The organism is Streptococcus hillyeri (assembly GCF_003686955.1).
GTDB lineage: Bacteria > Bacillota > Bacilli > Lactobacillales > Streptococcaceae > Streptococcus > Streptococcus hillyeri.
The window spans coordinates 1-56,398 of sequence record NZ_RCVM01000008.1; the positions used below are offsets into that span (position 1 = coordinate 1).

The following is a 56,398-nucleotide window of genomic DNA, read 5'->3' on the forward strand; positions in this document are numbered from 1 at the left end:
CAATCCTCAAGGATTATCAAATGAACTCTATCACAGCTGATAACGGGGCTGAGTTCAGTCGTTTAGCAGAAGTTTTTGACCCTGCTCATATCTACTATGCCCACCCGTATTCTTCTTGGGAGCGTGGGACTAATGAGAATCATAATAGACTCATCCGGCGTTGGTTGCCTAAGGGAAGCAAAAATGCGACTCAACAACAAGTCGCATTTATTGAAAACTGGATTAACAACTATCCAAAGAAACTATTCAATTATAAATCTCCTATAGAGTTTTTACAGACTGCCTAACTTGAACTTGAAATTTGGCTTTTTACAAAAAATCGCAAATTTATCATAAAAAACTGTCAAGTAACTTTACTTTACAAAAATCTTTTGATATACTGTTAAAGTTGGCGAAAGCCGAAACACACACTTGAAAGGAAAATAAAGAAAATGGCAGTACCTGCACGTCACACTTCAAAAGCGAAGAAAAACAAACGTCGTACACACTACAAATTGACTGCTCCATCAGTACAATTTGACGAAACAACTGGAGATTACTCACGTTCACACCGTGTATCGCTTAAAGGATACTACAAAGGACGTAAAATCGCTAAAGCTAACGAAGCTAAATAATAGAAGGGAGATACCATGCGCGTAAATATTACACTTGAACACAAAGAATCTGGTGAACGCTTGTACCTTACTTCAAAAAACAAACGTAACACTCCAGACCGTCTTCAATTGAAAAAATACTCACCAAAATTGCGTAAACACGTAATCTTTACAGAGGTAAAATAATTGAGATAAGAAAAGCCCTTGAAATCAACGTTTCAAAGGCTTTTTTCTTTTGATTTTAGCAAGATAACTGAATTTTAACTGATTAAAATAAATCAAATAATTATTTCTGCTAAATCTATCATAGCCTGTTCAATCTTATGTTTTCCTTTCTGCATTACATGAAGATAAATTTTCTCTATCTCCTTACTATCCTCGGAATGTCCTACAAATTCTCGGATAACATTCAAACTAACTTTTTTATCTGCCATAACTGAAACAAAACTATGTCGGAACATATGAGGCACTATATGAATAGGTCTCCCAAAATCTACTAAATCATCAATATCTGCATAAGGTTTTCCACTCTTCTTGTTATATTTTGCAGACTGACTAGAGCCACCACGCAGAAACATTGAGATTTCTGACTGGTACAAAGGACTGCCCTGCTGATTCTTTCCCTTGACATAAATTCTGGTAAAGATATATCCCATATCCCTATAAGTAGGGTTAAAGCGTGCTTGAAATCTATTTCTCTCAATATACTTCAATAAAATCTCTTCCACTTTAGGAGACATTGGAATAGTTCTAACGCTCTCTTTGGTCTTTAGAATAGCCCTATATCGTTCCTTCTCATCGGTCAACCTTTGTTCAACCATTTCTTTATCACTCTTGTTGTGACTTGCTCGTTGCCAATGTACTTTGATAAGTTTATTCTTGAAATCTAATATATCTTCATTCAATCCAAGGGCTTCGCTTGGTCTCATTCCTGTCAAATAGATTATTCTTAAAACATCCGCCACTAGTTCATTATTGTGTCTCTTTGTCCACTTTTCAATAATATCAAATACTTGATTAGCCTCATCAACTTCAAGATATTTTTCAGCTATATCTTCCCTAAGTTTCGCCTGCTCCTCTGCACTTGTAAGGGTCTTACGTTTGACCTTCTTGTTTAAAATAGGGTGTTGAGAAATTGTCAATTCTCCATGCTCTACCGCCCAATCAAATATCATCTTAAGATAAATGTGAATATTTTTTGAAATTCCTTCTGTAGCATTATCAATAATACTTTGCATTTTTTCTTGCTCCATACAAAACTGCTTAAAACTCATGTTTTCATTGAAATTAGGAAAAATATGCTGATTATATACACTAACTCTACTATTCAAAGTATTCTTTGCAGGTTTAACCCTATTGACCCACCACTTAAATGCTAAACCGTATAATTCTTTATTTTCATCATACGGTCTAGCTATGTCTTTTAGAAGTACAGTCTTACTAGGCTCGATTTCTTTCGGTTTCTCTCCAGTCAACTCTAATACAGTTTCATCAATCATTGCATTCAATAACTTTGAAACTTTCGTAATCAGCTGACTATTCTTTATATCAGAGATAACTAGCTTATCTTGACCCTTGCTATCTTTTCCTGTCGGTGTTGCCTTAGTAGAATACCACCCTTTATTTTCCCCTCCTGTAAGATACTTATAGCGACTTTTTGTTATCAAGGGGTGAGTATACCTCATTGCAAATTTAACAAGTACATTACCTTTCTTAGAAGGGTCTGGTTTCCATTGATAGACCGTTAAAACTCGAGTAGTCTTACCTACTTTCATTTTCCCCTCCTTGTGCTAAGCAATAACTGCCTCGTTTTCATGGAAAATTTTATAATCAAACCAATCCTTGAAAACTTCTGCATGGATAAAAACATTCCCATGAGTTCCACAAATTCCAAAAGAATAGGGACTATTCCTCATTTGACGAATATAGTGATCCAAAGTCGGTAATTTCATACCCTTCCAGAGTTCATCTAAGAACTCCTTTTTTCGATACCAATTTTTGGTTAAATCATAATCTGACCTCGTTTTAATCTCTATCATTGAAGACATTCCTTTCTTTTGTTATAATCTAGTTAGTTAATTTTTAGAGGCGACTTGTTTTTCAAGTCGTCTTTTTTTGTCCCCATAAGGGAGAACTTTTCTGCTCTCGAATATATTGCGCTATATCTTTTTCGTCATTATCAGTTAGCCGAGACAATCCCTCTTTTAGTAGGCTCTGAATGTAATTTTCTGCCTTTTGAACATCATAGGCTTGATATTTTGCTATATAGACTTTTGCTAATGTCTTTGCAACTTGTTTCTCTGTCCAAGCCTCAGACTGTCGTAGGGTTGGTTTTGTTCGTTCAACACTCAAAACTGTCTGATTTTCGGTCTTAAGATAATCTATCCACCACTTGACCTTTTTCCTTCTCCAACGGTTTCTATCTGTCGCATTAGGACGAACAAAACGATAATGACCATTGATAGCCTCAAAATAGATAGACGATAAAGGGCGTTTCAGAAATAACTGCTCTGCAATAATATTCGCCTTTTCCTGCCAACATCTAAGTTCTGCACGAATCCAAAAGAGATATTCTACAAGTTCTTGCTTGCTAAGTTGTTCCATACGTTTATTGTAGATACACCATTGCTGATTGCCTCTGGAACCTATAGCAACCGTCTCTCCAACTCGTTCTCCATTTTCTAAGACAGATTTCTCATGATACTCAAAATGCTTTGCTTTCGAGATACATAAACCTTTCTTGCAATAGTCATATACTCGCTGAACATCTAAACTACCGTCAAATATGTCGTGAGCAATATCTAAGCGAGTAAAATTAACCGAATACTGATACAACCGACCTATCAAAGCTATCCAATTATTTTCGTTACCGTCCAAAAATTCTTCATATTGGCGACAACCTTGCCCTTTTAATTCGACAAAAACCCCCATTGAAGGTCTATCCTCATTAAAGTACACTTTAATCTCAGAACAAGCATAATGTCGCTGGTACTTGTTTATTCCCCAATTATTTAATGTGAAATCTTCTAAAGGAATTAAAAGAATATCAGTTAAAACACTTTCTGGAGGAATATTTTTAACGGTTACTGCAAAATAATCAATTCTGACTGTATTCATAGGGTTATGCTCCTAGAATTTTAATGTCCTCACATACTAATTTAACACCTGCCCAGTTACTTCGTGCCATGTTCCAAGCTAAACGAACTTTCGGCTTAACCAACTCAATCGGAACATTCAAAAGTGATTCATTTTGAGCGAGCATAGCAACCTTATCTACATTACCTACAATTTCTAGGTTGATAGCTTTCAAGTCATCAGTAGAAATTCCCATTTCAGTTAGAACTTTCACTTTATCGGCATCAAGGGCAGTACAAGTGATTTTCGTAACTTCTTCAGTTTTGATTTTCTCGCCATTAACCTCGTTATACCTATTATTTACTTTAGCAGATAGAATAACAATATTTTTCGGCACTTCAAACTGTGTCATATCCAAATCAAGTTGCCCAATCTTAAGGGTAGTATCTGTCATATTGTAAGTCATAATAATTACTCCATTTTCTATTCAAAAAGTCGTATCCTACACGAAAAGCGACTCAATCCCTTCTCCCACAAGGGTTTCAATGACTTCGGTATAACCAACAAGCCGTAACCCCTTACGTATCAAGGGTTTAGAGTACATTTCATGTATGTGTGCACCCCCTATTAGTACTGGGGGGATTTTTCTGACCTCCTGCAAAGCAGTCGGTTGGCTCTTTCTCCTAGCGAAAAGAGGAACGCTCCGCTCGATTCTGCCCCTCCAGGGCAATCGGCCCTATTTCGCTAGTCCGAAAGACCGTCATTATTTCTAATACTCCAGTAGCGGTCGCAAGCCTTATCAAAATATTCTTCAAAGTCTAGTTCATCAGACTTGAAAGGTACTTCAACATATCGAGGCTGTGGAATCACTCCGTCTATTTGAATGTAACCTGTCCCAATACCACAAGTCTTGTAGTCAATATCTTGACTAGAAAACATCATGCGACAAGAATCTGAATCAGCAGTTGTTGAACCCAATAAGAGAGCCGTACCAAAATTTTGCCTCATATACGTCGGAATGAAGTCACTTGAAGCCCTCTGTAAGCCAACTATGACCTCTATAGAAGCTTGCCTTGATTTAACCAATAAACTTCCAAGATTAGACATAGCCTCTTGATAGGCTTGCTTGCCTTCTTTAGTAGTCTCTGCCTCTGTTTTGAAAGCAATCCCCTCATCTAACACAATAACAAGTGGATAGTTCCCATTAACTTCTGCCCACGACAATACTTTTCCTTTGGAAATATAAGTTTCTGGATTATCTCCCATGACTTGAAAGCGAGTGTTCATCTCTTCTACTGCCTCTCTTAAACCTGCTGCAATCTGAAAAGGAGAATTATAAACTACCTTATAACCTAATCTATCTTCTAATTTCTTACCAACTAGCCAAGACAACTCCCCTTTTTTGGGGTCAAGCAATTTTATTTCAGCTCCTAAAGTTAAGTATTGAGCCACAAGGTTCTCTAGCATCACCGTTTTTCCCGACTTGGTCGAACCAGCCAAAAGGGCGTGAGGCGGAGAGCCAAACTGCCAACCTACTTTCTCGGAGATTGTCAAATTTGTAGTTTTGAGGGTGTCTTCCCAAGTCAGCCTATTTTCAGCAAATTTAGGGAAAATATAGGTTACTTGATTTACTGTTTCTACCATTTCTCCCAACTCTAAAGAGAGAGAACTAGATAAGAGTGAGCCAATTTTAGAGGCTAAATCATTATATTTATCTCCATATTTCATAACATAAATTTCTATATTCTGTTCTGTTTCCCTATATTTTAGAACTAAATGATTAGTGATTTGTTCTATACCATTGATAACCTGACTCTCATAAAATTTATTAGAGACAATCATATATTGCAAATTATAGTTGATTCCATTCAGGTATGCCTGCTGACACTTCCTCCAAAAACGGAATATAAGGTAAAACATCCCTAAAAAGAATATGCCAACAATTGAACTAATAATATTTTCTTGAAATAATAGGACACTAGCTAAAATTAAAACTGCGAAAACACAATAAAAATATCTTGAAATTATTTTGCTATATATGATAGGAATGTATAGGTTTGGCTTAACCGTTCTAAGCCTCTGTTTGTTCCATCGTAACACTCGCCTTATTATTCTTCTCATTATCAGCACTCTCTTCCTTCACGCTTTCAACTGATATAATGTCCAACGACCATAACAAAAGTGGGATAACTAAGAACCCCCCAGCAACAAAAACCGTTTCTATTAAAGGAGTTCCGTATTCGCTTGTCATATCTAATAGCAAGTAAATAGAAAAGACTAACGCTGGATAAGTTATATAAAACAATAGTTTGTAGATTTTCATGAAATTTGTCCTTTCTTAAAACAAAAGGGGGAGGGGTTAGCTCCCCCTAACATCACTAAGCTTCAATTACAGAGGTATAAAAAGAAGTTTCCCTATAACCTTGATAAACTACTCTATTCATTATTCTAATACGAGAATCATCAGAAATACGGTGTTTTTGACGATTAAGAATAATGATGTTTTCTGCTAACTTCTTCAAGGTTGCCTCATATATTACACCACTAAATGGCAAATTTTTCTTTAGGAATTCTCGGGAGTCATTATCTAATATAAAAGGTACTGAATTATCTGAATTAAAGCCTTGTACTCGTTTAATCCCATTGATATTTGGCATTTCCATTCCTTCATTGAGGAAAATTTCTTTAAATGTTTTCATATATATATTTCTCCATTTTCTATTTTGTTGTTATAGTCAATATTTTTAAAGAGGTAAGTATTGGTGAAGCTCTAATCATAGAATCTCCTTTATATATTCTTAGTGGTCACACTAGGATACAATATCGGGATAAAATTAAACCTAATAAAAGGTTTAAAGTATTTCTTTTTGATACTGCTTATATCCAGCAAAAATGACTAATTTTATAATATAAGAAAGCCTCAAAATTCGTCTATTATTTTCCCCCATGAATTTTCTTTGATAGCTTTCTAATCCATTCCAAATTTCATCATCTAAATATAATTTAGGGGTTGTACTAGCGTCAGAATCTATTTTAAAGCTTAGCTTATCCATCTCTTGTGCTAGCATATCCCAGTCCTCACTATCATAGCTAGTAGTATTTCTGTAACACATTTCAACAATACTAGAAAAACTAACCTTAAACGCAATATTCCTAGAAACCCCATTTAAAAATGGAAAATCACTCAACAAACTATTTTCTGCTTTTTCAATTAGTCCTTGAGCTATCTCTTTCTCTAGCTGTTTTTGTTTAAACTCGATTAATTCATCAACCCAAAAAGAAGTAACAGAAGCTAAACGAACACTTTTATAGATTCTCATATCCCTTCTCCTTTTGTATCTTGGTATACCTACTATACCATGAATCGGGATGCTTGTCAACAAAATAACTGAAAAATAACTGATTAAACTTCAAGTAATCTATAATTCACTATATATCACTCGCTTTCTATCCGATATAAAGCCTGTCAGATAAAGCTTTCTAAGTATCATAATACTTCATTAAAATAACATTTTCTTTACAGAGGTAAAATAATTGAGATAAGAAAAGCCTATGAAACCAACGTTTCAAAGGCTTTTTTTAAATACGACAGCATGTCGTATTTAAAAAAAGTCCAAAATCACAAATTTTGAACTTTTTCGATTAATTTTTATTCATTAAATGATACGTGCACGTGATCATAGTGATTAGCTGTTACGCCACCACGATCTGGCATTGGATTCCATGTATAAGCAGGTCCGTAGACACTTGGCCATGGTGAATAGAATTTTTGCTCCCAAATAATGTATGAGATATTACGAGCTCCCATCGTATCAATGGCATATTGAGCGACTTGATCACCTAAGTCAGAACCTACTGGAACCATAAAGTCAACAGCAAGCCCTTTTCCGTGATCTCCTGAATCACCTGGACGGTATAAACTAAATGACGTAATGCCATAAAGACCTGCAACTTCTTCTTTATAAGCAGCAACATGTGGTTTCAAACCAGCATTTTCTGGTTTTGATACGGCTGATGAAGACGGTGCTGGCGCTTGTGACGTTGTTGGAGTTGAAGTCTCTTCTGCTGTAACGGCTTCTGTGACAGTCTCAACAACTGGCGCAGCCGAAATTGTTGTCGCTTCAGTTGTTGTCTCCACTATAGGAACTTCTGTTGTTTCTTCTACTGCTGGAGCAGTCGGTTCTACCTCAGTTTCCTCTGAAACAGGTGCTTCAGAAATAGCTTGAGTGGGTTCTTCTGGTTTAACAGTCACTTCTTCAGTAATTGACGCTTCTGTGACTTCCGCTACAACTGGAGTGGCCTCAGTAGCACTACTTGTCTCTCCTTCTGTTGTTAGAGGAGCAGAAACAGTCGTTTCTTCTGTAACAACTGACTCTGTTGCTACTGCAGTAGTCTCAGATGTGTTAGGTGTAACTTCTGTCTCATTAGTCACTGTTACTGGGATTTCATCAACTACTTCTGATACAGACCCAGTAGATACTGGTGGTGTCACTTCAACAGCTGTTAATTGATTATTAGCATCATAGCTAAGTTTCAAGACAGTATCTGGAAAAATCAAATCCAGATTAGAGATCTGATTGATTTGAGCCAAAATATACATGTCGACATCCGTTGCAGCTGCAATTGTGCTGAGCGTGTCACCGAATTTAATCGTATAAGTCTTACTATTGCTTGTTTTTGCTGCATCAGCTTGAATTTCAGCAATTGTACGTGGCGTCCAATTAAGCGTTGAGTTTTCTTGAGCACTCACTTCCATACCAGATACTGCAAAAAGAGTAGCTACTGTCGTCGAAGCAACCAACGTTTTTTTAGTTAATTTCATGTGAATATTTCCTTTTTCATTTAATAACTATACTCATCATATCATAAAGCAAGCATGAAAAGTTTAAAATAGTCTCCCATTTTTGACATTTAATCTTGCTGTCTCAAAATTGTAACACTCTGACTTTTTTTGTAAAAATCAGCACAGCCATTCCGACCTACCTCTCATAGCATAACTGCCCATAACTATTACTTACCTTGTAAAATTTCCACAAAGCGATGGGTAAACTGTGCCGTCATTCCCCAAAGGTTTTCGCCCACATTTTCATAAAAGGGAATCTTACGATTTTGATGACCAAAACGATAATTTTCCCCCTGATTGATTCGCTCAAAAGGAAAATCAGAATCCTTACGAAAATCTGCTTTCAATTTGTAATAAGTAGGGGTTGTTTCCAAAAGCTGGCGCAAAGGAATGGTAAACAGTCTGTCAACTTCATTATTAGGCGTGATGTCACGCCAATTTTCAATCATTAGTTGCCCTACAAAACAATGAATCTCCCTATCTTGATAAACAAAATAATCAATTTCGCCAACAAGCTCAATCACATCAGCAGACAAATTAAGTTCTTCAATCGTTTCACGAATCGCAGCCTGAGAAAAGGCTTCACCAGCCTCCACGCGCCCACCTGGAAAAGCTACCTCACCCGGCTGAGAAATAGTATGACTCCTAATTTGATACAATACCTGCCACTCGTCATTTTCCCAAATCAAAGGAAGTAGCACTGCATAGTGTTTAGTCACACCAAGAGGCTTTGCCGTATAGCCTTCTAACTTTTCTTTTATCTTATCCATCATGTCTTTTATTATAAAAGTTTTAGTCGCAAATGTCAGAAAAATAACTTGTTCAAAATTATATAAAATTTTTACACATAAATCATTGACTTTTTTTCTTTATAGGTATATATTTTATATATAAAGAAATCACATATCAGAAGGAGGGGCCTTATGTATTTTCCAACTTCAGCTATTCTGATTGAGTTTCTCATTTTGGCCATCGTCGAAAAGGAAGATTCCTATGGATACGAGATTAGCCAAACCGTCAAACTCATCGCAAACATAAAAGAGTCCACGCTCTATCCGATCCTCAAAAAACTAGAAAGTGCACACTTTGTCACGACCTATACCCAGGAGCACCAAGGACGTAAACGCAAATACTATGCCATTACCGATTTAGGGCGAGCTCAAGTGTCTTTTCTAAAAGGAGAATGGCTGAGCTACACCACAGCAGTCAACGATATTATCGAAGGGAGATTAAGACATGACAAGGACTGAGTACCTAGCGGAGCTAGAAAAAGAATTACGGCAGCTCCCCAAAAAAGATTTTCAAGAAGCCATGGATTACTTCACCGAATACTTTGACGAAGCTGGTCCAGAAAACGAAGCCGACCTTATAGCTGAATTAGGCACACCACAAGAAGCAGCCAGCGATATCCTAGCAAATGTTATCGGCAAAGAAGACTTCCAATCCAATAAATTCTTCAAGCGCCCACGTAGTGGTAAAGAAATTGCTCTTTTGGTTGGTCTAATCCTGATGGCATCACCTGTATTATTTCTTGTAGCTGGTGTTCTTCTAGGGCTTCTCTTAGCAGCCATAGCCTTACTCATTGGACTAGCTGGATTTGTGATTGCCATGATTATCTTGATCGCCTGCCTCTTACTAACAGGTTTCCTTCTCTCTGTAGCAGCCATTATCATCGCCTTTGTGACACTCGGAGAAAGCCTAACTATCTTTAATAGCTCTTGGCCAGCCATGACCATGGGCTTCGGTGGATTCTTTGCAGCAATCGGTGGCGGCGTCCTCATTTTCCTACTCAGCCTCTATTTAACAAAACTCTACGGCAGAGGTCTTATGGCTTTTGGAAAATGGCTGAGCAACTCACTTAAAAACCTCTGGAACAAGCGCAAATGGAGGAAATCTCATGAATACTAAATCAAATACCAAATGGAAATACTTACTTTTCTTTGGCCTAGGAAGTGTCGTTGTCGGACTTTCTCTCCTAGCCTTCGGAGCAGCTACAGGCGGTATCGAAGGAATCAAAAACAACACCAAGGCAACCAAAGAAGTCAAAACGTTTGATAAGGTGAAAAATTTAGACATCAATAGTTTTTACAATGTCACTGTCAAATCTGGTGATGTTGATAAAGTCACTGTAACTTACTACGCACATAAAAAATTTAGACCAAAGACCTCACTTCAACAAGATAAAGAGACCCTTATTATCAACCAAACCGAACGTGGTTCCTTTGTCACTGGCTTTATGGAGACCGGGGGCTATCTTCTCAATGAACGTACTGGTAATGAAGATTACAATGAAACCATTATCACTGTTCCTAAAAACCTAGTTCTCGAAAACTTAAATGGTCAATTCAATTTTCATCATTCACAGTTAATCGATTTAAAAATTAAGAATATCAATGCACGTGGCATAAGCTATCTTGACAATGTGACAATTAACAATGGGACAATAAGTGCTTACAGTTCTCAAATTGATAACAGTCGCCTCAGCAATGTCACTTTTGATACTGATATTAATCATTTATCCTTTGATAACAGCACCGTTGAAAATAGCACTTTTGACAACTTCCACGCCAGTCTATCTTTAGAAAACTCTCACTTCAAAAATGTTACCTTCAAAGCAACACAGGTTGACGACCCAGAAACAGAAGAGCAAGACGAATTTGGAAGTGACTATTGGTATGATCAGTACGGCAACGCTCTTTATGGACATCTTGATATCAATAGTGGAACACTAGAAAATGTTACTTATACGGGGGCAGGTGAGTTAACAGGACGCAATGTCAACTTAATTGGTAACATCAATCTCTCAGGCACTTTCCTATCAACTGATTTCCAATTAACCTCAGAAAGCCTAAAATCAACGTCTATGGATTTCTTTGCAAGCCATGGCACGATTAGTATTGACAACAAGATGATAAAGAATACCAATACTGACAGTAGCTATCAGAAAAAAATAGATAAAGCTAAAGCAGATTTGATTATTAAGAGTAAAGGTGGCTACATTTCCATTCAATAGCAAAAAGAGAGGCTGGGCAAATTTGCCCAGCCTTCCTATTTTATCAATCTTTTGACGAAGTGGTTGATTGGAGATTTATAGTGGATTGAGAAAGGAATAGGACAAGGCAAGGAGCTACTGATAGAACTTAGCGTTCGTCAAAGCTACTTAACGATGTCCTAACCTTTATTCAATTCACTATACAATTAGACACTTCTTCATTTTCAAGTATCCACCTAGAACAGTCTTTCAACCAAAGCTTAGAAAACAAAAACAATGAGAAGCCAAAACATCGATATTTTGGCTTCTTGTTACTCATTTTCTCTATCAATTAAAACCATAGATACGTCTGACAACACGGTAAACTCCATTAGCCACCTTACGACTTGGAAACACAGACGGTTTTACTAACTGTCCAAGAAGACCATTACGGATTTCACGATAGAGTTTTGGATTCGTTTCTTTGATGTAAGCCCAGAGTTCTTGTTTTTTAGCTAAATGCTCAGGTTTTCCAGCTCGGTTAAGAAGAGCCGATGAAATCACCGTCGTAATTTCTAAATGATTGAGCAAATAAGTTCTTAGCTTCGGATGATCAATCTTCTCATCATCAAACTGATCAACCAAGAGCTTATTAACCTTAAGTTGCTGATCAATCCGTTTAATCATGACCTTTTCATTGACAGATTGGTCTTCACGACCAATAAAGTAACGGTAAAAATCAACTGGCAGATAATACATGTTTTTCACTGCCTGTAGCGGTGTAAAGACAAACAAATTATCCACATAAAAGGTATGTTCTGGTAGTTCAAAATTGACCTCACGCAAGAGTTCTGTTCGATAAATGAGAGAGTGCATCATCATGTATTGACCTTTTGAAAAATCGCCAACCTCATCCCATCCAAAAACACGTCCTTCTGGTAAGATACCATCATAGCGCATGCTTTTTTTACGAGAAAGCCCCTCTTTTTCATAAACAAAATTAGAAACAAAAGCGTCTACAGGTGTCTGTTCTTCATTCAAATGATTAAGAGTCTCTAAAATCTTGAGATAGGCCCTGCTATCAACCCAGTCGTCACTATCAACAACTTTAAAATACTGACCTTTTGCTTCACGAAGCCCCGTATTAACGGCTCCGCCATGCCCTTTATTTTCCTGATTAACCAAACGAACATTAGAAAATTGCGCCTCAAGCCTAGTCCCCACAGTAGCAGTTTCATCACTTGAACCATCATTAATAATCAAAATTTCAACTTGATTGCCCCCAATAACCAAGGAATTTACACAATAGTGTAAATACTCACTTGCATTATAAGATGGAATAGCAATAGTTAACAACGTCATACGATACTCCTTTGTAACCCTTATTATACTCAATGAACATCAAAAGATACCTAGCAAGCCAAAAAACACACTTTTCAGAAAAGACGTCCACCAGCATATCATCCTAAATTTCAAAGAGCCTTAAAAGGTTAAACATACGCTTTTTATCTTATCATATTTAGCTATTTTTCGCTACTTGATACCTGCTTCTAAATAGCACATCTAATGTTTTTTTAATAATGTCATACAGAAAATTTTACCAATTCGCCTGATATAATTAAGACAAACAGGGATAGTATTGTCTTACCCTGTTAATCACCAATTTATCTACCATCAAACTAAGAACTATAATCATTTGAATTAACTTTACTACATCGTCGATTTCGATTTGCTATACTTTTTGAGTTGTCTGCGTCTCAGCTCCTTATTTTAATGCTAATTCATTCGATTGTATAATTCTGATAACATTATAAAAAGCCAGCCTTAGAGCTGACTTTAAAAATACTAATCTTAAAATTAAAGCATTTTGTTGTACAGTTAAGATTACTTAGCTTTACACGTTCTTTACACTCCCTAACCCCTAATATGATAGGCTTTCTAACCAAATAACTTATAATTAGACAGTGTTAAATACTCCCCCAAAGTTCGCCAAAAGGGGAGCAAAAAAAGGGCCTTTCAGTAGCCCTAAGTTATGAGTTCAGCAGGCAAGAACTAGCGTAGTCATCAGCTACGCTTTTTTTGATTGTCTTGGGATTGCTGATAGATCTATTATACCATGTTAGCACGCGCTAAAATGTGCCTTAATCTTGCTCTGTGAATGTTTTGATTACTCCGTTTCTATATAGTTTTGCAAAATCCAATAAGGCTAGCTCTTTGTCTCTGTGGTATGTACTACTGGCCACGCTTAAAATACTCTTTTGCTCTTTTGTGCCTAGTCTTTGGGGCATGAGATAACTCAAGACTAATGTCGCCCTCCTGCGTGGTATCTCAATAGCATTAATAGCCTTTATAATCTCGTTGACTTCGTAAGGTGCTTCACGTTGCCAATCATGGCGCATCATCTCAAATTCTTCTGGCTTAAAGTCAAACAGTTCAACCGTCCACACATCACTTACGCTTATCAAGCTATAATGAAACCCTGCAACGTTCCGCCACTTGTGGAACTCGCTTAGTTTACGCCTAGCCAATTCTTTTAGCTGTCTTTTCTCCATCTCGCCTCTCCTTTATGGTAAAATATAGGCACTGATTATATTTACCAAGGAGACGGCGCACGCTGTCTTTTTTGTCATTTCTCGGCGTTCTCTCGGAGTTCCATAACGTACTGCCTCCCCTCATACCTTACCGTAACCTTACCGTTTTTTCAGCTCATATCTTATAATCGTTTCTTATCCTCACCTTGTACTAACCTTGTACTTCTTAGGTTGTCCGACTTAGGGTAATCTTAGGGTACAAAACTTGACCACCTTATGGTTACCTTATAGTTTTCCCGGGCTATTCGTCGTTTCGTAAAATCCTAAAACGTTCTATATTTTTACACACTAAAAGTCTAAAGAGTACAACAACAAAACACCCACAAGCTCCATAATATCAAGGCTTTTTCCATTGTCGTTTGTTCCACCGGAGCGGATTTGTTCGTTTTGTAAAACCTAAAAGTACTTCAAAAATCCCCCCGCTACCTCGCCTAAACTTCCCTAAAAAACTGGTATTACCTAGCCTAAATCTAACCAAATTTTGGAACGTTTTGACGGTTTATTTGTTTGGGAAAACAGTTATTTTAACCATAACTTAATGCCTTTAGTTATGTATTTACAAAACCTATTATAATGCCTCCAATACGTGTTAGACCTCATTCTTTTAGGTCTACTAGGAAACTGGTCATAATCAACGTACCCTTTTTCTGGCCAATAACTAGGCTCTATCTTCCTAGCTTCACGGATAGCAAGCCCCCAATAATACTGACAATCTGTCTTGCTGCGGTTTAGTGTTTGCTTATGGATCTGCTGACATGTTCCACAACCAAAGTATAAATACCGTTTGTAGAGTTTCCTGCAACGTCTACCACAATAAGGGCAAAGAAAGAAATACCTATACCCTCCTTTTGTACCTGGTATTTTGGCCAATTCAAAACTATCTCGACCTATAACAATAAAAAGGTTATCTAGGTCAATGGTCAAGGGGTAGTCATCTAATTCAGCCTTACCTTGGGTTATCCCTTTCTTTTTCATAGCTCTGGTAAATGTCTCTATATACAATACTTCCATTCAAAAATATCCCTATACTGTAAAAACCCAAATCTATTGGATAAACAACGAAAAGAGGCGCGTGCCTCTTTGTTTTATTCTTTGGATAATAGCCCGCTGACTGCCATATCTCGGATAAACTGTTTTTCAGTATCTGCTGGTAATTCTAACAGGTCTAGTAATTCTCCTAATGCCTGTTTATCTGTACTAGCAATAACTTTCTTTAGAATTTTTTCGTATTGTTGTTCTAGATAGTCGCAAAATGCTAATCTATGAGCTTGTGTTGGTGTTACATTTAAAGTCATATAACAAGCTTCAGATACCTGTGAGAATAGCTTTGCACGCGCTTCTGGGTGCTTATACAGTTCATAAATGTTCAGACTGGTATCTTCTTCTTGTAACTTTTTAGCTATCACCAGTAACTTGGGAATATCACCAGCTTCTACGGGTGTATCATCAGCCATATAATCCAATCGATGTTGTTCAAGTTCTAATCGGTCTTTTTCTGCTTGTTCTAAATAATCATTGTTTGCCATGTCGTTTATCTCCTGTACTGTTATTTATATAGGACCAATAGTCCTGTGAGTGTATCCAAGTTTTCATAGTCGCCACTAGTTGCCTCTGTATATTTCACGTCAACAACTTCAACGTCTGCCATAAAGTTGTTTACCTGGTTTTCAAACTCCTCCAGGCTTTGCTTATGTTTCTGATAAAATAGCTTGATTTTCATTTTTTAGCTCCTTTTCTTCAATTTGTTACCTTCTTTAGTGTTTTTGTTACCTTCTAGGTAACATGGCTCCGCCTTACTGCCACAAGGGGTTAAACCGCTTTGTTACCATGTTGACCTTCTTTCTAACTCCTTACCCTTATATATATAAATACTGCTTTTTTCCTATATAGAGAGTTAAAAAGAAGGTAACAAGGTCAACATAACAGCTATAAAGCTATATATATCAAGGGTCTAGGTGCGTTACCTTCTTTCTAAACAAGGTAACAAGAAGGGCAACAATTTTTGTAAAATCCTAGTAATTGCAAGGGTTTAGGCCATCAAAAGAAGGTCAACTTTATTCTTTTTTTGTTATAGCGTGATTTACTCTCCCCAGTTTTGGCCTCTCAAACTCCAACGGATCCAGTTTGTCATAATCTTCAACCTTAACACGCGCTTTTTTTAGTTGGTACTTATTTGGCGTTAACTGCTGTAAGTGCCTGATTGTCTCCTTACCAGCACCGTAAACATTTGGCTTAGGTATTCCCATATCTTCAGCATAATGCTTCAAGGATCTTGTAGCGATAAAAACGGGTACTACGTCCAGCTCGTGCCAACCTCTTTCCATGTACTCATGTTTTATCCAAGATAACAAGTAATCATTATCTTCCTGGTACTCCTCTAGCAAGCCTTTGACTGCCTGCGGTTCGATAAAATGAGTAAATGATTTCTGGTTGATAGCTTTATAAAGGGCGTACTCTAATACCTCTTTATTGGCCAAAAAATCATTTTTTATCCAGGGCTTTTCTTTCTCACCGTTAAAGTCAGCATTGAAGGGGACAATCATAATACGCCTATACCAGCCCTTTGTCTTATTTCCACCGTTGGGGATGTAGTTTCCTGAGAAGATATTAAAGAGTTTGAAGGTCGCTTCAAAAGCTGGGCGCCCCTTTGGATTGACTAGCACGGTGTCCCCGCTGGTAATACTCATTAGGTCAGACGGATTTTTTAAGTATTCATTAGGTGCCTCGTCTCCAATATTGCAAACTTTACCTACTAGCGTTTCCAGGTTATGCTTTTCAGCAAACTGTGCGGGCTTCAATGCTGATACGTTGCTTTCTCCTATCAGATTGATAAGGAACCGCTGAAATGTCCCTTTTCCGTTGTTACCGTCCCCGTAAAAGATAGCAAACTTATTCCGTGTATGGTTGGGGTTGATAGCCTCCAGGATAATCTGCCAAAACAATGTTACCAGCTCACTATCATTGCAAGCGATTGAGTTTAACCAGTCGTCAAATGTCTTCCCCTCCCTATCGGTTGGGACCCGCTTAGGCGCATGATAAGCTGTGCTGATTTTGCTTGTAATCACATATTTAGGACTGAAAGGAAGTAGCTCCTTAGTCTTTAAATCAATAATGCCATTCTGTACGGGGATAAGGTAGGCGCTCTCCAGCGGTTTCTTTATCCTTGTCAATGTCCTAACCATTAGCTTAATCTGGGGCCATTCCCTAGGCTTAATCCTCACGTCAAAAGTCTTGCAAAATCGGTTAAATAAGTCATTACTAGCCGTATATATGCCCTCATCTAAATCATATATATAGAGTAGGCTATAATCAGGTACGTTGCTTTTGCTGATAAAAGTAAAGGTGATAATTTCGCTTAGCATTTTGGCAACTGTGAAAACCTGGGGCATGGCCACCTTTTCGGTAACGTCCCCTGTACTTTCATTTATTTTGGTTTCCGTGTGTTCTTCCCGCCATTGTTCACCAGCTTGAAAAATACGGTTTTCCAATTCCTTCATTGTCCTGGGCGGTTGCTCCTGCTCTCGCGCCTCTAAGATCTCACTTTCTAGGTTTTTCAATTCTTCCTTTTCTATGGTTCTATCCTCTCTTTCTAAATTCTGCTCTTGCTATACTTTCAAAAGTCCTATCTAGCTCCCTCTCTGGTAGGGGGTTAGCTGTCACGCTGTTTGCTATCTTTGTTAATTCGTAAGCTGTTTCTATATCACAATCCACCCACTTATTAAAGAGTAACCCCACAAAGCGCGTGAGTGCCACGTTACGCCCTCCCTCGTCTCCAAAGCCATTAAAAAGCGTATCTATGACCCTCATAGTGATAGACCGCTGACCGCTTTGCCGTGGTGTGTACGTCTGCGGTTTTACTCCCAGGCCACTTGTGCGGTTTTGGTTTGATTTTGGTACTGGATAATCTAGGCCATGCTCTACGATTTTTTGATAGTCTGCTGGGTCTCCTGTTGTGACTGGTAAGCCCTGGAGTTGGGACAAGGTTAAGCTGGCCATGTCAAAAGGTACCCCTATCTTGTCCGCTATCTCCTTGACTACCTGCTTATAGGTTTCCTCGTTCATCACGTCCCCAGGCTTTACCACAAGCCTAAAACGGGGGCTTTCTGAGGTGTGTTTGATCGTTGGGTACAAGATATAGGAAAAGCCAAACAAGGCTCTAGAAACAGCCTCTATAAAGCCCTGAGCTGGTCCCTCAATCTCATCATAATCAAGGAAAATTAAATCACGATATACCAGGCTGGTATTATTCCGCTTGTAGCTCCCTGTTTTCTCTGCTGTGATTTTTCCACTCAAACAATAAGGCGCCTGGGCTCTTTTGTATTCCTCCAGGTCAGCACCTTCAGGGACAACTAGGGGCTTAAAGCGCTCAATATACTGGAATGGCTCCATCTTATCAAACAGATAGACAAGGTTACTCTGAAAGCCTCTAGCCTCGTAAATTGCCACATTATCGCCCCTTTCTACGTTTCTTCTTCAGCTTTTTAAGCCTTTGTTGTTCCTTGTTCTGCTCCAGGGTTGGCTGTCTGTTCTTTGCTATCTTCATATCGTGATAATGCCCACCACCTTGTGCGGGGTGCATATTATATCTTCCCATTTTCCACCCCCAAAAATACCAGAATATCACTGACCCTATAAAAGACTTTCCTAGTGTCTTCTAGTGGGGGCTGGTAACGTCTTAGCCCATTATCTTCCCAACGTTTCAAGGTCTTATCCTTTATGCCTAGTTCATCTTTAACCTGCTGGGCTGTGATTAGCCCTAACAGTCTTGGCGGGGTTTGCTCACGCGCCTCCAGGTAACTTCCTACCAGCTCCAGCACTCCCTGGGTTAGATCCTGTTCACTTTCTTTACTTAGGCTAAACATTCATATCATCCCCCTTCAGTAATTTCTTATAGCTTTCCAGGTCTGCTTTAATCAGCACGTCTAGGCGCTTACCTTCTGTGTCATATTGGGCCTTTAGTTCTCGAATACCTTCCAGGCGCTCGGTGTCATTAGCTGGGATATAGTAGCCACTAACTAGGCCACGTTTGGCCACAATAGGGACCCCATGGCGGACAATAAGGCGGTGAATGTTCTCCCTCAATGTCCTAATGTCCAGGTCTAACAATTCAGCGATATACCGCCCTGCGCGTGGATTATCTGCACCCACGGGAATAAGCCTTAAAATTCTTTCTTCAAGTTCGGTCATTCCGTCACCTCTCTTTCTTTGCTAGATACAATAATCTGGCCTTTTTCCCACATATCAGAAAAATCCGTTAAGACCTCTAAAACTCGCTCTAGCTGATTTTGTTCTTCAATACTGTAACGGTCAAATTTATCTTCTAGGGAAAAATCTAGCATGATGCCGTAAGCCTCGTTTAGCCATGATCCAAAGTTTTCAGCTCGTGCTTTTGCTAAATCAAAATCTTGTTTACTTGTCATGCCTATCCTCCCTTAGTTGTAACGTCTTCCAGCTAGCCAAAGATAAGCGCCATAGTTAGGGTTAAGCTGTTGATTTGCTGGTTCTTCCTGGGGCTTGTCTGGTAGCTCTATAATCTCACTATCGTTGTAAAATCGGTATAGCTCATAGGCCAAAAGAACCAACGTGATCAAGATAAAGGCTAGATATTGCCCTGGAGTTAAATCAAGTTCATTCATGGCTTAACTCCTTACGGTATTCACTGGCTATGTCACAATGCTCTAAGATTAGTTTTTTTAGCGCGTGGTTTGCTGTGTGTAGAATTGGGAAAGTTCTTGGGCCATCTTCAGTACTGGCCAACTCTAAAACCTCCAGAATGTCCTGTAATTCTCCACAAAGTCCCTCATAGTCAACTAAGATATCATTAGTTTTATCTGTCATTCTTCACGGCCTCCAATTCTTTAGCGTCATTACTGTTCAATAGCAAAAAGGCAATTTTATCTAAGCGGTCAAAAATCTTTTCATTTTGGCTGTATGCTGTATCAATATATTTTCTTGTAAGCCATAATGCTACGGTAGTATCATGCTTTTGTGAAAACTCTAAGCCCTCTAGGGCTACATTATTCATTGCGATAACGTTCATAATATCAGTTAGTTCACTACCAAGGTTTTTAAGTTCCTTAGCTGATAATATAACTTGACCTGTCTGCGTTGATTTTGTTGTCATTTTGTTTTACCTCGTTTTTTTGATGTTATCTGTGTAATTGCCTGCGCTGGTTGCGCGTGCTTATCCTGTGGTCAAAAGAGCCTGTTTCTTTATACTATACTTTCTTATACTGTTGATAGCCTAGACTATCCCCAGCGGATAACCGCCCCAAACTTACCAGGTTGCCCCGTGGTCATGTAAGCCTGTGCCAAATGATAGACTAGCTGTGTGTGATTTTCTTAGGGTGGTTTAGGTTGCCCTGGGTCCATGGCTACCTAATGGCGATACCAGCACCTAATACTTTTATCCCGTCCAGTTTTAAGGGGTAGCGCCCTCCGTATGGTCATAATGTCCTAGATATGGTATAATCTAGCTATTAAATCTTTACTAAAACCCTTTTAATAACAGCTTGCCTGCTTGTTAATTTTGTTTTAGTTAGTGGTTAAAAGGCTTTGCTGGTTGGTCCCTGTAAGCCTTTTTTGTTGCTCTCACGCGCTAAAAAGTTAAATGCATTAAACTTTTTGGTTATAAAAAATCTTCGACCTTACAATTAAGAGCTTTAGCAATTCTGGTAAGCGTAAAAAGTTTCACATCTTTTTCTTTTCCAGTTTCTAAAAAAGAAATAATAGAGCGAGATACTTGCGCTTTTTCGGCTAATTCTTCTTGAGAAAGTCGCTGAATTTTTCGTATTTCTGCTATTTTTTTACCATTCAAAAGTTATTCCTCCTTTATCAAAAGTTAAATCTATTAAACTATAGATTATAAATAAAAGGCAATGCCTTATAGATTAAGTTTAGCGCATTAAACTAATTTTGTCAAGCGCATTAAACAAAATAATTGATATTTTTTTGAAACCGTTGTATAATGTACTAAACAAAAGCTCAGGAAAGTAGGAAATAAATAATGAAAATAGGCGATATTGTAAAAGAGTATAGAAAACGCAATAAGCTAACTATGCAAGAATTTGCCGATAAAATTGGTAAGACAAAAGGATATATATCAATGTTAGAGAAAGGAGAGAATCCTCAAACTCACAAGCCTATTGCTCCAACGTTTGAAACTTTAAGAGAAATCGCAAAAGCTATGGGGATAGAACTTAATACCCTGATTCAGAAATTAGATGGCGACCAAGTTATTAAAGTTAATTCAACAAGATACGACTGGGACGACGAAGAGGAAAACTTGCGAAACTGGGGGACATACGACTGGGACGGAAATTTTTCTCCTTCTTTATTCCATGAAGATATTTTTGGTGGAATAAAAAACACCCTATCTAGCATTGACGAAGTCACTTTTACACGTAGCGATATAGAGTCATTTTATTCATCTTGTATAATCGATAATGTAAAGATTACAGATCGCAAAAGTTTAATAGAATACTTGAAGAAATCAATCGAAGGTTTTAACGAGTTGGTTCATGGTATATCTGATTTTGACGAGCAATCGTTAGATAGTGGTCTCTTGTCAGTTCTTGCTAGAGATAGAAATAAATATAAATTCTACCTAACTCAATTAGAACCTTAACCCACGCGCCACTATATTAAAAAACTGAGGTTTTTTGAGGTTTTATAAATTCAAAATAGAGGTTTTTAGAGGTTCTCAAAATCTGAATGTTGGGTTTTGTTGGGTTTCTGATATTGGCATTCTGCTGAAATGCCAACATTTGCCAACAATTTCAAAATCGGAGTTTTTCGGAGCGCCAACTTTTGCAAAAAGGTGGTAAATTTGAAAAGTTAGCATAGGATTTGATTCCGACTTTTTCCAACCACTCTATATAGGGATTTCCTCATATTTTCTAATACCTGGGAAAATTATAGTAAAAGCAGTTGCTGCCGAAATTCCACCATTTTCCACCAATCCTATATAGGCTTTGACCTTAGTATTTCTTAGTAATTTCCACCATTTCAAAATCTGAAAGATAGTTTTTTTGTATACTGCTGAATGTCAACATTTGTCAACAATCTTATATAGGTCCCAACGTTAGCAAAGGTTAGCATTCCTATATAGGCTTTAATCTTAGGAAATGTCAGTATTTGGGAATTAGTATTTTTTAGTAACTTGCGCGCGGTTTAAACCTTAGCTACCTTTTTTAGCTTATCTAATCAAACGTCATATAAAGCACGTAGCGACGTTTTAAAGCTTGCCTATATAAATCTATATAAATTATCATCTTACCCAAAACAAACGAAAATAGGGCCATTCTCGTAAGCCCTGGCATGATATAAACCTAAAACATTATAAAACCTTTTTAATAACAGCTTGCCTGCTGATGGAAAGGTTTATGATCATGAAAATAACTGAAGTAAAAAAGAAAAACGGTGCTACTGTGTACCGTGCTAGTGTATATCTGGGAGTTGACCAGGTAACAGGTAAGAAGGTAAAGACCAAAGTAACGGGTCGGACACAAAAGGAGGTTAAGCAGAAAGCCAAACAAGAAAAAATAGCCTTCCAGCAAGACGGCTTTACCAGGTTTCAAGCTACGTCAATAGCAAGTTATCAGGAACTATCTAGCCTATGGTGGGAAAGCTATAAGCATACTGTCAAGCCCAACACGCAAGACAGCGTTAAGAAGTTACTTGATAACCATGTTTTACCACTCTTTGGGGTCTATAAGCTCGATAAACTGACTACGCCACTCATTCAAAGCATAGTGAACAAACTGGCTGACAAGACCAACAAGGGGGAGCCTGGGGCTTATCTGCACTATGATAAAATCCACGCGCTGAATAAGCGTATTTTACAGTATGGCGTGACCATGCAAGCAATATCTTCTAACCCTGCGCGTGATGTCGTCCTACCTCGTAACACTCAAAAAGCTAAGAGAAAAAAGGTCAAGCATTTTGAAAATCAAGACCTAAAAAAATTTCTCGACTACCTGGGAGGGCTGGACCTGTCCAAGTACAGAAATCTGTATGAAGCCACCCTATACAAGTTCTTGCTGGCCACTGGTTGCCGTATCAATGAAGCCTTAGCGCTTAGCTGGTCTGATATTGACCTGGAGAATGCAACCATCAGCATTACTAAGACACTAAACCATCTAGGGCAAATCAATAGCCCAAAATCAAAAGCAAGCTATCGAGATATAGATATAGACCAGGCAACTATTACCATGCTGAAAGCCTACCAGCTTAGACAAATTCAAGAAGCTTGGAAGTTAGGGCGAACTGAAACAGTTGTATTCTCTGACTTTATCCATGATTACCCAAGTAACAAAACCCTGGGTACACGTCTAAAAACTCGGTTTAAACGTGCTGGAGTTCCTAACATTGGCTTTCATGGTTTCCGTCATACCCACGCTAGTTTACTGCTTAACTCTGGAATACCTTACAAGGAACTACAATACCGCCTAGGTCATTCCACTCTATCCATGACCATGGATATTTATAGCCATCTCTCAAAAGAGAACGCAAAAAAAGCCGTCTCGTTTTACGAAACAGCACTAAAAGCCCTCTAGGGGGAGCAAAAAGGGGAGCAAACCCAGAAATCAACGTTTTAAGATAAAGCAAAAAGCCCACAGTTGTAGGCTTTTCGTAAGATATTTCTTAAAATTAAAGCATTTTGTTGTAGAATTCAACGACAAGAGCTTCGTTGATTTCTGGGTTGATTTCATCACGCTCTGGAAGACGAGTCAATGAACCTTCAAGTTTCTCAGCATCGAATGATACGAATGCTGGGCGTCCAAGAGTAGCTTCAACTGCTTCAAGGATAGCAGGCACTTTAGCTGATTTCTCACGAACTGAGATTACTTGACCAACTTCAACACGGTATGATGGGATATCAACACGTTTACCGTCAACAAGGATGTGACCGTGGTTTACGAATTGACGAGCTTGACGACGAGTAGTTGCAAGACCAAGACGGTAAACAACGTTATCAAGACGACGCTCAAGAAGTACCATGAAGTTGAAACCAAGAGTTCCACCTTTTACTTTAGTAGCTTGTACGAAGAGGTTACGGAATTGTTTTTCACCCATACCGTATGAGAAACGAAGTTTTTGTTTCTCAGCCAATTGCAAACCGTATTCAGAAAGTTTTGAACGGTTGTTTGGACCGTGTTGACCTGGAACGTAGTTACGACGTGCCAACTCTTTACCAGTACCTGTAAGTGACAAACCAAGACGGCGTGCTTGTTTCCATGATGGACCTGTATAACGTGACATTTGCATGTCCTCCTAATAAAATAATTTTTTAGGAAATAACGTCTTAGACAAACCTAATTCGTGCAGATACCCTTCGCCTAAACAGCCAAGGTTACTTATATTTCAAGATATCTGTTGACGAGCTTTATTTTGCCCTGCTGTTATTTCACACAATTTATAGTATATCATGAAAAAAAGGCTCTGTAAAGCCTTTTTCTTACTTATTCTCCAATTCTGCTTGTTCAGCAGCATCTAAATAACGGATGAGAGTCTTTTCTGTCAAAATGTCAGAGTAAGTATATGACTCTACAGTCGTATTATTAATAGCACCTGGAACATTGCTATCATCTGTAAATTCAACGATGAACAATGATTGATAGACCTCAGTTAAACGACCGATACGGTTACGCTCACGTTTACGGCCATTTTCCAGCGTCAATTCAACTAGCTGTCCTTCATGATTTTTAATATCTTCTTTAATTTTTTTCATTTTTGCTACATCAGCAAATGCATCACTCATTAGTAACTCTCTCTTTCATTTAATCAAAGCTTGCGCATTTCAACTTAAAATTCATTAAAATGTGCAATTGTTGAAAATTTATTATATTCCTTTTGGAATAGTAATTTTACAGTCCCACGTGCCCCAGCACGGTTTTTCTCAAGAATAACTTCGATAGTGTTATCCTCAATAGCTTCTTCTTGGTCATCACCCTCACGGCGATAATAATCATCACGATACAAGAAAGCAACAATATCAGCATCCTGCTCAATAGAACCCGATTCACGAATATCAGACAAAACTGGTCGTTTGTCTTGACGCTGTTCAACACCACGTGACAACTGACTAAGGGCAATTACTGGCACACGCAACTCTTTTGCCAGAATTTTAAGCTGACGAGAAATGTCTGAAACCTCTTGTTGTCGATTTTCAGGGCGAGTACCTGTAATCAGCTGTAAATAGTCAATAACTATTAGACCTAATCCACCAGTTTCTTGCGCAAGTTTACGAGAACGCGCACGAATTTCTGTAATCTTAATACCGGGTGTATCATCAATAAAGATAGGTGCCTCTGCTAGAACCCCTTGGGCCATCGTCACATTTTGCCAATCCTGATCCGTTAGCTGACCAGTCCTCAGTGAATGAGAATCAACCATTCCTTCTGCAGCCAACATACGGTCAACCAAGCTCTCTGCTCCCATTTCGAGGGAAAATACTGCAACCGGCTTTTGTTGCTTCGTTCCAACATTTTGTGCAATATTTAAAACAAAAGCAGTTTTTCCGACAGCGGGACGTGCTGCCAAGATAACAAGTTGATCGGGGTGTAAACCTGTTGTCAACTTATCTAAATCGCGGAAACCAGTCGGTAAACCAGTAACATCCGAAGTCTGATGAGAACGAGATTCCAGGCTCTCATAGTTGACTTTCAAAACATCTGAAATTTTACGAAAGCCATTGCTATTACTACGTTCATTAATATCAATTAACGCACGTTCTGCTCCAGCAATAATATTCTCAGATGGTTCACTACCGCTGTAAGCTTGGTTGACAGTTTCTGTCAACCTATTGATGATATTACGCAACATTGCCTTTTCAGAAACAATCTTAGCATAATACTCAGCATTTGCAGAGGTAGGTACACTATTTACCAACTCTACTAAGTACGAAATACCACCAATATTTTGAAGATCGCCCTGACTATCTAATATCGCTCGAACAGTCGTAGCATCTATAGCATCATTACGATCATTTAAAGCTACCATTGCCTTAAATATAACTTTATGAGCATACTTATAAAAATCTTCTGGCTCAATATATTCACGAACTGAAATTAACTTATCAGGTGTGATAAAAATTGAACCTAGAACAGACTGTTCTGCCAGCAAATCTTGTGGCTGAACTCTCAATTCTTGGACTTCTGACAAAATCTGCCTCCTTTACACGTTGTCAATTCGATGTAAACTTAAGACTCTTTGACCTGCAACTTAATTTGCCCCTGAACCTCTTTATGAAGTTTTACAGGAACCTCAATCAAACCAATAGAACGAATTGGATGATCTAAATCAATGTGTCGTTTGTCAACTTTAAGTCCAAATTGTTTTTGCAACTCTTCTGCTATTTTCTTAGCTGTAATAGAGCCAAAAGTACGACCGTCTGGACCAACTTTCTCTGTAAAGATAACGCGATGTGCCTCGTTCTCTAGTTCCTCTTTCAATCTTTTAGCCTCTGCTAAAATTTCAGCTGCATGCTTAGCCTCAGATTTTTGTTTACCAGCTAATTCTCCAATTGCCTGACTTGTGGCTTCCTTAGCTAGATTTTTCTTGATTAAAAAGTTCTGAGCATAACCCGTAGGAACTTCCTTAATCTCGCCTTTTTTTCCTTTTCCTTTGACATCTTGTAAAAAAATAACTTTCATCTTAACTTACCTCTAATTCCTCTTTAATTTTTTCCTTGAGTAATAGCAAAGCATCCGAAACTGACTGGTTTTCTAGTTGGCAAGCTGCTAGATTAAAGTGACCTCCGCCACCGAGTTCTTCCATGATGCGTTGCACATTGATTTTGCTACGACTTCGTGCTGATATAGCAATATTACCTTGAGCATTTTTGGCAACTACAAATGCTGCCTCTATACCTGACATGTCCAGTAAAGAATCTGCTGCCTTACTAGCAACCACATTACTATAAAACGTGTCCTCAGAACCACTTGCGATAATAATCGACTCCCATGACTTTTCTCCTCGTAAAATCAACTCATTAATAATACGGTATTCATCAAAGTCTGTAGCGGAGATATTGTGAATTTCAACACTGTCACTTCCCAATGTTCTCAAGTAAGAACCTACATCAAAAGTTCTGCTGGTAACACGAGTCGAAAAGTTTTTCGTATCTAGCATGATACCTGCCATAACAACACTTGCTTGAAGTTTACTCAACTTGGCAGAAGCATTTTGAAATTGTATCAACTCAGTCACCAGCTCACTAGCGGAACTTGCACCACTTTCAATGAAGGTCATAACTGCATTTTTAGGAAAATCTTCATCACGACGATGATGGTCGACAACAACAACCTCTGTAAATCTATCGTAAACTTCCCTTGACAACGTTAAGGATATCTTGGAATGGTCAACCATGATCAATAGAGACTGATTAGTGATTTTTTCCAAAGCTTCTTCAATCGTAATCAGATTGCTATTTCCATCACTTTTGAGGCGATCAACGGCACGCGCAATATCTGGTGCCATTTTCTTGTCATCATAAACCGTATAACTGTTTGAAATAATATTGGAAGAAAAGAACTCCATTCCAACGGCAGCACCCAAGGCATCCATATCAAGATTACGGTGCCCCATGACAAAAACCTGATCAACCGTCTTAATTTTATCAGAAATAGCAGTCATCATAGCTCTCGTTCTTGTACGCGAACGCTTAACAGTAGAAATCGTACCACCGCCAAAATAAATGAAGTCCTTATGTTCATCATTTTCTTTGACGACAACCTGATCACCACCACGTACCAAGGCCATATTCAAATTTTTCTGAGCAATCTCACCAATCTCATCGTGTTTACTATCACCATAAGAAACCCCCATACTCATTGTCAAGGGTAAATTAAACGCCTTTGCTTCTTGTCTAAACTCCTCTAAAATAGCAAATTTAGATTCCATTAATTGGCTCAACACCGCATAATCTGTGAAGAAATAAAAACGGTCCATGTCAACACGACGGTAAAAGATACGATATTTTTGCGTGAAATCAGCCACAAATTTCACAATTAAGCTATTAAGACGAGAGACTTCCGCGTCAGCTAAATTTTCTGTCGTATCATCATAATTATCAATAGAGATAATACCGATAACAGGACTTGCAGCAGAAATAGATTCACCAGTCCGATAATCTGACAGATTATCATAAAAATAAAGAATACCAGTCGTAAAATCAACAGTTAAACTATACTTTTTACTGTTGATATTGGCTACAGTCATTGGGCTTTCTTTTTGATTAGCCAAGATATCAAGAACTAACGAACTATTAAAATTCCCTTCCTGATCTGCAAAAATTAATTCCGCATAAGGATTGAACCATTCAATAGACCACAAACTAGGATTAAATTTAATAACTCCGACAGGCATTGTGTCCAAGAGTTGTTTTAGGCTCTGCTCTGTATCAGCATTTAATCGTTCAATACGCTCTAAATCTGACTCTTCATATCCCTTTTTCTGATAGAAAAGCAGGGCAGATATCATAATAGAAACCACTAAAAAAAACACTATTTTTTCTGTATCACTAACTACTATACGTAGACTAGCAGTCAAAATTCCAAAAATAATTAAACCAATCAAAACTAAGTGAATGGTGGCGAAACGAAATTTTTTCATCTTAAACCTCTTAATGCCCCATTATAACACAAACCAGCCCTAAAATAAAGGCTGGTCCTCAAGCTATTCACTTTTTCTGCGTGCCTTGTTATTCCCTTCAAGGTAAACCATTAAGATAGAAATGTCTGCTGGGTTTACACCAGATATTCGACTAGCTTGTCCAATGGTTTCAGGATTAATCTTCTTAAATTTTTGGCGGGCCTCTGTCGCAATAGAATCAATCGCATCCCAGTCAATATTTGCTGGAATACGTTTTTCTTCCATACGCTTCATCTTGTCAACCTGATCTAGGGCCTTATTGATGTATCCTTCGTACTTAATTTCTGTTTCTAATAGCTCAATCAATTTGTCGTCTAAATCCTCTGCCGCAGGTCCAATAAAGCTAACTGCTGTTTGATAAGAAATTTCAGGACGGCGCATAAATTCTTTAGCTGTCATCGCGTCTGTCAAAGCTTTAAAGCCAAGAGATTCAATTTTTTCATTTGTTTCCTTGACAGGTTTTAACTTAATAGTTGACAACCTTGTCAACTCGTTGTCAAATTGATTTTTCTTGATTTCAAAAGCTTGCCAACGTTCATCATCAACTAGACCTATCTCACGACCAATTGATGTCAAGCGCATATCTGCATTATCATGACGTAAAATCAAACGATACTCTGCACGACTTGTCAAAAGGCGATAAGGTTCCAAAGTTCCCTTAGTAACAAGGTCATCAATCATAACTCCAATATAAGCATCGCTTCGTTTCAAGATAAGTTCTGGCTTGCCTTGGACTTTGAGAGCAGCATTGATTCCTGCAACAAGACCTTGACCTGCCGCTTCCTCATAGCCTGATGTTCCATTGGTCTGACCAGCTGTAAAGAGTCCAGAAATCAATTTCGTTTCAAGGGTCGCACGCAACTGATGCGGCAAAACAATATCATACTCGATTGCATACCCAGTACGCATCAACTCAGCTTTTTCCAATCCCTTAATTGAATGAAGAAGTTCACGTTGGACATCTTCTGGAAGTGATGTTGATAACCCTTGAACGTAGACTTCCTCAGTCTCACGACCTTCTGGTTCTAAGAAGAGTTGATGGCGCTCTTTATCCGCAAATCGGACAATTTTATCTTCAATCGATGGACAGTATCGAGGGCCCACTCCTTTGACAACACCTGAAAACATTGGGGAACGGTGCAAATTCTTGTTAATAATGTCATGACTCGTTTGATTGGTATAGGTTAGCCAACAAGGGATTTGATTTTTTAAATAATCCTCATCTTTTGACATAAAAGAGAAATGATTAGGCTTCTCGTCACCGGGCTGGATTTCAGTAACTGAATAATCAATTGACGATGCCTTGACACGAGGTGGGGTTCCTGTTTTAAAACGTCCAATTTCTAAACCAAGTTTTTTCAAATTATCTGCAAGAGTGATTGATGCCAAACTATTATTGGGACCCGATGAATACTTAAGATCACCCAAAATAATCTCTCCACGCAAGGCTGTCCCTGTCGTTACGACAACCGATTTAGCCCCATACTTTTGTCCAGTTGCTGTCAAGACACCGACAACTTGACCATCCTCAACTAGAATATCATCAATCATACTTTGACGAAGGGTCAAATTTTCTTGCTGCTCAACTGTATGCTTCATTTCACGAGAATAAAGAACCTTGTCAGCTTGTGCACGAAGTGCGCGGACAGCAGGCCCTTTACCAGTATTGAGCATTTTCATTTGGATGTAAGTCTTGTCAATGTTTTTCCCCATCTCTCCGCCAAGAGCATCAATCTCACGGACAACGATTCCTTTAGCAGAACCACCAATTGATGGGTTACATGGCATAAAAGCCAACATGTCAAGGTTGATGGTAGCTAGTAAAGTCTTACATCCCATTCGAGCTGCTGCAAGACTGGCTTCAACCCCAGCATGACCAGCTCCAACGACAATAACGTCATAAGTTTCAATAAATTCGTGCGTCATAATTACTTCCATTCATTAATTTAAATTAGTTCATAACACAAAAATAGCCAAAACTCTAGAAAACTGTACGCCAAAAAGACGTACAATTCTCATGAGCTTTGACCATCATGATAGTTGTTAAGGTAAGTGTAACAAAAATGATCTTATTTTGCAATCAGCCGATGCTGTAAAATGACTTTTTTCATCATTTTTGGACGTAATAAGAATAAGGTTACACCTCCAAAAATAATAATTGCAACTGGAATTTGCCACCAATTAATAGTCTGTTGCACAGTTTCTTCAAATCCTTTAATCACAATTACAGTAAAATCTTGTAAAAAATGAACTAGTATTACCCAAACTAGAGATTGAGTGCGTAGGTATAACGCTCCAAAGAGCATTCCCATAATACCACTAGTTATTATCTGATAGACAGTAAATGCGACAGGCTGTACTAGAAAATTAGCAGCATGAGTGAGACCGAAAAGGGAGGAGGATAATACTAATGCAAACCAAAGTTTTCTTGAATTACCTTGACTGTATTTGACAAGACAGCCTAGAAATAAACCTCTAAAAATATATTCCTCCATAATACCTGCTACTAAGCCTATAAGTAGTGCAGATACAAAAAACTGCGATTGGAACTCTAAGACAATATTAGGAATAAGGGAAACTAAAATATAAATAAATATTGGAATTAAAGATATCAATTGTTCCTTTATAGATACATGTTTCGAATAAAAATTAACATCCACTCTTAATAAACGTCTATTTAAATACATATATAGTGCAATTAAAATAAAACCTTGAAGTAAACTCCTCACAGTTGGTTGTGACGGTAACACTACTTTTAGAATAGTCAGTATTCCAATTAAAAAGAATTCCAATAAAATGACTTGTAAATAGATATTTTTAACTTTTTTCATACATTCTCCCACTCTAATAGATTATTAAATATACTGACAAGCTTCCCCATTTTTATAAGCCATGTCAATGATACCACCACCAAGGCATTCGTCACCGTCGTAGAAAACAACAGCTTGACCTGGTGTAATAGCACGTTGGGGCTCGTCAAAGATAACTTCTGCCTTGTCCCCTATCACTTTTACAGTTACTTTACTGTCTGGTTGACGGTAACGGAATTTGGCAGTACATTCTAATGTAAATTCTTTAGGCATTTCACGTGTAAAGTGAATTGATGATGCGTCAAGTGAGGTTGACATTAGGTGTTCGTGGTAGAAACCTTGACCTACATAAAGAATATTTTGCGACAAGTCTTTTCCAACAACAAACCAAGGTTCATTATCGCCACCTTGTTGACCACCAATACCAAGGCCACCACGTTGACCAATAGTATAATACATTAGCCCAGCATGTTCACCCATATCACGACCATCAATGGTCATCATACGCCCTTTTTGAGCTGGTAGATACTGACTTAGAAATTCTTTAAAGTTTTTCTCCCCGATGAAGCAAATGCCTGTAGAATCTTTTTTCTTAGCTGTCGCAAGACCTGAACGCTCTGCAATTTCACGAACTTGAGGTTTCTCAAGATGCCCCAAAGGGAACATGGTTTTTTGTAATTGTTCTTGCGATAATTGGCTCAGGAAGTAGGTTTGGTCTTTCCCGTTATCTGCTCCACGTAGCATGTGGACTGTGCCATTTTCATCTCGTGTTACTTGAGCGTAGTGACCAGTAGCTACATAGTCAGCACCAAGTGTCATCGCATAGTCAAGAAAGGCTTTAAATTTAATCTCCTTGTTACACATGACATCTGGATTTGGTGTACGTCCTGCACGATATTCTGCCAAGAAATATTCAAATACACGATCCCAATACTCCTTTTCAAAGTTGACAGAGTAATAAGGAATCCCAATTTGGTCAGCAACTGCGGCAACATCTTTATAATCCTCTGTTGCTGTACAAAAGCCATTTTCATCTGTGTCATCCCAGTTCTTCATGAAGACGCCGATAACATCATAGCCTTGCTCTTTCAATAGCAAAGCTGTTACTGATGAATCAACACCGCCACTCATACCAACGACAACACGTGTCTTAGAGTTATCACTCATAATATGTTCTCCCATCTTTTCGTAGAAATAACGATTTGAAGGTCGTATTTCAAAATTTGATTTTCAAAAAACGATTTGAAGGTCGATTTTGAAGCGCCAAGCGCCTAACTATTATACCATTAAACATTCACTTGTCATACTTTTTATGATTACTGATGACGCTTTCTTAATAACTATTTTAATATCCATGTTTTTTGATATAATATTAGTCATAAATGAAACGAGGAAATACTTATGAAACATTTAAAATTTCAATCGGTTTTTGATATTATCGGACCTGTTATGATTGGTCCTTCATCTAGCCACACGGCCGGGGCTGTTAGAATTGGTAAAGTTATCCATTCAATCTTTGGTGAAATCCCAGAAAGTGTCACTTTTGCCCTGTATAATTCTTTTGCAAAAACCTATCAGGGACACGGTACTGACAAAGCTCTTGTGGCAGGTATCATGGGAATGGACACTGATAATCCTGACATTAAGAATTCACTTGAAATTGCTCATCAGCGTGGAATAAAAATCTACTGGGAAATTTTAAAAGACAGCAATGCACCGCATCCTAACACGGCAAAAATTACCGTGAAAAAAGGGGAGAAAAGCATGAGTATCACAGGAATTTCAATCGGTGGAGGCAATATTCAGGTAACCGAATTAAACGGGTTCTCTGTCTCCTTGTCAATGAATACACCTACTATCATTGTCGTTCATAAAGATATTCCAGGTATGATTGCCAAAGTTACGGATATTCTTTCAAAATATGATATCAATATTGCTCAAATGACGGTAACACGTGAAAGCCAGGGACAAAAAGCCATCATGATTATCGAAGTTGATTCAAGAGATTGTCAAGATTGTGTCAATGAAATTGAAAAAATTCCTAATCTTTACAATGCCAATTTCTTTAATTAAGGGGAGATAAAAATGTTTTACACGATAAAAGAATTAGTAGAACAAGCTGAACAGAACTATCAGGGAAATGTTGCTGATTTGATGATTTCTACAGAAGTAGAACTAACTGGTCGTAGTCGCGAAGAAATTTTGTCTATCATGTCTCGTAATTTACAAGTTATGAAAGACTCTGTCAAGGAAGGATTGACACCAACTAAATCGATTTCTGGATTAACGGGTGGAGATGCTGTCAAGATGGATACCTATATCCAATCTGGAAAGACTCTGTCAGATACCACCATTCTATCAGCTGTAAGAAATGCTATGGCTGTTAATGAATTAAATGCTAAAATGGGATTAGTCTGTGCGACTCCAACAGCTGGTAGTGCTGGCTGTCTCCCAGCAGTTCTGTCAACCGCTATTAATAAGTTACATCTATCTGATAAGGAGCAACTTGACTTTCTCTTTACAGCTGGTGCCTTTGGTCTTGTCATCGGCAATAATGCGTCAATTTCTGGAGCAGAAGGTGGTTGTCAAGCTGAGGTCGGTTCAGCGTCTGCCATGGCTGCTGCAGCTGTTGTAATGGCTGCTGGCGGAACAGCTTTTCAAGCTAGCCAAGCCATTGCCTTTGTTATCAAAAATATGCTTGGGCTTATCTGTGACCCTGTTGCTGGTCTCGTAGAAGTTCCGTGTGTCAAGCGCAATGCACTTGGGTCTAGTTTTGCCCTAATTGCAGCAGATATGGCTCTAGCTGGTATCAACTCACAAATTCCAGTAGATGAAGTCATAGACGCCATGTACCAAGTTGGCTCAAGCTTACCAACTGCTTTCCGAGAAACTGCAGAAGGTGGTCTTGCAGCTACTCCTACAGGTCGTCAATACAGTAAAGAAATTTTTGGAGAAATCTAATGACGACATCCGTTTTCTTGGTTAGACATTGTGAACCCAACTATGATAATCACGACGATTTTTCCCGTGAACTTTCTAAAAAAGGTTTACAAGATCGTCAATTTATTTTAGATTTTTTTAATGGGAAAATTATTGACGGTATCTATTCAAGTCCTTACAAAAGGTCTTTTGATACTGTTCTTCCTTTAGCACAAAAATTGACGCTTGATATTATGACCATTGATGATTTTAAAGAACGTAAAATTGATAACGTCTGGATAGAGGATTTTGACACCTTTGCACAGAATCAATGGTCCGATTTTACCTATAAGTTATCTGATGGTGAAAGTTTACAAGAAGTTCAAGATAGAAACATCACTGCACTCAAGAGCATACTGGAAGACTCTCAGGAAAAATCAATTGTTATTGGATCTCATGGTACTGCGATTTCAACCATTGTAAACTACTTTAATCCTTCTTTTGGCTATGAGGAATTCAATCATATAAAATCTCTCATGCCTTTTGTTATCGAATTACAGTTTGAACGTTTGAAGTGCTTGTCAATTTCTCTTTACAATATATTTACAGGAGAGTCTTATGAAATCTATTCTCTTTGATTTAGATGGTACACTGGTTGATTCTAGTATCGGCATAAAAAATGCATTTGCTTACACTTTTGAAAAACTAGCTCTGCCATGTCCCGAGCCAGAAATCCTAAGAACTTTTATTGGACCTCCTTTAGAAGATAGTTTTACCCTCTATGTTGAGGATGTCAATTCAGCTGTAAGGATTTATCGAGAATACTATCAAAAATTCGGAGTTTTTGAAGTTGAATTATACCCCAATATTGAACAATTACTAAAGGATTTAGTCGCTAATAACTACAAATTATACATCACTAGTAGTAAAAATGAACCTATGATTCATGTCATGCTAAAGCACTTAAAGATTGACAAGTATTTTACAAGAATTTACGGTCATACTCCCAAACAGTTAAATAAGACTGAGGTGATTAAAGCCTGTCTCTCATCTGAGCCTATGGCAGCTAATGATGCAATGATTATAGGTGATACTAAATTCGATATCATTGGTGGTAAAAATAATAACATTAAAACAATCGGGGTCACATGGGGATTTGGATTAGAAAGTGAACTTTTATTAGCAGGTGCTGATAACATCTGCTTTAGTCCTTCAGAAATTATAAAAGCCATTGAAACAGTTTAGTTTCAATGGCTTTTATCTTATTGCATTCCCCAAGCTGAAAGCCCTTGGGCATTATAGGCATTGAGAGCAGAATTGATTTGATCATCAACTGTTGCAGTTGAGCCCCATCCTGGCATTGTTTGAAACAGACCAGATGCACCTGAAGCATTTGCAACATTTGGATTTCCATTTGATTCTCGAGCAATGATATATTCCCAAGTTGATTGTGGTACCCCTGTTGCCGCTGCCATTCTAGCTGCAGCCTCAGACCCAATCACACCTGCTGTATTACCATTAGCAAGAGCACCTGAATAAGCTGTTGGAGAAACTAAAGCCGTTTGTGATGTGTGGCTAGGAGTTACTCCGTTTACCTGTGAAGAACTTTCAGTATCAACTACATGATTAGTGTTAACTGAAGAAAATATTTCATAATTAACAGATTTTAGCAAATTTTCTGTTGCAAAAGCTACAGAATTAGCATCGGTTGGAACAGCAGTTGTCGCTTTAATCGTAAGTGGGACACTTGTTTCCAAACTAGATACTTCGAAATTTTCAATTGTCTTTTCTTGATTAGAGGTTGTTACGTATGATTCTGTATTAACAGACTGAGTTGTCAATCCAACTGTCAATCCTGTAAATAACAAACCTAAGGTAACTTTTCTATGTTCCTCTTTTTTTAGCGCACGTCGTTTGACTCTGCTATATGACATAAATTTATTTTCCTTTTTTAATTTTAGCCTCAATTAGTTTAACATATAATTATTACAATTAGTTTACACCTATGTTTAAAAAATAGGCATTATATAAGGTGTCCTGTAATAAAAACAATACTCTGTAACAGTGTTTCTAGTTATTGTTAGAAAATACTTGTCGTCAATTATAACAAAAAACATTGACACACTTGTCAACATTTTTTACTATTTTCATTAAATATTTTAAACTCAATTGACTAGCCCTATCTATTTGGGAAGCTATTAAATACTGTCAACCAGATTTTAAAGTTTGAAAAACATCTCTAATTTTTTTTCAACACAAATAATAGAACAGATAGGACTAAAATTACCAATAAAGCAAGAGTATCTCTTGTTTTCCATTTTAGAAAACGATACTTGGTACGACCGTTCCCACCTTGATAGCCACGAGATTCCATAGCAACAGCAAGGGCGTCAGCTCTTTTAAAACTGGAGGCAAAAAGAGGAATCAAGATTGGAATAATAGATTTAATTTTTTGAATAATATTTCCTTCTCCAAAATCTACTCCACGCGCCTTCTGAGCATTCATAATACGAATGGTATCATCCATTAAGGTTGGAACAAAACGTAGACTGAGCGATAGCATTAGACCGATTTCGTGGGCAGGAACCTTCAATGGTTTTAGCGGATTTAATAGTGACTCTACCGCATCAGCAAGACTTAAAGGAGTCGTCGTTAAGGTTAAAAGAGTTGAAAAGAATATAATCAATACAAAACGCATAAAGATAATTCCAGCCTGCTCTAAACCAAATGTCGTGATTTTTAAAAAGGCAAATCGGAAAAGTGTTTCTCCACCACCTGTAAAGAATAACTGAAATAAGGTAGTAAACAAAATAATGCCAATCATTGGCCTAACACCACGTAAAAAGAAACTTAACTTTATTCCAGAAAGCCATATTGCAAAGAGTGAGAAAGCTAGAAGTAAAGCATTTGTGACAACATTATTTGCCCAAAAAATAATCATGATGTAAATCAACATCGCTAATAGTTTACTTCTAGGATCTAATCGATGAATAATGGAATTCCCTGGAATATAACGCCCTAAAATTAATTTATCCATGAGTCATTTCCTCCCTAAACTCTGTTAACGTAATAGGAAGTTTTTCCAGAAAAAGACCCCTTTTTTGCAACTGATATGCTAGTTTCGTTATTTTAGGAACACCAAGTTGCTTCTCTTCAAGTAAACTCACTTGTTGAAAGACATCCTTTGGAGTACCTGATAAAACAAGTTTTCCTTTTTCTAAAACATTGACAAAATCAGCATAGTCAGCCACATCATCCATCAAATGAGTTACTAAAACAATCGTTAAACCACTTTGGTGTAGTGTTTTAAATAGGGTCATTAATTCCTTACGTCCCTTTGGATCAAGACCTGCAGTTGGTTCATCTAAAACAAGTACTTCTGGTTCCATTGCTAAAATACCTGCAATCGCAACTCTTCGCATCTGACCTCCAGACAATTCGAAAGGATTTTTTTCGAATAGTTCCTCAGAGATACCAACCATAGAAAGTTTCTCGCGAGCTGTTTGCTCAGCTTTTTCTTGAGAAACACCAAAATTTTGAGGACCAAAAGCGACATCTTTAAGAACAGTTTCCTCAAATAATTGACTTTCAGGAAATTGAAAAACCAATCCTACTTTTTGACGTAGTTGCTTGATATCTTTTGGTTTAGAACTTGAGGTAATCACATGCTCTTCAATCTTAACTGTACCAGTTGTAGGAATATTTAGCCCATTAAGCAATTGCATAATGGTAGATTTCCCAGAACCCGTATGTCCAATAAAAGCAGTATAACTCCCCTTTTCAATCGCAAGACTCACATCAAAAAGGGCACGCCCTTCAAAAGGTGTTCCCGCTTGGTAAGTGTAGCTTACATTTTCGAGAGTAATGCCCATAGTTCTTCTTCTAATTCCTTCTCTGTTAAATAATCAGCACTAAACGCTAAATTTCCTGACAATTCTTTAATAACATTTGCTGTAAAGGGAATGTCAAGTCCCAAGTCAATCAGCTGTTCCCCACGGGTAAAAAGTTCACGTGGTTCTGAAGACGACTCTATTCTCCCCTCTTGCATGACGATGACACGGTCACTGAGTGCGACCTCGTCAAGGTCATGAGTGATAGAAATGACCGTCATTTGACGTTCTTCACGGACTTTCTGCATCAGACTAATCAATTCTAAACGTCCTTCTGGATCCAACATACTGGTAGCCTCATCAAGGATTAAAATCTCCGGATTCATTGCTAAAGCTCCCGCAATAGCAACACGTTGCTTTTGCCCACCAGATAAACGAGCCGGCTCCTTGGTCTTAAAATCTGCCATTCCGACCATTTCCAATGCTTCACTCACGCGTGAGACCATTTCTTCGTAAGGAAGTCCTTTATTCTCAAGAGCGAAAGCAACATCGTCTTCTACCGTAGCACCGACAAATTGATTGTCTGGATTCTGAAAAACCATTCCAATCTTGTGACGAGTATCCCAGATGTTTTCTTCAGTAAGTCTTTCACCAGCAATCCAAATCTCACCAGATTCCGCCTCTAGAAGACCGTCTATTAAGCGAACTGTTGTTGATTTTCCAGAACCATTATGCCCGACAATTGATAGCCATTCACCACGTTTCACGTGAAACGATATATCATCAAGCGTTGGCTTTTTCTGGTCTTCCTCGTAACGAAACGTAACATTTTTTAGTTCAATCATTTACTAAATGTATCCTTAAACAAAAAACTTGCTCCCTTGAAATAGTCATATCCTGAATAGAGAGTGAAAAATAGAGAAATATATAACATTATATTTCCAATCAATGACCAGTGACAAAGTAGTAAAATAACCGCTAACATCTGCGTTGCTGTCTTAATTTTGCCAGGCATAGCAGCAGCGAGTACCTCTCCACCTGTTTCAACTAAGAGAAGCCTAAGTCCTGTAACCGCTAGTTCACGACAGATAATAACTGCTGATACCCAAGCTGGCGCTAAGTCCAAGCCAACTAACATAATGAAAGCAGACATCACTAACATCTTATCTGCAAGAGGATCTGCAAATTTTCCGAAATTAGTAACAACTTTCCACTTACGAGCTAGATAACCGTCTAAATAATCTGTCAAACTAGCCACAGCAAAAATAATCGCAGCAGTAATATGCCAAAAAATATGGTTTGGAATTGAAGCAAGTAATAAAAATACAGGTATTAAGACGATACGCCCAACTGTTAATAAATTAGGTATATTTTCTTTTTTATTAAACATCATTTTTCCTATTCTACTTTTAGTGTAAAGGTTGCTGGAACACTATTGACAAGTTCTGATAAATCGATTTCTTGACCGTCAGCAGTAATGGTTGTCTGTGTTGGTTGACCAACTGTGATAAACGGAGATGTCCCTTTGTTTACAGAAAGTGTAAACGTATTTTGATCTGGTGTCAAGAGCATTCCTTGTTCTCCATTGACACCGTCATTTAAACTAACCCAACTTTCACCCTCTTTTAGGGTAAACGTCACATCACTAACTTCTTTATCGGTTTTTAGAGTTGCTAGGTAACTACCATCTTCCTGAACTTCAGCTTTAAGAACTATTGGCATCTCTGTTACTGTTGTTGTTTCTACCGCTGTTGTTACTGTTGTTTCTTCTGTGGTTGATGGCGTTTCGTTTCCTGCTTGTTTGATAAAATCAGTAAGTGGCCAATGTTTAACAGCAAAATAACCGATTAGAGCAATGATAGAAATACTCAATAAGCTCAATAGTACTTTTGGAAAAACTGATTTCTTTTGAGTCGCCTCACGGTGACTACGACGACGTCTATGAGCCATACGTTCCATAGGAACATCTTCCTTGTCTACAGAGATAGAAACAAGCTCACTTTTCGTTTTTGCTACTCGAGAGTGAGGTAATGTATTTAGAAATGAGTTTTGATTTGCATATTGAATTAAAATTTCTTCAGCATCTAAGTTTACTAACTCTGCGTAACTTCTAAGATATAATTCAACTTCCTCAGCAGGTACTAAACTAAACTGATCTAGCTCCAAGGCTAAAAGATGATGAACCGCAATCCCTGTTCTACTCTCAATATCCGTCAGTTGTAATTGTTTACTTAGGCGTGCTTCGCGTAAAATATCTCCAATCATTTTACCATTCATATAATTTAAAATTCCCTTCTAGCTCAGTGTTTCTATTATAGCAAAAAAAATGATAATTTCCTGTTATTTTGGAAAAACGATGAATTCTGTTTTCTCAGCTTGATTAAAGAAATATTCACCGACAGTAATAATGGTTTCTAAGTCTAATTTTGTTAACAAATTTGGAAAATCAAAATAAGAATAATCCTCATCTTGATATTGTAAAAATTGATGTCCCAATTCCTCAATACTATCCAAACTACGAATGAATTCACCATAAATTTCATTTTTTATGGTTATCAAATGATTTTGATTAACATCTTTATTCTGCCTAACATTAATCAAATTTTTACGAAGTTGAGTTCCCATAGCAATTGGCTGCTCAGTATCAAGCATTAAAATAACAAAACCAAACCGCTCAGAAATCTCAATCTCTATATCAAAAGAATCATCAATTTTTCCCTTGTCATACCAATCTTGATAGCGATGAGAAGTCCAACCAAATAACATTGCTAAAAATAGACGTAGAGCTAATTTATTCTCGACGATAGACAACCCAGGAGCTAGATTACCTCTAAAACCAAGTCCTAATTTTGAAGTGGTCACATCCATTTGGATAGATGATTTCACAACAGGTTGAACTAAATCAAGATTTGGTCTTACAATTTCTGGTAATGTTTTACGTCTATTTGTCTCCCTCTTTCGAACAATTCTGTCAATCGCCTTGACATCAAAATCTCCAACTAAGACTAAGCTTTTAAAATCTGGTCGGTAAAAACTATCAAAATTCTCTTTCAAATCTGTTAATGACAACATTCCGATTGATTCTTTAGTTCCTGCAACATCCATTGCTAAAGGCGTATTTGGATATAAATTCGCCAAAATACCACTATAAAGACGATAGTCTGGATCATCTTGATACATAGCAATTTCTTGTTCAATAATTCCTTTTTCTCTTTGGATACTTTCCTCAGTTATGTGTAAACTACTTGTAAAGTCTAATAACAATTCTAAGGATTCTTCAAAAGATTCTACTGTTGAAAAGAAATAAGATGTCTTGTCAAAAGTAGTGTAGGCATTACTATCTGAACCAAGAACTGTAAACTGATTACCAACATCCTCTCCGTGTTGATTTCTAAACAGTTGGTGTTCTAAAAAATGCGCAACCCCAGAAGAATATTCTTTTGAATAATCGTTAGATGTAAACTTGGTGTCAATCGAACCAAAATTAACTGTCAATATTGCTGAACGTTCTTGAAAGCCTTTTTTAGGAAGGTAATAAACGTTCATTCCGTTATTCATATGTCTAAAGTAAATTTCTTGGTTTAAAAATGGATAGTCAATTTTCTCTAAGCGACTCACCTTATTCTCCTTCCAAAAAATACACTGCCTGTAACTTCATCATACCAATAGCTGCAACGATATCACGTTTCGTTACTTTGCTAATGTTGTCAATAAACGATTGCAAATCGACACTCTCTTCACTAAATATAGCACTACTATAAGTTTGTTCAATCAGAGCTTTAGGATTGTCCATTGACATTTTGGCATTTCCGATGATCATTTGCTTCGTTTGCTTTACCAGTTGACTTGAAAAACGTCCCATTTTTAATTCATTGATTTGCTGATTAATCACCTTAAAGGTCTTTGCTCTGCTATTTTTTTCAATACCCGCATATATTCTTAGAAATCCCGTAAAAGCGTCATAGCGAATTCCAACAGTATAGGCCAAACTCTCTTGTTCTCGAACAACTGTAAAGAGTTTGGAGTGTGAAAAACCACCTAGCATCCCTTCAGCAACCAGCATCGCATAATATTCTTGACTACCATAATAAATTGGGACATGGTAACCAAGTTGTAAAATAGATTGGGTGGTGTCTTTAGAGACTACCTTTTCTTTGACAATATTTAAAAATTCTTGTTTGTAAACCTTCTGTAAAGATATATCTCTATCTAGCAATGGAAATTGGATTAATTGACGTGTTGCTTGATAGTCATTAAAATCTCCTAAGAGAAAAATATCAATCTTATCCTCTTTGAGCATTTTTTGAAACTCTTGATAAGCTGTAAAGGCATTTTCCTTTTCAATCAACTCTTTTGTTCCATATTTTGAAATTTGAAGAGACTCTTCTTCATAGTAAAGTTTCTGTAAACCTATCATACTATTATAAAATTGATCCTGTTCATCTATTTCTAGGTAACGAATAAGATTCTTTTTTTCAATATCAAAGGTCTTTGTTTGGTATTTTTCAAGAGAGATTAACGGACGAAATAAAAGCTGCCCAATAATTGTAATAACTTCTCCTAAAAGGTCTTCCTGCCCCAAAACGTATCGATTACTCATAAAAGAGATATCGATATCAACAATATGGATATTCCCGCGAGTGCTAACATTTGTTGAAAGACTTGCACCATAGAGATTAGCAAATCGCTCACGAAGAAGCTTATTATTTGGAAAATCTTCACTGGCTGTCGCCAACATCTGAGCAACCAGAACTCTTCTGGAAACTGTTTTAGATTGACGATGTCCTGAAAAACGAAAAGTAAGGTGATTGGTTTTAAATTGCTGATTTTTGATAAAATGTAAGTCCACACCTTCTGCTAATTTCATAGTAATTCCTGTCTAAATTTAATCTCATCTATTATAACATTTTATGCTATAATTATCTTTACAGAAAGTCGAGGATTTTATGAAATATACACTATTCGATGAATTTATTACGTTGCAAGCCTTGCTCAAAGAGCTTGGAATTATTCAAAGCGGTGGCGCTATTAAAGCTTTTTTGAAAGAATATGACGTCCTTTTTAATGGGGAAAAGGAAGAGCGACGCGGAAAAAAAATTCGCCTAGGTGATATTATTGACATTCCTAGCAAAGGAATAACCATTACATTACAAAAACCTAGTGAAGAAGAGCGAAAAGTTCACCTTGAAGAAGTGGCTGAAAAAAATCGAGTAGCTACTCTTGTCAAAAAACTTAACCAGTCTCATAAAAAGCAAAGCTCCTCTCCAACTAAAAAGACAAAGTTATCAAAAAATAAACAAGCAGTAGAAAAACGTCCCGTTCGTTTTCCAGGAACATAAATATGTGGATTGAACGTATCTCACTTACAAATTACAGAAATTATAAGACCTTAGAGGCTGAATTTTCTCCTGGCCTAAATGTTTTTATCGGCCAAAATGCTCAGGGAAAAACAAATTTTTTAGAAGCTATTTACTTTCTTTCTCTAACTCGAAGTCATCGTACCCGTTCCGATAAAGAATTAATTCTTTTTAACGAGGTTGATACTAAATTGACAGGTATTGTCAATCGTGTCAACGGCAAAGTCCCGCTTGAGATTATCTTAACTAATCGCGGGCGTACTACTAAAGTAAATCATCTCAAACAAGCAAAATTATCGGACTATATTGGGACGATGACAGTTGTTCTATTTGCCCCCGAGGATTTACAGCTCATAAAAGGCTCTCCATCATTAAGACGTAAGTTTATTGATATTGATTTAGGGCAAATCAAACCACTCTATCTCGCTGATCTTTCAAGTTATAATCATATTTTAAAACAACGAAATGCCTATCTTAAAACATCTCAATCTGTTGATGAAACTTTCCTTGACGTCCTTGATGACCAATTAGCTTATTATGGAACTAGAGTTATTGAACATCGATTAGAATTTATTAAAGACTTGGAAAGAGAAGCTAGTAAACATCATCTTAGTATTTCTAGCCAGAATGAACACTTACGCTTCAATTATATGTCTTCTATCTCCTTTACAAATGAAGTTGACATCTCTGTAAATTTTATTGAACAATTAAAAAAATCACGGTCACGAGATATCTTTAAGAAAAATACTGGTGTCGGCCCACACAGGGATGACTTAGAGTTTTATATTAATGATATTAATGCCACATTTGGTAGTCAAGGACAGCAAAGAAGTGTCATTCTGTCTTTAAAAATGGCAGAAATTGCTTTATTTAAAAAAGTTACTGGCGATAACCCTATTCTCTTACTTGACGATGTCATGAGTGAACTTGACAATAATCGTCAATCTCAATTACTTCATAATATCATATCTGAAAATGTTCAAACATTTATAACAACAACAAGTTTATCTCATCTAAAGGATCTTCCAGAAAATCTGAAGATGTTCCATGTTGTCAATGGAGAAATTTCTGAATAGTCCTTGTCAAGTTTATGTTTACAAAAACGCACACCACCTTTACAGTAATGTGCGTTTTTTCTTACTTATTTTAATGAGTAATTTGGTGCTTCATTTGTAATTTGAACATCATGTGGGTGACTTTCAATCAATCCTGCACCTGACATTTCAATAAATTGTGCATTGTCGTGAAGCTCTTTTAAATTAGCTGCTCCAACGTAACCCATACCAGAACGAATACCACCAATCATTTGGAAGACGATATCTGAAACTGCACCTTTATAGGCTACACGGCCTTCAATTCCTTCTGGAACAAGCTTATTAGCTTCATTAACTGAACCTTGGAAGTAACGGTCACTTGACCCTTTTTTCATAGCTGCAATTGAGCCCATACCACGGTAGGTTTTGAATTTACGTCCTTGGTAAATTTCTGTTTCTCCTGGTGCCTCGTCTGTACCAGCAAACATTGAACCAAGCATAACAGCATCTCCACCGGCTGCAAGAGCTTTTACGATATCACCTGAGTATTTAATACCACCATCTGCGATGATTGTTTTTCCGTACTCGCGAGCAACAGATGCAGCATCATAAATTGCGGTTACCTGAGGAACACCAACACCTGCAACAACACGTGTTGTACAGATTGAACCTGGGCCAATACCAACTTTAACAACGTCAACACCTGCTTCATAGAGAGCACGTGCACCTTCTGCTGTTGCAATATTACCAGCAATTAATGTACGATTTGGGAAGTGAGCACGAATTTCAGCAATTTTACGAAGTACACCAGCTGAGTGACCGTGAGCCGTGTCAATAACAATAGCATCTGCACCAGCTTCAAAAAGAGCTTCTGCACGTTCAAAAGTATCTGAAGTTACTCCAACTGCCCCTGCAACTAGCAAACGACCAAATTCATCTTTCGCTGCATTAGGAAACTCAATCACTTTCTCAATATCTTTGATAGTGATAAGACCAGACAAACGACCATTTTCATCAACCAAAGGTAATTTTTCAATACGGTGCTGGTGAAGAATTTTCTCTGCTGTCGCTAAATCAGTGCCAACTGGAGCAGTAATCAACTCCTCTGATGTCATATGTTCTGAAATGAGAGAATTAAGGTCAGAGATGAAACGCATATCACGATTAGTAATAATACCTACCAATTTACGATTTTCAACAGATTCAACAATTGGAACACCTGATATACGATAGCTTTGCATTAAATCTTCAGCCTCTGAAACCTTGTTATTCGGTGTCAAGAAGAATGGGTCAATAATAACACCATTTTCTGAACGCTTAACTCTGCGAATTTCCTCGGCTTGTTGTTCAATTGACATATTTTTATGAATCACACCAAGACCACCTGCACGAGCAATAGCAATAGCCATTTTGCTATCTGTCACGGTATCCATAGCAGCTGTGATAATAGGAATATTTAATGTTAGATTGTCAGCTAGTTTCGTCTTCATATTGACATCATTAGGCAAAACATGACTCTCTGCTGGAATGAGTAGTACGTCGTCAAAGGTAAATCCTTTTTTCAAAAATTTAGTGTCCCAGTTTGACATTAAAAGTTCCTCTTTTCTTAATTAGTATCAGTCCTCAGACTTTTTGTTTTTACTATAATATCATTATAAAATGATTTGTCAATTATTCCGAATAAAAATATTTATTTACCAAGAATTATTTCTTATTAGCTAAAAATAACAACTATTTATCCCAGATTATCAGTCAATAGATAACGATACTTCTTGATGATTTTTTTGAGTATCAGTTAAAATAGTCTCCAAATATGAGGTTATAAAACCATCATCTTCATTTTTTAAGATTGAAATTCCCTCAGAATAATCTGCTATATTAATTGACTTACCAGCAAAATAGTCAGCATTTAAACTAGCAAATGTATTCCTTGCTAATATCAATTTTTCAGTAGGAAGTTGAGACGTTGACAACCATTCATTACTCTTACGTTTAGCCACATCTTCCATAAATGCTCGAGAATGCTGTGAAAAATGCAATAATGTCTCATCACTCATTTGCTTGTCTTTTGCCCAACCTTCAACATCTAACTGTTCTACTTGATAATCTAATGTTTTAGCACTCACTGTTATTTTTCCATATTGGTGCGGAGAAACGGCCAATGAAGAAGTTATTATTTCAGGAGTTTGTCCTTTGCTAATATGCTGGATATGAATATGTCCACTAAGATTTAAAAATAGCGGTGAATTTCGATACAAAGCAGATAGTTTAGGGGATTGATCGATAAGAAAACCTGAAGTAAAGTCAGGATTATGTGAAATCAAGTTCTGATGGCTAATACCGATGACTTTAATCTTATTTTTTTCAGCTTCTTTCAATCTATCCTCAATCCATTTTAAAGTCTCAGAAGAAAGTTTGTTGTCACCATTGCTATTACTGTCAACACACAAAAACCATAAATCTTTCCTTGCACTGTAAATATAGGAAAGTGAGTTGTCATCTTTGTGTAAAGATTTTTGTAAACCATATTGCCCATAAATTTCTGAGAATTGTTTTTTTGAAATCGAATCTACTAACTCATAACCATCCCCTGTAAATTTAGCTGCACTAGAGCGATCAATATCATGATTACCTGGGATGACAAGAATAGTTATACCTGCCCCTTTGATACGATTCAACTTTTTCTCTAACCCTAAATGACTCTCTCTTTCACCATTAAAAGTTAGGTCTCCACTAAGAATGAGAAATTCTGGTCTTTCTTCAATCACCGTGTCAACAAAAGCCTCTGTAATGTCTTCAATATAATACATGTATTTACCATCAGCGTTGTCAATCATGTCTGTAAAGAATGATTCATTATCATGTAAAGATGGAGACAAATAGTGTAAATCTGTCGCAACAATGATTGAAACTGTTTTTTCAGAGAGGGAGTTATTGCTATGATAACCATTTTGATTTAGATGAGAGTCTGAAACTAGTTTCAGAAAAGCAACTAAGATTAAACAGATTACAGCTATTATGATAAATTTCTTTTTCATGTTATGACAAAAGGGTGAGGCATTGCCTCACCTCAACCTTTCTTTTTAGAAATAATTGATTCCCATTGCAGATTTTACTTCTGATAAGGTTTGAGCTGCTACTTGACGTGCTTTTTGACTACCTTCTTCAAGCATACGGAAGACTTCTCCCATATCTTTAGCGTATTCTAGACGGCGCTCACGGATAGGAGCTAATTCACGTTCTAAGATGTCTAAAAGGTAACGTTTGGTTTTGACATCGCCAAGACCGCCACGTTGATAATGTTCTTTCATTGCCTCAATTTCAGCCTTATCTGCTTCGGTTCCAAAAATATCTAGATAATGGAAAACCATATTACCTTCAATTTGTCCAGGATCTTCCACACGGATATGATTTGGATCGGTGTACATGCTCATAACTTTCTTACGAACGGTATCAGCATCATCAGAGAGGTAGATGCCATTTCCGAGAGACTTCGACATTTTAGCATTACCATCAAGACCAGGGAGGCGACCAGCCTTTTCATTTTCAGGATAGATGCCTTCTGGCTCCACCAAAACCTCACAATTGTAGGTATGGTTAAAGCTACGAGCAATCTCCCGTGTTTGCTCAATCATTGGTTTTTGATCGTTACCGACTGGCACAAAATTAGCTTTAAAAGCTGTGATATCTGCAGCTTGAGAGATAGGATAAACTAGGAAACCTGTTGGAATAGATTCTCCGAAACCTTTTTGAGCAATTTCCGTTTTAACCGTTGGATTACGTTCAAGACGTGCTAGAGAAACAAGGTTCATATAGTACATGGTCAACTCTGCTAGTTCGGGAATCTGACTCTGGATAAAAATAGTTGATTTAGCAGGGTCAAGACCAACAGATAAATAATCCAAGGCAACATTTCCAATGGATTCCTTGATAGCTGCAGATTCTTTGGCATGATCAGTGAGGGCTTGCTGGTCTGCTAAAAAAACAAACATATCGTACTTCTCTTCATTTTGAAGTAATACACGATTTTTTAAACTCCCTACATAGTGACCTAAATGTAGTTTTCCGGTGGGACGATCCCCTGTTAAAATAATTGGTTTAGACATATTATCTCCTTTACTTTTTTGTCAACTTTGTTTTACAGCGTTGTCAACTTGACGGAAGTAATCTTCCTTGGTTAATCTGTAGTGAACCATTGTAACCATTCTTTCATCAACTTTCTTGTCAATCTTTGCATATGGTTCTTCATGGCTAAACAACATTCCTGATTTTTGCATGACACGCCCAGAAGCAGGATTTTCTTTATCGTGTCGTGCGATTAAACAGTTCATTTGTAAGTCCTCGAAAAAGACTTGAAGTATTTTTGTGACTGCCTCGGTCATATATCCTTTGTTCCAATAGTGTTTATTTAAGGTATATCCTATTTCAGCTCGACGCACATCTTCGGCAATTTTCATTAAATCAATGGTTCCAATAAATCGATTGGTTTCTTTGATAACGATGCCCCAACGTCCTAGGGGATTAGCTAAGTACAGCGAAGCAATATTATTTTTAGTCTCTTCAAGAGTTTTATTAGCTGGAAAAGTCCAACGGACATTCTCTTCATCAGATGCATAAGCAAACATATCTTCTGCATCTTCAATCCGAACAGCTCTTAGATAAAGTCTATCCGTCTCTATAGAGCAGAATTTAGCTAATCCTTGGTAAATATTCTCCATCTATCCTCCAAAAGAAAAAACTCACGCTTAAATAAGCGTGAGGGCATAATCATATTGATACGCGGTACCACCTCAATTGATAACTTTACAACTTTTGTAAAGCAAGTTTACACTTAGTTGTCAAATCAGCAAAGCATCATCTCTAGTACGATAAGGTGTACCAAACCTGAAACTTATGTGTTCGTTTCACGTGAAACCTCAGCCCATTCACTCTAACTCACCTACTGACTTTCAGCACCGTCAACTCTCTTTGAAAGTAAAGCTAAAGTTACTTTTCTGAATACTTATATTTTATGAAATCCCTTCAAATTTGTCAAGTTTTTATCTTGTCAAGAACTTGGATTTAAGGGATAATAGAGGAGTTGAAAAATAGAGAAAGTGGTTTATCATGAAAAAACGTTTGATTGATTTTGTATTAGTAACAATCGGATCATTTATTGTTGCTATTGGTTTTAATACCATGTTTTTAGAGAATAACATTGCTTCAGGCGGTATGGGAGGGTTGGCAGTTAGTTTCAAAGAAATCTTCGGGTGGAACCCATCCACCTTTTTATTGCTAACTAACATTCCTCTTTTGATACTCTGTTTAGTATTTTTAGGGAAGGAAACTTTTGTTAAGACCTTTTATGGTTCATGGATATATCCATTTGCGGTGAAGTTGACAGCAACTTTACCAACGTTGACACATAATCCATTGCTGGCAGCTATCTTTGGTGGGATTATCGTTGGGATTGGATTAGGTATGGTTTTTTGGGGAAATTCCTCAACCGGTGGTACTGGGATCCCTACTCAAATTTTAAATAAATACACACCTTTATCCTTAGCTGTGGCAATGACTATCGTTGATGGGATTAGTGTAGCAATGGGATTCTTAGCATTTGATACAGATACAGTAATGTATTCGATTATAGCTCTTGTTGTGATTTCCTATGTTGTTGGGATTATGGAAAATGGATTTAATTCCTCTAAGACAATCATGATTATTTCTAATAAAAATGAAAAAATTCGTACCTACGTTATCCAAAAAGCTAATCGCGGTGTAACGCAAATTCCTGTTAAGGGAGGGCTAAATTCTCGTGATAAAATCATGCTCATGACAACAATTACTAGTCATGAGCTTCCCAAAATGCAACAAGAAATTTTAAAAATTGATGAGACAGCTTTTGTTGTTGTGATGCCAGCAAGCCAAGTCATGGGACGTGGCTTTAGCTTGACCAAACACTATATTCGTGAGAACGATGATATTTTACTTCCAGGCTAGTAGTTTTCGTTGAAAAAAATAAATAAATTCGATAAAATATTAAAGATAGATATAAAAAACGAGGTAATATAATTGTTAACAGTTTCAGACGTGTCGCTACGTTTTAGCGATAGAAAACTTTTCGATGACGTAAACATTAAGTTTACAGCAGGAAATACCTATGGATTGATTGGTGCCAATGGTGCTGGAAAATCAACTTTTTTAAAAATTCTTGCTGGAGATATTGAACCTTCAACTGGTCATGTATCTCTTGGACCAGATGAGCGTCTCTCAGTTCTTCGTCAAAATCATTTTGACTATGAAGAAGAGCGTGCGATTGATGTTGTTATCATGGGGAATGAAAAACTTTATAACATCATGAAAGAGAAAGATGCCATTTACATGAAGGAAGATTTCTCAGATGAAGATGGTGTTCGTGCAGCAGAACTTGAAGGTGAATTTGCAGAACTTGGTGGATGGGAAGCAGAAAGTGAAGCTTCTCAATTATTGCAAAACCTCAATATCCCTGAGGACCTTCATTACCAAAACATGAGTGAATTGGCTAACGGTGATAAGGTCAAAGTTTTGCTTGCTAAGGCTCTATTTGGTAAACCAGATGTTCTTCTTTTGGACGAGCCTACCAATGGTCTTGACATTCAATCGATTTCATGGCTTGAAGATTTCCTAATTGATTTTGAGAATACCGTTATTGTTGTGTCCCATGACCGCCATTTCTTGAATAAAGTATGTACCCACATGGCTGACCTTGATTTTGGTAAAATTAAACTATTTGTCGGTAACTACGATTTCTGGAAACAGTCTTCTGAATTGGCTGCGCGTCTTCAAGCAGACCGTAATGCCAAAGCTGAAGAAAAAATCAAAGAGCTTCAAGATTTCATCGCGCGTTTCTCTGCAAATGCCTCAAAATCAAAACAAGCGACTTCTCGTAAGAAAATGCTTGATAAGATTGAATTGGAAGAAATTGTTCCATCAAGTCGTAAGTACCCATTTATCAATTTCAAAGCTGAGCGTGAAATTGGTAATGACCTGTTAACCGTAGAAAACCTTTCTGTTAAAGTGGATGGAGAAACCATCATTGATAATATCAGCTTTATTCTTCGTCCAGGAGATAAGACAGCTATCATTGGTGAAAATGATATCCAAACGACAGCTCTTATGCGAGCTTTAGCGGGGGATATTGAATACGAAGGAACGATTAAATGGGGAGTAACCACTTCTCAGTCTTATCTTCCTAAGGATAATACGAAAGATTTTGCTTCAGGTGAACCAATTCTGGAATGGCTTCGTCAATTTGCTGCTAAAGGTGAAGATGATGATACTTTCTTGCGTGGTTTCCTTGGTCGCATGCTCTTCTCAGGAGATGAAGTTAAGAAGTCTGTTAATGTTCTTTCTGGTGGGGAAAAAGTGCGTGTAATGCTATCAAAATTGATGCTGCTTAAGTCAAACGTGCTTATTCTTGATGATCCAACTAACCACTTGGATTTGGAATCTATCTCAAGCCTTAATGATGGCGTCAAAGATTTCAAAGAATCAGTTATCTTTGCCAGCCACGACCATGAGTTTATTCAAACCATTGCCAATCACATCGTTGTTATTTCTAAAAACGGTGTCATTGACCGTATTGATGAAACCTATGATGAATTCCTTGAAAATGAAGAAGTTCAAGCTAAGGTTAAAGCTCTTTGGGCACAATAATTTCCAAAAAATCGTCTGGGACTATCTCAGACGATTTCTTTTTTATCTATAGTGATTTGAATTAGTACTCATCAAAAATCAAAAGAGCATTTTAGATCCTCTAATATCATTGTTTGACCACCGAACGAAGTGAGGCTAACATGTTTCTTTTCCTATGGTGGTATTCTTATTAGTGAAATCCGTAGGAGGTTGTGATACTGACTTCGTAAGCTTCATTTCCCACCTAAAAAGGTTCCCCAAACCTTTTTTAGCGTCCACACTTTTAATAAAGAAACACAGAAAGTAATTTTTGATTTTTGTTAAGTATAAAAGTAGGACACTTTAAAAGTAAACTACAGATAAAATGATGTCATCTTATTGCACTTAGTTCACTCTGGCATAGTCCTATTAAGAGGAGTGTAAATCAAACAGCCTCTCTAGATTTTTCAAATGGAACTACACTATCCATCACAAAACATTTATAGAAAACAAAAAAAAACTGCTAACCGCAGTTTTTATAGGATACTCCGTACGGGATTCGAACCCGTGTTACCGCCGTGAAAAGGCGGTGTCTTAACCCCTTGACCAACGGAGCAAAATCTAATAGTCCGTACGGGATTCGAACCCGTGTTACCGCCGTGAAAAGGCGGTGTCTTAACCCCTTGACCAACGGACCTTAGGTGTTGTTTTCTTAACACTCTTATTATTATATCAGATAAATTAAATTTGTCTAGTCTTTTATTTCATTTTTTATTTTAATATTGCTTTTTTTTGTCTCATTTGATATACTAATGGAGTTGGGTCTCATAGCTCAGCTGGATAGAGCATTCGCCTTCTAAGCGAACGGTCGCAGGTTCGAATCCTGCTGGGATCACTAAAAAAGTTTGGAGCACATGTTCCAAACTTTTTTTGTCCTAATCCTATATCATCACCGGTCTCTTTATGGAGACTTTAGAGAAAAATCAGCTCCTAGGTTTATTGATTTTTTCTTCCCAATTTTTCTCATTCCAAAGACTGACATTGATATAGAGAAGTGGCAAGATAACAAAAACTAGACCATACTCTTTGAGATGAGTAGAGATGACTGTTGATAGAGCAACACCTAATGCAAATGTCAAGATAATAATAAAAATATTCCTACCAGCTTTTTGGAGCTCTGCATTTTTCTCCATAAAACCTTTAAACGTTAAAAGAGCAGCATTTTTAACATTTCCTGTCATCATCACATTAGCATAAGGTGCCCCTCTAAGTTTTCTAAAAGATTCCACCTGTATAGACGCTACAAGAGCTAAATTAGCTATTGTAAAAAATGAAGGTAAGATAGGAGTCAATAACACGGTAATGACAATAATGGCTTGCATAATCAGACTCGCACCAAAATGCCAAAAGATATTTTTGCTAACAAACCATCGACGAATCAGATAGGTAGCACATTGTCCTATCATAAAAAAAACAATAGGGATTGTAAAATTAATAACTCGTTGCCAATTTCCTTGAGCAGCATGATATGCCCACATGATAACATTGCCTGATTGAACGCCAGCAAAAATACCATTCTGAGTTACAAAGGTAAAGGCATTGATATAGCCACTAATAAAGGTTAGACAAGCTGCAACACGCAATCCCTCAAAGACACGGTAATCTTTTACATGATATTTCATCTTCCTCACTCCCAATAAATTATTTATGATAAGGACTGCCTTGCTGAATCATAAAAGCACGGTAAATCTGCTCAATCAATACAAGTTTCATGAGCTGATGAGGCAAGGTTAATTTTCCAAAACTCATTAATAAATTCGCACGTTTTTTGACACTTGGTGACAATCCTAGACTTCCCCCAATGATAAAGGTTAGATTTGAATAGCCTTTTACAGTGATATCCTCTAATATCTGACTAAATTTTTCTGATGGAAATTGATCACCTTCGATGGCTAAGGCTATGACAAACTCTCTATCTGAAATTTTTGCTAAGATACGTTCAGCTTCTTTTGCCATAATGGCCTGATTCTCAGATTCACTAGCTTTATCTGGCGTTTTTTCATCAGGAAGTTCCACCATTTCTAATTTGCAAAATCTCCCCAGGCGCTTCTGGTATTCGGCAATGCCATCTTTCAGATATTTTTCTTTTAATTTTCCTACGGTAATCAGTTTTAGTTTCATAAGGTGTATTATATCATAAATTATTCTTTTTGTAATAAGTTATCCACAGGTTTACCCATTAAATTATCAGCTTTTTAGGTAAGTTTTTACTTGTTTTCAACAAAGTTTTCCACAACCTGTGGAAACTTTTCTTTTTTGGATTTTTAAGGTATAATTAAGCCAATTTTCTTAAACTGATGACAAATGGAGGTCATTTATCATGAAAAAAACATTTTCTTCTCTACTTAAATTTATTTTAATTAGTTGTACGGGTTTTATAGGTGGAATAGTTGCTACATTTTTAATGCTACAAAGTAACAAGTTTACTTCTACCTCAACAAATAATACTCAGACAACTGTCAGCAAGGTGAGCTATAAAAATACTAATGATACCACCTCTGCAGTTGCTAACGTTCAAGATGCTGTTGTCTCTGTCATCAATTATCAAAGTCAACAAAATAATTCTTTTCAGAACGTCTTCGGTAACTCTCCTTCTGGAGAACTCGCTGTAGCCAGTGAAGGTTCTGGGGTTATTTACAAAAAAGATGGTAAATTTGCTTATATCGTGACAAATAACCATGTTATTGAAGGTGCCGAGCAAATTGAAATCCTCTTTGCTGATGGTACAAAGGTGGTTGGTGAGTTGGTCGGAAGTGATACCTATTCTGACCTTGCGGTAGTCAAAATCTCTTCTGAGTCTGTTAAAACTGTTGCTACATTCGCAGATTCAGAAACATTGACTGTTGGTGAAACAGCAATCGCTATCGGTAGTCCTCTTGGATCTGAGTATGCCAATTCTGTAACAGAAGGGATTGTGTCTAGTCTTAGCCGTACAGTTACTATGAAAAATGAGCAAGGTGAAACCATCTCAACTAATGCTATTCAAACAGATGCTGCCATTAATCCAGGTAATTCTGGCGGAGCTCTCATCAATATTCAAGGACAAGTTATCGGTATTAACTCAAGTAAAATCTCTTCAACGTCAACATCGTTGACAGGAGGTTCTTCGGTTGAAGGTATGGGATTTGCAATCCCTTCAAATGATGTTGTCAAAATTATCAATCAACTAGAGAAAAATGGAAAAGTTAACCGTCCTGCTCTCGGTATTACGATGGTAGGTTTAAACGAATTGTCAACTAACTTTATCTTCCAATTAAAACTACCTGAAGATGTGACATCTGGTATTGTCGTTGCAAGCACTCAAGATAACATGCCTGCATCTGGAAAACTTCAAAAATATGATGTCATTACTGAGATTGATGAAGAAACTGTCGCATCATCTAGTGATTTACAAAGTATTCTTTATGGTCACACTATCGGTGACACAATAAAAGTAACTCTCTACCGTGAAGGGAAAAAGCAAACAGCTACTATTATCCTTGATAAAACAACCCAAGATTTGACTTCAAATTAAGTTGACATACTTTGTCACTACCTTTACAATAGTGTAAAGGTAGTTTTTAGTTTAGGAGAGCAGATGACAGAACGTTTACAGGTTATCAAAATTGAACAGATTCAAAAAAATCCCTACCAACCTAGGTTAAGTTTCAATGAAGATGAATTGATTGATTTGGCAAATTCTATTAAAGAGAATGGTCTCATTCAGCCAATTATTGTTCGAAAATCAGATGTTTTTGGATATGAACTCATTGCAGGTGAGAGAAGGCTACGAGCCTCTAAAATAGCTGGCTTAGAAGAAATCCCAGCAATTATTAAGGAAATTTCTGATGATGATAGTATGAAACAGGCTATTATTGAAAATCTTCAACGCTCTAACCTTAATCCCATTGAAGAAGCCAAAGCCTATCAACAAATGATTGATAAAAAACAAGTCACACACGAAGATCTAGCACGTTATATGGGGAAATCACGCCCCTACATCAGTAATCTTCTTCGTTTACTAAATCTACCACTAAGTCTTCAAGAAG

General features: G+C 37.4%; 64 protein-coding genes and 3 tRNA genes (1 of these 67 cut by a window edge). 19 read left to right on the forward strand and 48 right to left on the reverse strand.

The annotated features are described in order from the left end of the window. The 3 genes from EAF07_RS04980 to rpmG all read left to right on the forward strand — a co-directional run. Positions 1–287: IS30 family transposase (locus tag EAF07_RS04980; protein WP_121835272.1), on the forward strand; the 287-nt coding region annotated here is incomplete at its 5' end. A 144-nt stretch (positions 288–431) separates the two neighbouring features. Beyond that, positions 432–614 carry a 50S ribosomal protein L32 gene (rpmF, locus tag EAF07_RS04985; RefSeq protein ID WP_000290414.1) on the forward strand — a complete coding sequence of 61 codons (183 nt, stop codon included), beginning with the start codon at positions 432–434 and terminating at the stop codon, positions 612–614. 15 nt (positions 615–629) lie between these two features. After that, complete coding sequence (rpmG, locus tag EAF07_RS04990) at positions 630–779, forward strand: 50S ribosomal protein L33 (RefSeq protein WP_002262412.1); 150 nt, start codon at positions 630–632, stop codon at positions 777–779. A gap of 92 nt (positions 780–871) precedes the next feature. Here rpmG and EAF07_RS04995 read toward each other — a convergent pair whose 3' ends face one another. The 10 genes from EAF07_RS04995 to EAF07_RS05040 all read right to left on the reverse strand — a co-directional run bounded on the left by EAF07_RS04995 (position 872) and on the right by EAF07_RS05040 (position 9,284). Continuing rightward, positions 872–2,368, reverse strand: coding sequence for a tyrosine-type recombinase/integrase (locus tag EAF07_RS04995; RefSeq protein ID WP_121835274.1), 1,497 nt, complete (start codon positions 2,366–2,368; stop codon positions 872–874). 15 nt (positions 2,369–2,383) lie between these two features. Continuing rightward, a complete protein-coding gene (locus EAF07_RS05000; RefSeq protein WP_017647554.1) occupies positions 2,384–2,632 on the reverse strand; it encodes a hypothetical protein in 249 nt (82 codons plus the stop codon). Positions 2,633–2,693: 61 nt separating this feature from the next. Continuing rightward, on the reverse strand, positions 2,694–3,710 hold the full coding sequence (locus EAF07_RS05005) for a replication initiation factor domain-containing protein (RefSeq protein WP_121835276.1): 1,017 nt from the start codon (positions 3,708–3,710) through the stop codon (positions 2,694–2,696). Between the two features lie 4 nt (positions 3,711–3,714). Next, the gene (locus tag EAF07_RS05010; protein ID WP_041785189.1) at positions 3,715–4,134 is read right to left on the reverse strand and encodes a hypothetical protein; all 420 of its coding nucleotides are present in this window, start codon (positions 4,132–4,134) and stop codon (positions 3,715–3,717) included. A gap of 278 nt (positions 4,135–4,412) precedes the next feature. Beyond that, complete coding sequence (locus EAF07_RS05015) at positions 4,413–5,510, reverse strand: FtsK/SpoIIIE domain-containing protein (protein ID WP_425452092.1); 1,098 nt, start codon at positions 5,508–5,510, stop codon at positions 4,413–4,415. Positions 5,511–5,739: 229 nt separating this feature from the next. Beyond that, positions 5,740–5,991, reverse strand: coding sequence for a hypothetical protein (locus EAF07_RS05020; protein WP_111713045.1), 252 nt, complete (start codon positions 5,989–5,991; stop codon positions 5,740–5,742). A 55-nt stretch (positions 5,992–6,046) separates the two neighbouring features. Further along, entirely contained in the window at positions 6,047–6,367 is a 321-nt protein-coding gene (locus EAF07_RS05025; protein ID WP_121835279.1) for a hypothetical protein, read from the reverse strand. Positions 6,368–6,520: 153 nt separating this feature from the next. Continuing rightward, complete coding sequence (locus tag EAF07_RS05030) at positions 6,521–6,988, reverse strand: hypothetical protein (RefSeq protein ID WP_043983200.1); 468 nt, start codon at positions 6,986–6,988, stop codon at positions 6,521–6,523. A 329-nt stretch (positions 6,989–7,317) separates the two neighbouring features. Continuing rightward, complete coding sequence (locus EAF07_RS05035; RefSeq protein WP_121835281.1) at positions 7,318–8,490, reverse strand: LysM peptidoglycan-binding domain-containing protein; 1,173 nt, start codon at positions 8,488–8,490, stop codon at positions 7,318–7,320. A gap of 188 nt (positions 8,491–8,678) precedes the next feature. Continuing rightward, positions 8,679–9,284: an NUDIX hydrolase gene (locus EAF07_RS05040; RefSeq protein ID WP_121835283.1), complete on the reverse strand. Its 606-nt coding sequence runs from the start codon at positions 9,282–9,284 to the stop codon at positions 8,679–8,681. A gap of 150 nt (positions 9,285–9,434) precedes the next feature. Between EAF07_RS05040 and EAF07_RS05045 the strand changes: the two genes are divergently transcribed. From EAF07_RS05045 to EAF07_RS05055, 3 genes are read left to right on the forward strand one after another with little or no spacing between them, the layout of a single operon-like run. Next, a complete protein-coding gene (locus tag EAF07_RS05045) occupies positions 9,435–9,761 on the forward strand; it encodes a PadR family transcriptional regulator (protein WP_121835285.1) in 327 nt (108 codons plus the stop codon). Then, entirely contained in the window at positions 9,748–10,419 is a 672-nt protein-coding gene (locus EAF07_RS05050; RefSeq protein ID WP_121835287.1) for a DUF1700 domain-containing protein, read from the forward strand. Before EAF07_RS05045 ends, EAF07_RS05050 begins: the two co-directional genes overlap by 14 nt. Beyond that, the gene (locus EAF07_RS05055; protein WP_121835289.1) at positions 10,409–11,524 is read left to right on the forward strand and encodes a DUF4097 family beta strand repeat-containing protein; all 1,116 of its coding nucleotides are present in this window, start codon (positions 10,409–10,411) and stop codon (positions 11,522–11,524) included. The genes EAF07_RS05050 and EAF07_RS05055 overlap by 11 nt, the downstream gene beginning before the upstream one ends. Positions 11,525–11,830: 306 nt before the next feature. Here the strand turns inward: EAF07_RS05055 and EAF07_RS05060 are convergent, their stop codons facing one another. The 14 genes from EAF07_RS05060 to EAF07_RS05125 all read right to left on the reverse strand — a co-directional run bounded on the left by EAF07_RS05060 (position 11,831) and on the right by EAF07_RS05125 (position 20,890). Beyond that, positions 11,831–12,844 (reverse strand): glycosyltransferase family 2 protein, encoded by a 1,014-nt coding sequence (locus EAF07_RS05060; RefSeq protein ID WP_121835291.1) that lies wholly within the window; start codon positions 12,842–12,844, stop codon positions 11,831–11,833. Positions 12,845–13,623: 779 nt separating this feature from the next. Continuing rightward, positions 13,624–14,034, reverse strand: a complete 411-nt coding sequence (locus tag EAF07_RS05065) for a hypothetical protein (protein WP_121835293.1) — start codon at positions 14,032–14,034, stop codon at positions 13,624–13,626. A 558-nt stretch (positions 14,035–14,592) separates the two neighbouring features. Further along, positions 14,593–15,084, reverse strand: coding sequence for a hypothetical protein (locus EAF07_RS10760; RefSeq protein ID WP_121835295.1), 492 nt, complete (start codon positions 15,082–15,084; stop codon positions 14,593–14,595). A 74-nt stretch (positions 15,085–15,158) separates the two neighbouring features. Continuing rightward, the gene (locus EAF07_RS05075) at positions 15,159–15,599 is read right to left on the reverse strand and encodes a hypothetical protein (protein WP_121835297.1); all 441 of its coding nucleotides are present in this window, start codon (positions 15,597–15,599) and stop codon (positions 15,159–15,161) included. A 20-nt stretch (positions 15,600–15,619) separates the two neighbouring features. Beyond that, a complete protein-coding gene (locus EAF07_RS05080; protein ID WP_121835299.1) occupies positions 15,620–15,793 on the reverse strand; it encodes a sporulation protein Cse60 in 174 nt (57 codons plus the stop codon). Between the two features lie 334 nt (positions 15,794–16,127). Beyond that, the gene (locus EAF07_RS05085) at positions 16,128–17,630 is read right to left on the reverse strand and encodes a DNA primase family protein (protein ID WP_121835301.1); all 1,503 of its coding nucleotides are present in this window, start codon (positions 17,628–17,630) and stop codon (positions 16,128–16,130) included. Positions 17,631–17,649: 19 nt separating this feature from the next. Further along, on the reverse strand, positions 17,650–18,519 hold the full coding sequence (locus EAF07_RS05090) for a primase alpha helix C-terminal domain-containing protein (RefSeq protein ID WP_121835303.1): 870 nt from the start codon (positions 18,517–18,519) through the stop codon (positions 17,650–17,652). A gap of 134 nt (positions 18,520–18,653) precedes the next feature. Continuing rightward, positions 18,654–18,935 (reverse strand): XRE family transcriptional regulator, encoded by a 282-nt coding sequence (locus EAF07_RS10765; protein ID WP_121835305.1) that lies wholly within the window; start codon positions 18,933–18,935, stop codon positions 18,654–18,656. Beyond that, positions 18,928–19,260, reverse strand: coding sequence for a DNA-binding protein (locus EAF07_RS05100; RefSeq protein WP_121835307.1), 333 nt, complete (start codon positions 19,258–19,260; stop codon positions 18,928–18,930). Before EAF07_RS05100 ends, EAF07_RS10765 begins: the two co-directional genes overlap by 8 nt. Beyond that, the gene (locus tag EAF07_RS05105) at positions 19,257–19,493 is read right to left on the reverse strand and encodes a hypothetical protein (RefSeq protein WP_121835309.1); all 237 of its coding nucleotides are present in this window, start codon (positions 19,491–19,493) and stop codon (positions 19,257–19,259) included. Before EAF07_RS05105 ends, EAF07_RS05100 begins: the two co-directional genes overlap by 4 nt. A 12-nt stretch (positions 19,494–19,505) precedes the next feature. Next, on the reverse strand, positions 19,506–19,709 hold the full coding sequence (locus tag EAF07_RS05110; RefSeq protein WP_121835311.1) for a hypothetical protein: 204 nt from the start codon (positions 19,707–19,709) through the stop codon (positions 19,506–19,508). Continuing rightward, on the reverse strand, positions 19,702–19,911 hold the full coding sequence (locus tag EAF07_RS05115; RefSeq protein ID WP_121835313.1) for a hypothetical protein: 210 nt from the start codon (positions 19,909–19,911) through the stop codon (positions 19,702–19,704). Before EAF07_RS05115 ends, EAF07_RS05110 begins: the two co-directional genes overlap by 8 nt. Continuing rightward, positions 19,901–20,197, reverse strand: a complete 297-nt coding sequence (locus tag EAF07_RS05120) for a hypothetical protein (protein ID WP_121835315.1) — start codon at positions 20,195–20,197, stop codon at positions 19,901–19,903. Before EAF07_RS05120 ends, EAF07_RS05115 begins: the two co-directional genes overlap by 11 nt. 504 nt (positions 20,198–20,701) lie before the next feature. Beyond that, positions 20,702–20,890 carry a helix-turn-helix domain-containing protein gene (locus tag EAF07_RS05125; RefSeq protein ID WP_016481383.1) on the reverse strand — a complete coding sequence of 63 codons (189 nt, stop codon included), beginning with the start codon at positions 20,888–20,890 and terminating at the stop codon, positions 20,702–20,704. Between the two features lie 189 nt (positions 20,891–21,079). On the opposite strand from EAF07_RS05125, the gene EAF07_RS05130 reads away from it, so the two are divergent. Continuing rightward, positions 21,080–21,700, forward strand: a complete 621-nt coding sequence (locus EAF07_RS05130) for a helix-turn-helix domain-containing protein (RefSeq protein ID WP_121835317.1) — start codon at positions 21,080–21,082, stop codon at positions 21,698–21,700. A 763-nt stretch (positions 21,701–22,463) separates the two neighbouring features. Then, on the forward strand, positions 22,464–23,630 hold the full coding sequence (locus tag EAF07_RS05135; protein ID WP_121835411.1) for a tyrosine-type recombinase/integrase: 1,167 nt from the start codon (positions 22,464–22,466) through the stop codon (positions 23,628–23,630). Positions 23,631–23,724: 94 nt separating this feature from the next. Here the strand turns inward: EAF07_RS05135 and rpsD are convergent, their stop codons facing one another. From rpsD to mnmA, 8 genes are all read right to left on the reverse strand, one after another. Next, positions 23,725–24,336, reverse strand: coding sequence for a 30S ribosomal protein S4 (gene rpsD / locus EAF07_RS05140; RefSeq protein ID WP_121835319.1), 612 nt, complete (start codon positions 24,334–24,336; stop codon positions 23,725–23,727). Positions 24,337–24,532: 196 nt separating this feature from the next. Beyond that, positions 24,533–24,835, reverse strand: a complete 303-nt coding sequence (locus tag EAF07_RS05145; RefSeq protein WP_121835321.1) for a Veg family protein — start codon at positions 24,833–24,835, stop codon at positions 24,533–24,535. A gap of 44 nt (positions 24,836–24,879) precedes the next feature. After that, positions 24,880–26,238, reverse strand: a complete 1,359-nt coding sequence (dnaB, locus tag EAF07_RS05150) for a replicative DNA helicase (protein WP_121835323.1) — start codon at positions 26,236–26,238, stop codon at positions 24,880–24,882. A 38-nt stretch (positions 26,239–26,276) separates the two neighbouring features. Beyond that, entirely contained in the window at positions 26,277–26,729 is a 453-nt protein-coding gene (gene rplI / locus EAF07_RS05155; protein ID WP_121835325.1) for a 50S ribosomal protein L9, read from the reverse strand. A 1-nt stretch (position 26,730) separates the two neighbouring features. Beyond that, positions 26,731–28,689: a DHH family phosphoesterase gene (locus EAF07_RS05160; RefSeq protein WP_121835327.1), complete on the reverse strand. Its 1,959-nt coding sequence runs from the start codon at positions 28,687–28,689 to the stop codon at positions 26,731–26,733. Between the two features lie 63 nt (positions 28,690–28,752). Further along, entirely contained in the window at positions 28,753–30,654 is a 1,902-nt protein-coding gene (gene mnmG / locus EAF07_RS05165; protein WP_121835329.1) for a tRNA uridine-5-carboxymethylaminomethyl(34) synthesis enzyme MnmG, read from the reverse strand. Between the two features lie 143 nt (positions 30,655–30,797). After that, positions 30,798–31,559 (reverse strand): CPBP family intramembrane glutamic endopeptidase, encoded by a 762-nt coding sequence (locus EAF07_RS05170; protein ID WP_121835331.1) that lies wholly within the window; start codon positions 31,557–31,559, stop codon positions 30,798–30,800. A gap of 24 nt (positions 31,560–31,583) precedes the next feature. Next, positions 31,584–32,705 (reverse strand): tRNA 2-thiouridine(34) synthase MnmA, encoded by a 1,122-nt coding sequence (mnmA, locus tag EAF07_RS05175; RefSeq protein ID WP_183121656.1) that lies wholly within the window; start codon positions 32,703–32,705, stop codon positions 31,584–31,586. A gap of 234 nt (positions 32,706–32,939) precedes the next feature. Between mnmA and sdaAB the strand changes: the two genes are divergently transcribed. From sdaAB to EAF07_RS05195, 4 genes are read left to right on the forward strand one after another with little or no spacing between them, the layout of a single operon-like run. Beyond that, complete coding sequence (sdaAB, locus tag EAF07_RS05180; RefSeq protein ID WP_121835333.1) at positions 32,940–33,611, forward strand: L-serine ammonia-lyase, iron-sulfur-dependent subunit beta; 672 nt, start codon at positions 32,940–32,942, stop codon at positions 33,609–33,611. A gap of 12 nt (positions 33,612–33,623) precedes the next feature. Next, positions 33,624–34,499: an L-serine ammonia-lyase, iron-sulfur-dependent, subunit alpha gene (gene sdaAA, locus EAF07_RS05185; protein ID WP_121835335.1), complete on the forward strand. Its 876-nt coding sequence runs from the start codon at positions 33,624–33,626 to the stop codon at positions 34,497–34,499. Then, entirely contained in the window at positions 34,499–35,095 is a 597-nt protein-coding gene (locus EAF07_RS05190) for a histidine phosphatase family protein (RefSeq protein WP_121835337.1), read from the forward strand. The genes sdaAA and EAF07_RS05190 overlap by 1 nt, the downstream gene beginning before the upstream one ends. Continuing rightward, positions 35,076–35,702, forward strand: a complete 627-nt coding sequence (locus tag EAF07_RS05195; protein WP_121835339.1) for an HAD-IA family hydrolase — start codon at positions 35,076–35,078, stop codon at positions 35,700–35,702. Before EAF07_RS05190 ends, EAF07_RS05195 begins: the two co-directional genes overlap by 20 nt. Before the next feature lie 17 nt (positions 35,703–35,719). Here the strand turns inward: EAF07_RS05195 and EAF07_RS05200 are convergent, their stop codons facing one another. From EAF07_RS05200 to yfmF, 8 genes are all read right to left on the reverse strand, one after another. Beyond that, the gene (locus EAF07_RS05200; protein ID WP_121835341.1) at positions 35,720–36,391 is read right to left on the reverse strand and encodes a transglycosylase SLT domain-containing protein; all 672 of its coding nucleotides are present in this window, start codon (positions 36,389–36,391) and stop codon (positions 35,720–35,722) included. Between the two features lie 305 nt (positions 36,392–36,696). Continuing rightward, positions 36,697–37,494: an energy-coupling factor transporter transmembrane component T family protein gene (locus EAF07_RS05205; protein ID WP_121835343.1), complete on the reverse strand. Its 798-nt coding sequence runs from the start codon at positions 37,492–37,494 to the stop codon at positions 36,697–36,699. Next, the gene (locus EAF07_RS05210; RefSeq protein ID WP_121835345.1) at positions 37,487–38,329 is read right to left on the reverse strand and encodes an energy-coupling factor ABC transporter ATP-binding protein; all 843 of its coding nucleotides are present in this window, start codon (positions 38,327–38,329) and stop codon (positions 37,487–37,489) included. The genes EAF07_RS05205 and EAF07_RS05210 overlap by 8 nt, the downstream gene beginning before the upstream one ends. After that, complete coding sequence (locus EAF07_RS05215) at positions 38,305–39,132, reverse strand: energy-coupling factor ABC transporter ATP-binding protein (RefSeq protein ID WP_121835347.1); 828 nt, start codon at positions 39,130–39,132, stop codon at positions 38,305–38,307. The genes EAF07_RS05210 and EAF07_RS05215 overlap by 25 nt, the downstream gene beginning before the upstream one ends. Then, entirely contained in the window at positions 39,129–39,677 is a 549-nt protein-coding gene (gene pgsA, locus EAF07_RS05220; protein ID WP_121835349.1) for a CDP-diacylglycerol--glycerol-3-phosphate 3-phosphatidyltransferase, read from the reverse strand. Before pgsA ends, EAF07_RS05215 begins: the two co-directional genes overlap by 4 nt. A gap of 8 nt (positions 39,678–39,685) precedes the next feature. Further along, on the reverse strand, positions 39,686–40,564 hold the full coding sequence (locus EAF07_RS05225) for a helix-turn-helix domain-containing protein (RefSeq protein WP_121835351.1): 879 nt from the start codon (positions 40,562–40,564) through the stop codon (positions 39,686–39,688). Positions 40,565–40,627: 63 nt separating this feature from the next. Then, on the reverse strand, positions 40,628–41,905 hold the full coding sequence (gene yfmH / locus EAF07_RS05230; RefSeq protein ID WP_121835353.1) for an EF-P 5-aminopentanol modification-associated protein YfmH: 1,278 nt from the start codon (positions 41,903–41,905) through the stop codon (positions 40,628–40,630). Between the two features lies 1 nt (position 41,906). After that, positions 41,907–43,154: an EF-P 5-aminopentanol modification-associated protein YfmF gene (gene yfmF, locus EAF07_RS05235; RefSeq protein ID WP_121835355.1), complete on the reverse strand. Its 1,248-nt coding sequence runs from the start codon at positions 43,152–43,154 to the stop codon at positions 41,907–41,909. Between the two features lie 79 nt (positions 43,155–43,233). Here yfmF and yaaA point away from each other — a divergent pair, with 79 nt between their 5' ends. Both yaaA and recF read left to right on the forward strand, forming a co-directional pair. Further along, positions 43,234–43,626, forward strand: a complete 393-nt coding sequence (gene yaaA, locus EAF07_RS05240; protein ID WP_121835357.1) for a S4 domain-containing protein YaaA — start codon at positions 43,234–43,236, stop codon at positions 43,624–43,626. 2 nt (positions 43,627–43,628) lie between these two features. Further along, the gene (gene recF / locus EAF07_RS05245) at positions 43,629–44,720 is read left to right on the forward strand and encodes a DNA replication/repair protein RecF (protein WP_121835359.1); all 1,092 of its coding nucleotides are present in this window, start codon (positions 43,629–43,631) and stop codon (positions 44,718–44,720) included. A 65-nt stretch (positions 44,721–44,785) separates the two neighbouring features. On the opposite strand, the gene guaB is transcribed toward recF, so the two are convergent. From guaB to EAF07_RS05265, 4 genes are all read right to left on the reverse strand, one after another. After that, positions 44,786–46,267, reverse strand: a complete 1,482-nt coding sequence (guaB, locus tag EAF07_RS05250) for an IMP dehydrogenase (protein WP_121835361.1) — start codon at positions 46,265–46,267, stop codon at positions 44,786–44,788. Positions 46,268–46,426: 159 nt separating this feature from the next. Then, the gene (locus EAF07_RS05255; RefSeq protein ID WP_121835363.1) at positions 46,427–47,716 is read right to left on the reverse strand and encodes a metallophosphoesterase; all 1,290 of its coding nucleotides are present in this window, start codon (positions 47,714–47,716) and stop codon (positions 46,427–46,429) included. 45 nt (positions 47,717–47,761) lie between these two features. Continuing rightward, positions 47,762–48,784: a tryptophan--tRNA ligase gene (gene trpS, locus EAF07_RS05260; RefSeq protein ID WP_121835365.1), complete on the reverse strand. Its 1,023-nt coding sequence runs from the start codon at positions 48,782–48,784 to the stop codon at positions 47,762–47,764. 21 nt (positions 48,785–48,805) lie between these two features. Next, complete coding sequence (locus tag EAF07_RS05265) at positions 48,806–49,396, reverse strand: GNAT family N-acetyltransferase (protein ID WP_121835367.1); 591 nt, start codon at positions 49,394–49,396, stop codon at positions 48,806–48,808. 388 nt (positions 49,397–49,784) lie between these two features. Between EAF07_RS05265 and EAF07_RS05270 the strand changes: the two genes are divergently transcribed. After that, on the forward strand, positions 49,785–50,657 hold the full coding sequence (locus EAF07_RS05270) for a YitT family protein (protein ID WP_121835369.1): 873 nt from the start codon (positions 49,785–49,787) through the stop codon (positions 50,655–50,657). Positions 50,658–50,729: 72 nt separating this feature from the next. Next, positions 50,730–52,352: an ATP-binding cassette domain-containing protein gene (locus EAF07_RS05275; RefSeq protein WP_121835371.1), complete on the forward strand. Its 1,623-nt coding sequence runs from the start codon at positions 50,730–50,732 to the stop codon at positions 52,350–52,352. Between the two features lie 502 nt (positions 52,353–52,854). Here EAF07_RS05275 and EAF07_RS05280 read toward each other — a convergent pair. Then, positions 52,855–52,926 (reverse strand) — tRNA-Glu (locus tag EAF07_RS05280). A gap of 9 nt (positions 52,927–52,935) precedes the next feature. Further along, positions 52,936–53,007 (reverse strand) — tRNA-Glu (locus tag EAF07_RS05285). A gap of 124 nt (positions 53,008–53,131) precedes the next feature. Here EAF07_RS05285 and EAF07_RS05290 point away from each other — a divergent pair. Beyond that, positions 53,132–53,205: transfer RNA gene (locus tag EAF07_RS05290), tRNA-Arg, on the forward strand. An 88-nt stretch (positions 53,206–53,293) separates the two neighbouring features. Here EAF07_RS05290 and EAF07_RS05295 read toward each other — a convergent pair. Both EAF07_RS05295 and rlmH read right to left on the reverse strand, forming a co-directional pair. Continuing rightward, positions 53,294–53,992, reverse strand: a complete 699-nt coding sequence (locus EAF07_RS05295) for a YoaK family protein (protein WP_121835373.1) — start codon at positions 53,990–53,992, stop codon at positions 53,294–53,296. 19 nt (positions 53,993–54,011) lie between these two features. After that, positions 54,012–54,491 carry a 23S rRNA (pseudouridine(1915)-N(3))-methyltransferase RlmH gene (gene rlmH / locus EAF07_RS05300; RefSeq protein WP_121835375.1) on the reverse strand — a complete coding sequence of 160 codons (480 nt, stop codon included), beginning with the start codon at positions 54,489–54,491 and terminating at the stop codon, positions 54,012–54,014. A gap of 199 nt (positions 54,492–54,690) precedes the next feature. On the opposite strand from rlmH, the gene EAF07_RS05305 reads away from it, so the two are divergent. Both EAF07_RS05305 and EAF07_RS05310 read left to right on the forward strand, forming a co-directional pair. Beyond that, entirely contained in the window at positions 54,691–55,884 is a 1,194-nt protein-coding gene (locus EAF07_RS05305; RefSeq protein ID WP_121835377.1) for a S1C family serine protease, read from the forward strand. A gap of 63 nt (positions 55,885–55,947) precedes the next feature. Next, positions 55,948–56,398, forward strand: partial view of a ParB/RepB/Spo0J family partition protein gene (locus tag EAF07_RS05310; protein ID WP_121835379.1) — the 5' portion only. Its footprint extends 317 nt past the window's final position; only the first 451 of its 768 coding nucleotides appear in the window; the start codon lies at positions 55,948–55,950; its stop codon lies beyond the right edge, outside the window.

Excerpts from the sequence above, each read along its gene's own strand:
- EAF07_RS05120 (WP_121835315.1), bottom strand. The coding sequence starts at position 20,197 with ATGACAACAAAATCAACGCAGACAGGTCAAGTTATATTATCAGCTAAG.
- EAF07_RS05025 (WP_121835279.1), bottom strand. The coding sequence starts at position 6,367 with ATGAAAACATTTAAAGAAATTTTCCTCAATGAAGGAATGGAAATGCCA.
- EAF07_RS05130 (WP_121835317.1), top strand. The coding sequence starts at position 21,080 with ATGAAAATAGGCGATATTGTAAAAGAGTATAGAAAACGCAATAAGCTA.
- EAF07_RS10765 (WP_121835305.1), bottom strand. The coding sequence starts at position 18,935 with ATGTTTAGCCTAAGTAAAGAAAGTGAACAGGATCTAACCCAGGGAGTG.
- rplI (WP_121835325.1), bottom strand. The coding sequence starts at position 26,729 with ATGAAAGTTATTTTTTTACAAGATGTCAAAGGAAAAGGAAAAAAAGGC.
- sdaAB (WP_121835333.1), top strand. The coding sequence starts at position 32,940 with ATGAAACATTTAAAATTTCAATCGGTTTTTGATATTATCGGACCTGTT.
- EAF07_RS05270 (WP_121835369.1), top strand. The coding sequence starts at position 49,785 with ATGAAAAAACGTTTGATTGATTTTGTATTAGTAACAATCGGATCATTT.
- EAF07_RS05105 (WP_121835309.1), bottom strand. The coding sequence starts at position 19,493 with ATGACAAGTAAACAAGATTTTGATTTAGCAAAAGCACGAGCTGAAAAC.
- EAF07_RS05160 (WP_121835327.1), bottom strand. The coding sequence starts at position 28,689 with ATGAAAAAATTTCGTTTCGCCACCATTCACTTAGTTTTGATTGGTTTA.
- EAF07_RS05020 (WP_111713045.1), bottom strand. The coding sequence starts at position 5,991 with ATGAAAATCTACAAACTATTGTTTTATATAACTTATCCAGCGTTAGTC.
- EAF07_RS05065 (WP_121835293.1), bottom strand. The coding sequence starts at position 14,034 with ATGGAGAAAAGACAGCTAAAAGAATTGGCTAGGCGTAAACTAAGCGAG.
- EAF07_RS05205 (WP_121835343.1), bottom strand. The coding sequence starts at position 37,494 with ATGGATAAATTAATTTTAGGGCGTTATATTCCAGGGAATTCCATTATT.
- recF (WP_121835359.1), top strand. The coding sequence starts at position 43,629 with ATGTGGATTGAACGTATCTCACTTACAAATTACAGAAATTATAAGACC.
- trpS (WP_121835365.1), bottom strand. The coding sequence starts at position 48,784 with ATGTCTAAACCAATTATTTTAACAGGGGATCGTCCCACCGGAAAACTA.
- EAF07_RS04995 (WP_121835274.1), bottom strand. The coding sequence starts at position 2,368 with ATGAAAGTAGGTAAGACTACTCGAGTTTTAACGGTCTATCAATGGAAA.
- EAF07_RS05030 (WP_043983200.1), bottom strand. The coding sequence starts at position 6,988 with ATGAGAATCTATAAAAGTGTTCGTTTAGCTTCTGTTACTTCTTTTTGG.
- EAF07_RS05040 (WP_121835283.1), bottom strand. The coding sequence starts at position 9,284 with ATGATGGATAAGATAAAAGAAAAGTTAGAAGGCTATACGGCAAAGCCT.
- guaB (WP_121835361.1), bottom strand. The coding sequence starts at position 46,267 with ATGTCAAACTGGGACACTAAATTTTTGAAAAAAGGATTTACCTTTGAC.
- mnmG (WP_121835329.1), bottom strand. The coding sequence starts at position 30,654 with ATGACGCACGAATTTATTGAAACTTATGACGTTATTGTCGTTGGAGCT.
- EAF07_RS05200 (WP_121835341.1), bottom strand. The coding sequence starts at position 36,391 with ATGTCATATAGCAGAGTCAAACGACGTGCGCTAAAAAAAGAGGAACAT.
- EAF07_RS05045 (WP_121835285.1), top strand. The coding sequence starts at position 9,435 with ATGTATTTTCCAACTTCAGCTATTCTGATTGAGTTTCTCATTTTGGCC.
- EAF07_RS05010 (WP_041785189.1), bottom strand. The coding sequence starts at position 4,134 with ATGACTTACAATATGACAGATACTACCCTTAAGATTGGGCAACTTGAT.
- yfmF (WP_121835355.1), bottom strand. The coding sequence starts at position 43,154 with ATGAAATTAGCAGAAGGTGTGGACTTACATTTTATCAAAAATCAGCAA.
- EAF07_RS05145 (WP_121835321.1), bottom strand. The coding sequence starts at position 24,835 with ATGAGTGATGCATTTGCTGATGTAGCAAAAATGAAAAAAATTAAAGAA.
- EAF07_RS05170 (WP_121835331.1), bottom strand. The coding sequence starts at position 31,559 with ATGAAAAAAGTTAAAAATATCTATTTACAAGTCATTTTATTGGAATTC.
- EAF07_RS05000 (WP_017647554.1), bottom strand. The coding sequence starts at position 2,632 with ATGATAGAGATTAAAACGAGGTCAGATTATGATTTAACCAAAAATTGG.
- sdaAA (WP_121835335.1), top strand. The coding sequence starts at position 33,624 with ATGTTTTACACGATAAAAGAATTAGTAGAACAAGCTGAACAGAACTAT.
- EAF07_RS05060 (WP_121835291.1), bottom strand. The coding sequence starts at position 12,844 with ATGACGTTGTTAACTATTGCTATTCCATCTTATAATGCAAGTGAGTAT.
- EAF07_RS05110 (WP_121835311.1), bottom strand. The coding sequence starts at position 19,709 with ATGAATGAACTTGATTTAACTCCAGGGCAATATCTAGCCTTTATCTTG.
- EAF07_RS05075 (WP_121835297.1), bottom strand. The coding sequence starts at position 15,599 with ATGGCAAACAATGATTATTTAGAACAAGCAGAAAAAGACCGATTAGAA.
- EAF07_RS05015 (WP_425452092.1), bottom strand. The coding sequence starts at position 5,510 with ATGATTGTCTCTAATAAATTTTATGAGAGTCAGGTTATCAATGGTATA.
- EAF07_RS05225 (WP_121835351.1), bottom strand. The coding sequence starts at position 40,564 with ATGAATGGTAAAATGATTGGAGATATTTTACGCGAAGCACGCCTAAGT.
- EAF07_RS05255 (WP_121835363.1), bottom strand. The coding sequence starts at position 47,716 with ATGAAAAAGAAATTTATCATAATAGCTGTAATCTGTTTAATCTTAGTT.
- EAF07_RS05050 (WP_121835287.1), top strand. The coding sequence starts at position 9,748 with ATGACAAGGACTGAGTACCTAGCGGAGCTAGAAAAAGAATTACGGCAG.
- rlmH (WP_121835375.1), bottom strand. The coding sequence starts at position 54,491 with ATGAAACTAAAACTGATTACCGTAGGAAAATTAAAAGAAAAATATCTG.
- EAF07_RS10760 (WP_121835295.1), bottom strand. The coding sequence starts at position 15,084 with ATGGAAGTATTGTATATAGAGACATTTACCAGAGCTATGAAAAAGAAA.
- EAF07_RS05305 (WP_121835377.1), top strand. The coding sequence starts at position 54,691 with ATGAAAAAAACATTTTCTTCTCTACTTAAATTTATTTTAATTAGTTGT.
- mnmA (WP_183121656.1), bottom strand. The coding sequence starts at position 32,705 with ATGAGTGATAACTCTAAGACACGTGTTGTCGTTGGTATGAGTGGCGGT.
- EAF07_RS05005 (WP_121835276.1), bottom strand. The coding sequence starts at position 3,710 with ATGAATACAGTCAGAATTGATTATTTTGCAGTAACCGTTAAAAATATT.
- EAF07_RS05080 (WP_121835299.1), bottom strand. The coding sequence starts at position 15,793 with ATGAAAATCAAGCTATTTTATCAGAAACATAAGCAAAGCCTGGAGGAG.
- EAF07_RS05135 (WP_121835411.1), top strand. The coding sequence starts at position 22,464 with ATGAAAATAACTGAAGTAAAAAAGAAAAACGGTGCTACTGTGTACCGT.
- EAF07_RS05295 (WP_121835373.1), bottom strand. The coding sequence starts at position 53,992 with ATGAAATATCATGTAAAAGATTACCGTGTCTTTGAGGGATTGCGTGTT.
- EAF07_RS05100 (WP_121835307.1), bottom strand. The coding sequence starts at position 19,260 with ATGACCGAACTTGAAGAAAGAATTTTAAGGCTTATTCCCGTGGGTGCA.
- EAF07_RS05055 (WP_121835289.1), top strand. The coding sequence starts at position 10,409 with ATGAATACTAAATCAAATACCAAATGGAAATACTTACTTTTCTTTGGC.
- rpsD (WP_121835319.1), bottom strand. The coding sequence starts at position 24,336 with ATGTCACGTTATACAGGTCCATCATGGAAACAAGCACGCCGTCTTGGT.
- EAF07_RS05265 (WP_121835367.1), bottom strand. The coding sequence starts at position 49,396 with ATGGAGAATATTTACCAAGGATTAGCTAAATTCTGCTCTATAGAGACG.
- rpmG (WP_002262412.1), top strand. The coding sequence starts at position 630 with ATGCGCGTAAATATTACACTTGAACACAAAGAATCTGGTGAACGCTTG.
- EAF07_RS05035 (WP_121835281.1), bottom strand. The coding sequence starts at position 8,490 with ATGAAATTAACTAAAAAAACGTTGGTTGCTTCGACGACAGTAGCTACT.
- rpmF (WP_000290414.1), top strand. The coding sequence starts at position 432 with ATGGCAGTACCTGCACGTCACACTTCAAAAGCGAAGAAAAACAAACGT.
- EAF07_RS05210 (WP_121835345.1), bottom strand. The coding sequence starts at position 38,329 with ATGGGCATTACTCTCGAAAATGTAAGCTACACTTACCAAGCGGGAACA.
- EAF07_RS05115 (WP_121835313.1), bottom strand. The coding sequence starts at position 19,911 with ATGACAGATAAAACTAATGATATCTTAGTTGACTATGAGGGACTTTGT.
- EAF07_RS05215 (WP_121835347.1), bottom strand. The coding sequence starts at position 39,132 with ATGATTGAACTAAAAAATGTTACGTTTCGTTACGAGGAAGACCAGAAA.
- EAF07_RS05195 (WP_121835339.1), top strand. The coding sequence starts at position 35,076 with ATGAAATCTATTCTCTTTGATTTAGATGGTACACTGGTTGATTCTAGT.
- pgsA (WP_121835349.1), bottom strand. The coding sequence starts at position 39,677 with ATGTTTAATAAAAAAGAAAATATACCTAATTTATTAACAGTTGGGCGT.
- EAF07_RS05190 (WP_121835337.1), top strand. The coding sequence starts at position 34,499 with ATGACGACATCCGTTTTCTTGGTTAGACATTGTGAACCCAACTATGAT.
- yaaA (WP_121835357.1), top strand. The coding sequence starts at position 43,234 with ATGAAATATACACTATTCGATGAATTTATTACGTTGCAAGCCTTGCTC.